The 57671-nt window shown below is 33.8% G+C and carries 55 protein-coding genes and 1 riboswitch (1 of these 56 running past the window's edge); of the genes, 31 read left to right on the top strand and 24 right to left on the bottom strand.

Features of this window, described 5'->3' with window-relative positions; all coding sequences use genetic code 11:
• From IC221_RS16490 to IC221_RS16475, 4 genes are all read right to left on the bottom strand, one after another.
• Positions 1–799 carry the 5' portion of an ATP-binding protein gene (locus IC221_RS16490; protein WP_188170026.1) on the bottom strand. 353 nt of this gene lie to the left of the window's left edge, so only the first 799 of its 1152 coding nucleotides appear in the window; the start codon lies at positions 797–799; its stop codon lies beyond the left edge, outside the window.
• Between the two features lie 839 nt (positions 800–1638).
• Positions 1639–3504 (bottom strand): U32 family peptidase, encoded by a 1866-nt coding sequence (locus tag IC221_RS16485; protein ID WP_188170025.1) that lies wholly within the window; start codon positions 3502–3504, stop codon positions 1639–1641.
• 132 nt (positions 3505–3636) lie between these two features.
• The gene (locus IC221_RS16480; RefSeq protein ID WP_188170024.1) at positions 3637–4941 is read right to left on the bottom strand and encodes a dicarboxylate/amino acid:cation symporter; all 1305 of its coding nucleotides are present in this window, start codon (positions 4939–4941) and stop codon (positions 3637–3639) included.
• A 342-nt stretch (positions 4942–5283) separates the two neighbouring features.
• Positions 5284–7434, bottom strand: coding sequence for a DPP IV N-terminal domain-containing protein (locus tag IC221_RS16475; protein ID WP_188170023.1), 2151 nt, complete (start codon positions 7432–7434; stop codon positions 5284–5286).
• Positions 7435–7453: 19 nt separating this feature from the next.
• On the opposite strand from IC221_RS16475, the gene IC221_RS16470 reads away from it, so the two are divergent.
• Positions 7454–7999: a DUF255 domain-containing protein gene (locus IC221_RS16470; protein WP_188170022.1), complete on the top strand. Its 546-nt coding sequence runs from the start codon at positions 7454–7456 to the stop codon at positions 7997–7999.
• A 72-nt stretch (positions 8000–8071) separates the two neighbouring features.
• Here IC221_RS16470 and IC221_RS16465 read toward each other — a convergent pair whose 3' ends face one another.
• The 4 genes from IC221_RS16465 to IC221_RS16450 form a co-directional block, all read right to left on the bottom strand.
• The gene (locus IC221_RS16465) at positions 8072–9526 is read right to left on the bottom strand and encodes an aminoacyl-histidine dipeptidase (RefSeq protein ID WP_188170021.1); all 1455 of its coding nucleotides are present in this window, start codon (positions 9524–9526) and stop codon (positions 8072–8074) included.
• Between the two features lie 79 nt (positions 9527–9605).
• Positions 9606–10319 carry a leucyl/phenylalanyl-tRNA--protein transferase gene (gene aat, locus IC221_RS16460; RefSeq protein WP_188170020.1) on the bottom strand — a complete coding sequence of 238 codons (714 nt, stop codon included), beginning with the start codon at positions 10317–10319 and terminating at the stop codon, positions 9606–9608.
• Between the two features lie 88 nt (positions 10320–10407).
• Complete coding sequence (locus tag IC221_RS16455) at positions 10408–11652, bottom strand: hypothetical protein (RefSeq protein WP_188170019.1); 1245 nt, start codon at positions 11650–11652, stop codon at positions 10408–10410.
• Complete coding sequence (locus tag IC221_RS16450; protein ID WP_188170018.1) at positions 11652–12731, bottom strand: FAD-binding oxidoreductase; 1080 nt, start codon at positions 12729–12731, stop codon at positions 11652–11654. The genes IC221_RS16455 and IC221_RS16450 overlap by 1 nt, the downstream gene beginning before the upstream one ends.
• Positions 12732–13052: 321 nt before the next feature.
• Here IC221_RS16450 and IC221_RS16445 point away from each other — a divergent pair, with 321 nt between their 5' ends.
• The 3 genes from IC221_RS16445 to pssA all read left to right on the top strand — a co-directional run bounded on the left by IC221_RS16445 (position 13053) and on the right by pssA (position 15214).
• On the top strand, positions 13053–13712 hold the full coding sequence (locus IC221_RS16445) for a tetratricopeptide repeat protein (RefSeq protein ID WP_188170017.1): 660 nt from the start codon (positions 13053–13055) through the stop codon (positions 13710–13712).
• 153 nt (positions 13713–13865) lie between these two features.
• Positions 13866–14507 (top strand): MBL fold metallo-hydrolase, encoded by a 642-nt coding sequence (locus tag IC221_RS16440; RefSeq protein WP_188170016.1) that lies wholly within the window; start codon positions 13866–13868, stop codon positions 14505–14507.
• 2 nt (positions 14508–14509) lie between these two features.
• Positions 14510–15214 carry a CDP-diacylglycerol--serine O-phosphatidyltransferase gene (gene pssA, locus IC221_RS16435; protein WP_188170015.1) on the top strand — a complete coding sequence of 235 codons (705 nt, stop codon included), beginning with the start codon at positions 14510–14512 and terminating at the stop codon, positions 15212–15214.
• Between the two features lie 85 nt (positions 15215–15299).
• Here pssA and IC221_RS16430 read toward each other — a convergent pair whose 3' ends face one another.
• The 5 genes from IC221_RS16430 to IC221_RS16410 all read right to left on the bottom strand — a co-directional run bounded on the left by IC221_RS16430 (position 15300) and on the right by IC221_RS16410 (position 19293).
• Positions 15300–16385, bottom strand: a complete 1086-nt coding sequence (locus IC221_RS16430) for a hypothetical protein (protein ID WP_188170014.1) — start codon at positions 16383–16385, stop codon at positions 15300–15302.
• A gap of 8 nt (positions 16386–16393) precedes the next feature.
• On the bottom strand, positions 16394–17347 hold the full coding sequence (locus IC221_RS16425) for a hypothetical protein (protein ID WP_188170013.1): 954 nt from the start codon (positions 17345–17347) through the stop codon (positions 16394–16396).
• Positions 17348–17422: 75 nt separating this feature from the next.
• On the bottom strand, positions 17423–17611 hold the full coding sequence (locus IC221_RS16420; protein ID WP_188170012.1) for a hypothetical protein: 189 nt from the start codon (positions 17609–17611) through the stop codon (positions 17423–17425).
• A gap of 57 nt (positions 17612–17668) precedes the next feature.
• On the bottom strand, positions 17669–18841 hold the full coding sequence (locus IC221_RS16415; protein WP_188170011.1) for an AI-2E family transporter: 1173 nt from the start codon (positions 18839–18841) through the stop codon (positions 17669–17671).
• Between the two features lie 128 nt (positions 18842–18969).
• Positions 18970–19293 (bottom strand): DUF3276 family protein, encoded by a 324-nt coding sequence (locus IC221_RS16410; RefSeq protein ID WP_188170010.1) that lies wholly within the window; start codon positions 19291–19293, stop codon positions 18970–18972.
• Between the two features lie 179 nt (positions 19294–19472).
• On the opposite strand from IC221_RS16410, the gene IC221_RS16405 reads away from it, so the two are divergent.
• The 3 genes from IC221_RS16405 to IC221_RS16395 all read left to right on the top strand — a co-directional run bounded on the left by IC221_RS16405 (position 19473) and on the right by IC221_RS16395 (position 22112).
• On the top strand, positions 19473–20228 hold the full coding sequence (locus IC221_RS16405) for an RlpA-like double-psi beta-barrel domain-containing protein (protein ID WP_188170009.1): 756 nt from the start codon (positions 19473–19475) through the stop codon (positions 20226–20228).
• Between the two features lie 4 nt (positions 20229–20232).
• Positions 20233–21021, top strand: a complete 789-nt coding sequence (locus IC221_RS16400) for a septal ring lytic transglycosylase RlpA family protein (RefSeq protein ID WP_188170008.1) — start codon at positions 20233–20235, stop codon at positions 21019–21021.
• Positions 21022–21200: 179 nt separating this feature from the next.
• Entirely contained in the window at positions 21201–22112 is a 912-nt protein-coding gene (locus IC221_RS16395) for a DUF58 domain-containing protein (RefSeq protein WP_044203801.1), read from the top strand.
• A gap of 140 nt (positions 22113–22252) precedes the next feature.
• Here the strand turns inward: IC221_RS16395 and IC221_RS16390 are convergent, their stop codons facing one another.
• Positions 22253–23737: an acetyl-CoA hydrolase/transferase family protein gene (locus IC221_RS16390; RefSeq protein WP_188170007.1), complete on the bottom strand. Its 1485-nt coding sequence runs from the start codon at positions 23735–23737 to the stop codon at positions 22253–22255.
• 466 nt (positions 23738–24203) lie between these two features.
• Here IC221_RS16390 and IC221_RS16385 point away from each other — a divergent pair, with 466 nt between their 5' ends.
• A complete protein-coding gene (locus tag IC221_RS16385; protein ID WP_188170006.1) occupies positions 24204–25664 on the top strand; it encodes an NAD-dependent succinate-semialdehyde dehydrogenase in 1461 nt (486 codons plus the stop codon).
• A 239-nt stretch (positions 25665–25903) separates the two neighbouring features.
• Positions 25904–27277, top strand: coding sequence for a histidine--tRNA ligase (gene hisS, locus IC221_RS16380; protein ID WP_188170005.1), 1374 nt, complete (start codon positions 25904–25906; stop codon positions 27275–27277).
• Between the two features lie 211 nt (positions 27278–27488).
• Here hisS and IC221_RS16375 read toward each other — a convergent pair whose 3' ends face one another.
• From IC221_RS16375 to IC221_RS16365, 3 genes are all read right to left on the bottom strand, one after another.
• On the bottom strand, positions 27489–28412 hold the full coding sequence (locus IC221_RS16375) for an aspartate carbamoyltransferase catalytic subunit (RefSeq protein ID WP_188170004.1): 924 nt from the start codon (positions 28410–28412) through the stop codon (positions 27489–27491).
• Positions 28413–28480: 68 nt separating this feature from the next.
• The gene (gene pyrR, locus IC221_RS16370) at positions 28481–29020 is read right to left on the bottom strand and encodes a bifunctional pyr operon transcriptional regulator/uracil phosphoribosyltransferase PyrR (RefSeq protein WP_062618401.1); all 540 of its coding nucleotides are present in this window, start codon (positions 29018–29020) and stop codon (positions 28481–28483) included.
• Positions 29021–29078: 58 nt separating this feature from the next.
• Positions 29079–29588, bottom strand: coding sequence for an NUDIX domain-containing protein (locus IC221_RS16365; RefSeq protein WP_188170003.1), 510 nt, complete (start codon positions 29586–29588; stop codon positions 29079–29081).
• 551 nt (positions 29589–30139) lie between these two features.
• Here IC221_RS16365 and hemA point away from each other — a divergent pair.
• The 11 genes from hemA (at position 30140) to IC221_RS16310 (ending at position 40088) form a co-directional block, all read left to right on the top strand.
• A complete protein-coding gene (gene hemA / locus IC221_RS16360) occupies positions 30140–31402 on the top strand; it encodes a glutamyl-tRNA reductase (RefSeq protein ID WP_188170002.1) in 1263 nt (420 codons plus the stop codon).
• A 6-nt stretch (positions 31403–31408) separates the two neighbouring features.
• Positions 31409–31885, top strand: coding sequence for a globin family protein (locus tag IC221_RS16355; protein WP_044203813.1), 477 nt, complete (start codon positions 31409–31411; stop codon positions 31883–31885).
• Between the two features lie 150 nt (positions 31886–32035).
• Positions 32036–32863 (top strand): DUF3365 domain-containing protein, encoded by an 828-nt coding sequence (locus tag IC221_RS16350; RefSeq protein ID WP_044203816.1) that lies wholly within the window; start codon positions 32036–32038, stop codon positions 32861–32863.
• A gap of 139 nt (positions 32864–33002) precedes the next feature.
• Positions 33003–33479, top strand: a complete 477-nt coding sequence (locus IC221_RS16345; RefSeq protein WP_044203818.1) for a hypothetical protein — start codon at positions 33003–33005, stop codon at positions 33477–33479.
• A gap of 18 nt (positions 33480–33497) precedes the next feature.
• Positions 33498–34556 (top strand): ferredoxin--NADP reductase, encoded by a 1059-nt coding sequence (locus IC221_RS16340; protein ID WP_188170001.1) that lies wholly within the window; start codon positions 33498–33500, stop codon positions 34554–34556.
• A gap of 147 nt (positions 34557–34703) precedes the next feature.
• The gene (locus IC221_RS16335) at positions 34704–35405 is read left to right on the top strand and encodes a cytochrome c3 family protein (RefSeq protein WP_188170000.1); all 702 of its coding nucleotides are present in this window, start codon (positions 34704–34706) and stop codon (positions 35403–35405) included.
• 140 nt (positions 35406–35545) lie between these two features.
• Positions 35546–36016, top strand: a complete 471-nt coding sequence (locus IC221_RS16330) for a DUF4231 domain-containing protein (RefSeq protein ID WP_188169999.1) — start codon at positions 35546–35548, stop codon at positions 36014–36016.
• A 214-nt stretch (positions 36017–36230) separates the two neighbouring features.
• Positions 36231–37406, top strand: coding sequence for a hypothetical protein (locus IC221_RS16325; protein WP_188169998.1), 1176 nt, complete (start codon positions 36231–36233; stop codon positions 37404–37406).
• Entirely contained in the window at positions 37378–37821 is a 444-nt protein-coding gene (locus tag IC221_RS16320) for a hypothetical protein (protein WP_188169997.1), read from the top strand. The genes IC221_RS16325 and IC221_RS16320 overlap by 29 nt, the downstream gene beginning before the upstream one ends.
• Positions 37822–38080: 259 nt before the next feature.
• Complete coding sequence (locus tag IC221_RS16315) at positions 38081–38974, top strand: alpha/beta fold hydrolase (RefSeq protein WP_188169996.1); 894 nt, start codon at positions 38081–38083, stop codon at positions 38972–38974.
• Positions 38975–39068: 94 nt separating this feature from the next.
• Positions 39069–40088, top strand: coding sequence for an SMP-30/gluconolactonase/LRE family protein (locus IC221_RS16310; protein WP_188169995.1), 1020 nt, complete (start codon positions 39069–39071; stop codon positions 40086–40088).
• A gap of 60 nt (positions 40089–40148) precedes the next feature.
• On the opposite strand, the gene IC221_RS16305 is transcribed toward IC221_RS16310, so the two are convergent.
• From IC221_RS16305 to IC221_RS16280, 6 genes are all read right to left on the bottom strand, one after another.
• On the bottom strand, positions 40149–41483 hold the full coding sequence (locus IC221_RS16305) for a DUF58 domain-containing protein (protein WP_188169994.1): 1335 nt from the start codon (positions 41481–41483) through the stop codon (positions 40149–40151).
• Between the two features lie 6 nt (positions 41484–41489).
• Positions 41490–42476, bottom strand: a complete 987-nt coding sequence (locus IC221_RS16300; protein ID WP_188169993.1) for a MoxR family ATPase — start codon at positions 42474–42476, stop codon at positions 41490–41492.
• Between the two features lie 2 nt (positions 42477–42478).
• Positions 42479–43684, bottom strand: a complete 1206-nt coding sequence (locus IC221_RS16295; RefSeq protein ID WP_188169992.1) for a DUF4350 domain-containing protein — start codon at positions 43682–43684, stop codon at positions 42479–42481.
• Positions 43668–44357 (bottom strand): hypothetical protein, encoded by a 690-nt coding sequence (locus tag IC221_RS16290; protein WP_188169991.1) that lies wholly within the window; start codon positions 44355–44357, stop codon positions 43668–43670. Before IC221_RS16290 ends, IC221_RS16295 begins: the two co-directional genes overlap by 17 nt.
• A gap of 79 nt (positions 44358–44436) precedes the next feature.
• Positions 44437–45276, bottom strand: a complete 840-nt coding sequence (locus tag IC221_RS16285; RefSeq protein ID WP_188169990.1) for a glycerophosphoryl diester phosphodiesterase membrane domain-containing protein — start codon at positions 45274–45276, stop codon at positions 44437–44439.
• 108 nt (positions 45277–45384) lie between these two features.
• Entirely contained in the window at positions 45385–46356 is a 972-nt protein-coding gene (locus IC221_RS16280; RefSeq protein ID WP_188169989.1) for a stage II sporulation protein M, read from the bottom strand.
• 50 nt (positions 46357–46406) lie between these two features.
• Between IC221_RS16280 and IC221_RS16275 the strand changes: the two genes are divergently transcribed.
• The 9 genes from IC221_RS16275 (at position 46407) to IC221_RS16235 (ending at position 53941) form a co-directional block, all read left to right on the top strand.
• Entirely contained in the window at positions 46407–47138 is a 732-nt protein-coding gene (locus tag IC221_RS16275; protein WP_188169988.1) for an RDD family protein, read from the top strand.
• Positions 47139–47150: 12 nt separating this feature from the next.
• Positions 47151–47936: a DUF2071 domain-containing protein gene (locus IC221_RS16270; protein ID WP_188169987.1), complete on the top strand. Its 786-nt coding sequence runs from the start codon at positions 47151–47153 to the stop codon at positions 47934–47936.
• A gap of 179 nt (positions 47937–48115) precedes the next feature.
• Complete coding sequence (locus IC221_RS16265) at positions 48116–48457, top strand: AraC family ligand binding domain-containing protein (RefSeq protein WP_188169986.1); 342 nt, start codon at positions 48116–48118, stop codon at positions 48455–48457.
• A 133-nt stretch (positions 48458–48590) separates the two neighbouring features.
• Positions 48591–49418: a class D beta-lactamase gene (gene blaOXA / locus IC221_RS16260; protein WP_188169985.1), complete on the top strand. Its 828-nt coding sequence runs from the start codon at positions 48591–48593 to the stop codon at positions 49416–49418.
• A gap of 112 nt (positions 49419–49530) precedes the next feature.
• Positions 49531–50610, top strand: coding sequence for a bestrophin family protein (locus IC221_RS16255; protein WP_188169984.1), 1080 nt, complete (start codon positions 49531–49533; stop codon positions 50608–50610).
• Between the two features lie 10 nt (positions 50611–50620).
• Positions 50621–51502, top strand: a complete 882-nt coding sequence (locus IC221_RS16250; RefSeq protein ID WP_188169983.1) for a hypothetical protein — start codon at positions 50621–50623, stop codon at positions 51500–51502.
• Between the two features lie 96 nt (positions 51503–51598).
• A complete protein-coding gene (locus tag IC221_RS16245) occupies positions 51599–52690 on the top strand; it encodes an adenylate/guanylate cyclase domain-containing protein (protein WP_188169982.1) in 1092 nt (363 codons plus the stop codon).
• Positions 52691–52723: 33 nt separating this feature from the next.
• Entirely contained in the window at positions 52724–53152 is a 429-nt protein-coding gene (locus IC221_RS16240; protein ID WP_188169981.1) for a hypothetical protein, read from the top strand.
• Between the two features lie 255 nt (positions 53153–53407).
• The gene (locus tag IC221_RS16235; protein WP_188169980.1) at positions 53408–53941 is read left to right on the top strand and encodes a hypothetical protein; all 534 of its coding nucleotides are present in this window, start codon (positions 53408–53410) and stop codon (positions 53939–53941) included.
• 54 nt (positions 53942–53995) lie between these two features.
• Here the strand turns inward: IC221_RS16235 and nrdD are convergent, their stop codons facing one another.
• A complete protein-coding gene (nrdD, locus tag IC221_RS16230) occupies positions 53996–55834 on the bottom strand; it encodes an anaerobic ribonucleoside-triphosphate reductase (protein ID WP_188169979.1) in 1839 nt (612 codons plus the stop codon).
• Positions 55835–55941: 107 nt separating this feature from the next.
• Positions 55942–56117, bottom strand: a riboswitch (cobalamin riboswitch).
• A 241-nt stretch (positions 56118–56358) separates the two neighbouring features.
• Between nrdD and IC221_RS16225 the strand changes: the two genes are divergently transcribed.
• Positions 56359–56991 carry a hypothetical protein gene (locus IC221_RS16225; RefSeq protein ID WP_188169978.1) on the top strand — a complete coding sequence of 211 codons (633 nt, stop codon included), beginning with the start codon at positions 56359–56361 and terminating at the stop codon, positions 56989–56991.
• A 21-nt stretch (positions 56992–57012) separates the two neighbouring features.
• Positions 57013–57633, top strand: coding sequence for a hypothetical protein (locus tag IC221_RS16220; RefSeq protein ID WP_188169977.1), 621 nt, complete (start codon positions 57013–57015; stop codon positions 57631–57633).
• The last annotated feature ends 38 nt before the right edge of the window (positions 57634–57671 follow it).

The following is a 57671-nucleotide window of genomic DNA, read 5'->3' as shown; positions in this document are numbered from 1 at the left end:
ATGGTAGAGTAGGAACATTAATTTCAGCATTTTCTTTCATAATAGTACCTGCTAAATCTTGCAAAACACTATCAACAAGTAGGTTAAGATCAACCTCCTTTAGTTCTAACTCTTTTCCAATGATGTTATAGTTTATCATTCCTCTTAAGAGGGTTTTCATTCTTTGTGTAGCTGAAGAAATGAAGTCAAGATATTTGAATGCTTTTGCTTCGTCACCTGTTTTATTATTCAATTCTTCTTTCAAGAGCATTGAGAAACTTTGTATGGTGTTCAATGGTTCACTTAAGTCATGCGAAGTGACGTAGCCCATTTGCTCAAGTTCGTAATTCTTCTGAGCAATTTTTTCCATTGATTCTTCGAGCTTTTTGGAGTAATTTCGACTCTCAGTAATATCATGAACACTACCAATAAGCATTTTACATTTTTCATTTTTGTCAAAGACGGGAGCAATTCTAACCTCTCCAATTTTTGTTCCGGTAGGATAAGGGGTGATTTCTTCCCAACTAACGCTAGATTTAGTTTTGATGGCTGTTCGATAATGACCTAACACAATGGTTAAAGAAGGTTCAGGAATAACTTCTTTGACATTTTTCCCTATGACTTGCTCACGCTTTAACCCTGTAGCGTTTAGAAAGGTTTGGTTGACCGAACTAAAAATGTATTCTCCTGCCTTATTGACGTTTAAAGCGAAAATTACATCTCCAACAGTATCGTAAATCAATGAAAGAATTTTATCTTTTTCTTCTAGCATTTGGGTATAGGATTCCTTTTTGAATCCTTCTGAATTAATAGTAGACATACGTTTATGAGTAAAATAGTAGTTTGTTCCATTAGGAACCCTTTGAGTTGATTGAAATAGCAGATAATTGAAATATATGTTGTAGACTTTTTGTACCATTTCTATTTAGTACATTTATAATTTAATAAAATGTGGTGTAAAATTGAAGAAAAGTAATAATTGATGTAATAGGATCATCAAATAATCCAAAAATTAAAATAGAGGTAGTATGAAATGGTTCAGAGATTTGGTGCATTGCAAATGAAATTATCGTTAATTAATATGATTACTTTTCTGAAGGGTAAATGGTAGTGTATTGTGGTTCGTGAGGACGTTTTACTAAAACGCCCCTACAGTACTGCACTTTAGAAGATTATTATAAAACCTTTGTCATTTGACATGTAATCAGATCATCATTTAGTAGTATCTCCCTCGGCCTTGAAGGGAAAAGTGTGAAGAATTTCATGGAATGAGCCGTTAAAAATGATTTTGCTGTTTGAGCGCAGCGAGTTTAAAATCATTTAGGCGAAAGGAATGAAATTTAGCTTTTGCGTTCAAAGCCTAGATTTTTTGCTTCGTTTTTCATCAATGGAAAAATGAAGAAGAAGGAAGCTTGAAAGTTGATCCTATAAATGCTTGCAGAAAGGTCGATTAAAAGTTAACGATAATTTAGTTTACAATGTATTTTGTGGGTTTCGGCGAAAAACCTCCAGAAACTGTAAGAGGTAATATTAAAGTGACTGGAGACTAACTTATCTAAAGCACAAATGTTTAACACTTTTGCATTGAGTTGATAAATAAAAAATCCCAAGCTTTAATTTTTACCATTGAAGCTTGGGATTTGATTCCTTTCAATTTTTTTACTTAGCGGCCTCTTCCTCAGGAGCGTCATCAATAAGCATCACACAATCCTTACAGTTGAATTTCAACTTATAGCGGACGTCTTTATATTTTAAGAATAGAGGGAACTGTACATTTTCAGGAGGAGTGACAAAAGTTTCATGTTCATCACACATACCGATTTGATAACGTAGACAGTGTTTTGTTGTCATCAAACGGAGTTTACTTTTATCTTCACGTCCTTCAAAACCTTCGCCGATTTCTTCAACACCGTGACGTGTATAGAATTCTCTCGCTTTTTGGTTTAGAACATTACCATGATGGTCAAATTTCTTCTGATAGAAAGGATAAGTGTCATCAATATCAGTGTTAATTCTAGAAGGTTGTTTGTAACTGCTGTTTCTTTTTTCTTCTAAAGCTTCAATAAGATCTCTTCTCCATTGATTTACCTTACCACCTGGAATAAATGGCACATCACCTTCCGGAAGTTTTACATCGACAACATCAAAAATAGTATTACCTGATTTCTTTAATGATTTCGTCAAGTTTTGAACAGCTTTCTCTTTATTAGAGGCGAGTTCAAAAGGTTCTTTATAGTGATGTGTGATTTTATTGTCGTAAATATCTTCAATAGATAAATCTACTTGATGATTATTCCAATCTAAGCTTACATTTGCATCAATTTTACGGACTGTTTTCTCACCTTTTAATTCCTTGTTGTATTGTTGATCGTAGTTTCTGAATATTTCAGCACCAACACGAACCCCCATTACAAGAGAAGTCTTGATCCAACCTTGATCGTTGACATGTTCAACTTTCATTCCTTGTAGTTTCTCGTGTTTATCCAAGAAACATAATCCATCACCAGGAATTAATTTTTTATCAGTGTCAATAAGGTATTGATTGCCTTTTACCTCTTTTACAAGACCAATTCGATCACCGATTGCCTTTGGTGTATCGAAGTTAGCAATAGTATCTTTTCTTTTTTCGTAGAAATAAGTTGTGAACTCTCTGTTATATGTTTTTTCAGGAGCAGGTTCGAAGCCTAAAGTTACTTTTCCTTGAGAATCTCTTACAAACTCATCACCATATTTATCTAAAACATAATCAATACGCTTACGGAAGTTACCCACCATATTTTTAACGTACGCTTCATCTTTCAGACGTCCTTCAATCTTAAATGAGTTCACCCCAGCTCTAGCGAGTGGTAAAATGTAGTCTTCAAGGTTTAGATCCTTCAAAGAAAGGAGGTGTTTTTCACTGGCAAGTTTTTGACCTGCATTGTCAATTAAATCATAAGGCAAACGGCAGGGCTGTCCACAAGCACCTCTGTTGGCAGAACGATCTCCAACATTATTACTCATGTAGCACTGACCACTCAAACTTACACACAATGCTCCGGCTACAAATGCCTCTAATTCCACATTGGTTTTCTCACCAATATCTTGAATTTGTTTTATTGATAATTCTCTCGCTAAAACAACACGATCAAAACCTACTTTTTCAAGGAATTGAACTTTCTCTAAATCGTAATTATGAGTTTGTGTTGAAGCGTGTAATGGAATAGGAGGAAGGTCCATCTCTAAAAGACCCATATCCTGAATAATTAAAGAATCCACACCTGCATGATATAAATCCCACGCTTGTTGATGTGCTTGATCCAATTCGTGATCAAACAATAATGTGTTCATCGTTGCAAAAATCTTTGCATTAAAACGGTGGGCATGTTTCGTTAATTTTTCAATGTCTTGAATAGAGTTGCCTACACCGTCCCTTGCACCAAATGCTTTTGGTCCAATATATACTGCATCAGCCCCGTGGTTGATCGCTGAGAATCCAATTTCAATATCTTTTGCGGGTGCTAATAATTCTAGAGATTTTTTCATGCTGCAAAGGTAGGAGTGTTTTTTAAATGAATTGTGAATTGGAATGTTTTATTTGTAAAAAAAGCTGATCCAAGTCAATGAATCAGCTTTTTCTGAATATTATTGATCCCTTTTTAACAGAGAATTCTTTTATTAATCAATTTCGGTACCCTCAATTCCAGGTTTATTACCGACGGCTTTATCAACGAGTATAGCTACTGTTGAATCACCCGTAACGTTAACTACCGTTCTAAACATGTCTAGAATTCTATCTGGAGCAAGGATTAATGCAATACCTTCAGTTGGTAAACCTACTTGCTCAAGTACGATAATCAACATGATGATACCTGCACCAGGAACAGCGGCAGAACCGATGGATGCTAATGTAGCGGTAATCACAATTGAAATTTGATCTGCTAACGTCAAATCTTCACCAAATACTTGAGCGATAAATACCGCTGCAACACCTTGATACAAACTAGTGCCGTCCATATTTACAGTTGCTCCTAAAGGCAACACAAAACTTGTTGTTTCTTCAGATACACCCAATTCTTCTTCCACTTGTTTCATAGTTACGGGCAATGCCGCAGCACTACTACTCGTTGAAAAAGCCATCATTTGTGCTGGGAAAATACCTCTGATAAATCTAGAGAAATTAACTCTAGCAAATATTTTCAAGATAGAAGGGTAGATTACTGCAACCATGATAAATAATCCCATGATTACAACTAAAGAATAAAATCCAAGTGTCAATAAAAGTTCTGTTGCTTTTGAAGGGTCATCACCTGTAAAGTCAGTAATTAGAGAAGTGATCAAAGCAAACACACCATAAGGTGCGAATTTCATGATCAAATCAACCATTTTCAAGATGATTTTATCCAAACTTTTGAATAATTCCTTTACTGCTTTTCCATGTTCAGCTGGTATTGCCACTAATGACACACCAAATAGAATAGCAAAAAAGATCACTTGTAGCATATTACTATTACTGCTCATGGCATTGAAAATATTGCCAGGTACCATATCCAATAAAGGTTGTAATGGGCTTCTTTGTTGCACCTCAGAAGCTTGTGCAACTCTTGAAGATGCACTATCAGCAAATCGTTCTATGAAACTAGCTCTCATTTCTTCCGAAAAACCTGCACCAGGTTGGAAGACATTTACTAAGAGAAGACCAATAGTAACAGCTATAATAGTGGTAACTAAATAAATTCCGACAGCACGACCTCCCATTTTTGAAAGCTTTGAAAGATCAGTCATTGATGCAACACCATTGACCAAAGATATAAGTACAAGAGGTACAGCAATTAATTTAAGTAATCGAATAAAGATAGTACCAAAGGGTTTGATCCAATCATTAGAGAATTGAGCGTTTCCTGTATAGCTTATCAATAATCCTAGGAGGAGTCCTAATACCATCCCGATGATTATTTTCCAATGCAATGCAATTTTTTTCATTATTGTTGTTTCGTAAAGATAGGATCTGTGAGTAAGTTTAAACCTACTCTTGTTAATGTTATAAGTAAAATTCTCTATTCCGTGTGCTTAGGGAATAGAAGGTAGTTGACCTAAGTTGAATTGCCAAGTTGCTTTTACACATTTTTCGACAAAAAAATTAACTGTTGCTTCTGAAAATAGTGTTCTTTATTTACTGGTCAATGAAAATAAAGGGTTGTCGTTAAATTACAATTTCAAAAACGACACAAGATAGTGTAGTGAAGCCAAAAAAACTTTCTTTTTTGAAAATATTAAGTTTTCAAAAAAGAAAACTCCCTCAATTTGAAATGAGGGAGTTAAATATTATTTTCCTAATGCATCATCAATGTACAATAGTACTTTTTGCATTAAGTGTACTCTGTCTTTTCCTCTAACATTGTGAGGGTGTCCTGGGTAAGTAAAGAAATCTACTTGAACTCCATTTTTCACACAATTTTCTAAGAATAAGAAAGAGTGCTGAGGAACAACAACATCATCAATTAATCCATGAATAATCAATAGTTTATCTTTTAATAAAGTGGTTTTGTTTAATAATTTTGCCTCTTCGTAGCCTTCTGCATTTAGTTGTGGTGTAGACATATATCTTTCAGTATACATCACTTCATATAATTCCCAATCCATTACCGGTCCACCTGCTACACCAACTTTAAAAGTGTCAGCTGCTTTCGTCATCAATGAAGTAGTCATAAATCCACCAAAACTCCATCCGTGAATAGCCATTCTTTCTACATCAACGTAAGGCAATGATTTTAGGTATTCTACACCTAATAGTTGATCCTTTACTTCTTCAGTACCTAATTTCAAGTGAGTAGCTTGCTCAAAGTCTTTACCTCTGTTTTCAGTACCTCTACTGTCTACAGTATAGATAATATAACCATCTTGTGCCGCCTTCTGCATCCAAAGTGCTGCACCGGCTTGCCATCTGTTTGTGATCAATTGAACTCCTGGGCCACCATATACATATACAATGACAGGGTATTTTTTATTTGGATCAAAATCAGCGGGCTTGATCATTCTTGTATTCAAAACTGATGTGCCATCTGCAGCTTTGATTGTAGAAAGCTCGATAGGTGAAACAGTAAAATCTTTTAATGGATCTTCAGCTTCAAGAATGGTACTGATCATTTTACCATTTCCATCAAAAATAACTTCTTTGTTAGGTGTTGTTAAGTTCGTAAAAGCAGACAAGAAAAGATTACTTGATGCATCATACTGAACTTGGCTATATACTCCTGATTCTGATGTGATTTTGCTGACTTTCTTCGATTTTAAGTTGGCTTTATAAACTTGTCTATCTAAACCATTATTATCAGTTCCTAAAACGAAAAGGTTTTGTTTCTTTTTATCAAAACCAATCACATCCATTACTACCCATTCTCCAGAAGTTAATTGTGCTAACTCCTTTCCTTCAGTATTGTATAAATACACATGCTCATACCCATCTTTTTCTGTTCTCCAGATAAATTGATTATTGCTATTTGGAAGGAATTCCATTGGGTGTGTGATAGATAAGTATTTATCATCTTTCTCTTCGAAAAGTGTTTTGATAAACTCACCGTTTGTCGCATTGTATTGATTAAGTACTAAATGATTTTGAGCTCTATTCAAAATACCGATGTAGATAAATTGCTCATCTGGGCTCCAAACTATATTTGTTAAGTATTGCTCTTTTGGACCTTCTGTTTTAACCTGAACACTCTTTTGCGTTTTGATATTGTAAATGTGCAAAGTTACTTCTTCACTTTTCATCCCTGCCATTGGATATTTAGTAGGGTTGGAAGAGGCTGGTGTTGTTGTAGGGTTGACGAGTGGGTAGTCAGTGACCATCGTTTGATCATTTCTGTAATAAGCGATAGCATTACCATTTGGTGACCAGTACGTCCCCTTGTGCACGCCAAACTCATTTCTATGAACGACTTGACCAAATACAATTTCTTTATTGTCTTCTTTAGAAATTTGAGTTTCGTTTCCATCAACTGTGATGAAAAGATTGTTTTCGATAGTATAGGCTGCCTTAGAGTAATCAGAAGTGAAATCAGCATTTGCACCTTCCTTGCTCCAAGCACCTAATTGGATAGATTGCTTTGATGCAATATTAGTTTTGAAAAACTGATTTTGGTGATTGAAAATAAATTCATTTTGAGATACCCATTTGTAGCGAGGGAACCTTTTTAAATCCTCTAAGTTTTCATTAGACTTTTTGACTTCTTCTAATGAAATCAACGTTTTCTTACTACCTTTTTTAGCGTAAGTTGCAATTAATGCATTATCTTCAATAATGGTATAGTAACCTTTAGCATTGGGTTGCCATTGAACACTTATTCTTTCAGGGTAAAAAGTTGACCATCTTTCAACGATGGATTGCTCTAATGTTAAGGTTTTATTTTGTGCTTGGCTACTCAAAGCACTAAGAATTAAAAGACAAAGGGTTGCTAAACTATAAAGTCGTTTCATTTTGAATATTATGATTTATATGCGATTTCTATTATCAGCATTTTTTGTATTGCTACTTTCTCAAAGCATACAAGCACAAGAGAAAATTCATTGGATGAGTTTTGAGGAAGCAATAACAAAAAGTAAAAAAGAACCTCGAAAAATATTTATTGATGTTTATACTGATTGGTGTGGTTGGTGTAAGAAAATGGATCGGTCCACTTTTTCAGATCCTTCCATTGTAAAATATGTCAATGAAAATTATTATGCAGTGAAACTTAATGCGGAGTCACGTAAGGGAATTCAATTTCAAGGAACTACCTATGATTTTATCAGTCAAGGAGGAAAAGGGTATCATGAATTAGCGGCAACTTTATTGAATGGGAAAATGAGTTTTCCTACCACTGTTTTTATAATGGTCAATAAAAAAGAGCAACTTTTGGCTGAGCCTGTTCCTGTACCAGGTTTTCAAGATAAAAAGAGTATGCATTTGATTCTCTCCTTTATAGAAGAAGGAGCCTTTGAAAATGTATCATTCAACGACTACAAAGAAAAGTACACTTCACCTTATCCTAAATCAAAATAAACATTTATACAAAATGGTGAATTAGAAATCAATTACATGTTTCTAATTCACCATTTTTAGGTAAGCATAAGGTTATTTCTTTGCTACTCTTTCTAAAGTGATTTTGATAAAGTCCCAGAATCTATGAACTGTATTGACCTCACACATCTCATCTGGTGAGTGAGGGTTTTTGATTGTAGGACCAAATGAAATCATATCTAAATGAGGGTAGTGGCTACCAATAATACCGCATTCCAATCCAGCGTGAACAGCATTGACAATTGCAGGTTTATTGAATAATTCTTGATGAATCTCCTTCATCTCTTCCAAGATTTCAGAATTAGCATTTGGAGTCCAGCCTGGGTAAGCTCCTCCGTGTTCTACATTACCTTCAGTGATTGCAAATGCACCTTCAATTTGATAAGTCACATCATATTTAGCTGAATCTACTGAACTTCTTGTAAGGAATTGAACCGTTACTTTTCCGTCTTTTACCAGTACTCTTGAAAGTGAAGTAGAAGTCTCTACCAATCCTTCCAAATCATCTGACATTCTGATCACACCACAAGGTGAGGCATATACTGCACTGAATAAAGCTTCTTGAGCTTTTACCTCCATCACTTTTGATGGCAATTCAACAGCATCAAGAAGAACCACCAAATTAGGCTCAGTAGCATGTAATTCTTGCTTGATTGTAGCTTCGAATTCGGCAACATAAGCCTTAAATTCCTCTACTTTATCCTCAGCAATTACTACCGTTGCAAATGATTCACGTGGGATAGCATTTCTTAAACTTCCGCCATCAATTTCAGCAACTTCTAAACCGAATTTTTTGTTTGTTCTCCAAAGTAGACGGTTCATTAATTTATTAGCGTTGCCTCGTCCTAAGTGAATTTCACATCCTGAGTGACCACCTTTCAAACCTTTTAAGTCAATTTTGAAAGCAGCACCTTCAGCTGTTACTTCCTCGTAGTTGTAATTGACGTTAGTGTCAATACCACCTGCACATCCAATACACAATTCGTGCTCGTCTTCAGTGTCAAGGTTTAATAAAATATCTCCATCAAGCATGCCGCCTTCCAAACCGAAAGCACCAGTCATACCTGTTTCTTCATCAATTGTAAATAATGCTTCAATTGGGCCATGGACTAATTCTTTAGAAGCCAAAATGCCCATCATCGTAGCAGCTCCAATACCGTTGTCAGCACCAAGTGTTGTCCCTTTGGCTTTTACCCAATCGCCATCAATATAAGACTGAATTCCATCTTGATCGAAATCGAAATCAGTATCCGCATTTTTCTGGTGTACCATATCAATATGTGATTGAATGATAATTCCTTTGCGGTCTTCCATACCCGGTGTTGCAGGTTTTTTGATGATCACATTGCCTGTTTTGTCAACAATAGTGGGTAATCCTAAATCTTCTCCGAATTTTTTAGTGAATGCAATAATTCTTTCTTCTTTCTTAGATCCTCTTGGAACCTCGTTCATTTTCTCAAAGTTTTCCCAAATATCAACGGGATTCAATTGAGCTACTTCTTTGTTCATGTTTTGTATATGTTAGTATGTTGAAAATTAACATCTTTGTTAACCTTCTATTCAAATTCAATTCAAAAATAATATAAACTTACAGATTTGTATAAAAATCAGTTCTAAAGATTTCATTCCAATTTTGTCTGTCGAACTCTCTTTGCTGATTTCTATCGGTATATAAAAGGAATGCATCTCGTGGAATTTCTTCAGCTCCTAAGCTTTCGAGGTGTGGAGTATGCATCTGACAGTCAATAATTTCATACCCTTGTTCAATCAGGTTTTTGCAGAGCATAATAAATCCATATTTAGAGGCATTACTACGTTTTGAAAACATTGATTCCCCAAAAAAAGCTTTTTGCATCGCGCCGCCATATAAGCCACCGACAAGTTCATCATTTTCCCAAACTTCCACAGAATGCATAAAACCAATTTTATGAAGCTGATTATAGGCTTCCTCCATCTCTTCTGTAATCCAGGTGCCACCTTGATCAGGTCTGTAGATCTCTTTGCACGAAGCAATTACACCTTCAAAATCTTGATCAAATGTCACCTTAAAAGTATCACGTCTTAAGAGTTGACGCATACTTTTGGAAACATAAATATTTTCAGGAAATAAAACACAACGGGGATCAGGAGACCACCAAAGCAAAGGGTCTTCTGGATTAAACCATGGGAAAACACCATTTGCATAAGCTTCAATAATTCTTTTAGGAGTTAAATCTCCTCCGACTGCAAGAATACCACTCTCATCCGTCAAGCGGGCAGGAGGGAACATCACGTTGTCTTCTTCTAGCTGAAATATTGGCATGTTTTCTTTTAAGTGAACTATTGGAGTAAACGAGATTTAGTTTTACTCCATCGATAACTAAAAATTATTTTGATAAAAATAAGAAAAATTACTTTTCTTCAGCTATTAATATTAGGTAATATTCATTCATTGATGTGTAGGCCGTTATAGGGGTGGCATACATCTGAATTTTCTTTCTCTCTTTGGTATTGGGGTTGTAACTGTCGATGTGTTTGACTATCTGAGGTTTATTTTCAAGTTTGACCTTAATAATTGGATGCTGATCATTCGGCATTTCAATATTGGTGTCTGAAATAAATATTTTTCGAATATCGATTAAATCTTCTTCATTTTCTGGCATTGTACCTTTCCCTAATAATTCTTTTCCTTTATTGTTTAAGAAAATAGGAATGCTATCTGCATCAGTGACCATGACACCAATTGTTGCTTTTTGGAAAGTATCGAAGAAACTTTGAATTTTGTTACCTTGGCCAGATGTCTGTTTCTCTGAAGATTTTTTTTGATATTCCGCGAGTTGTTCTTTGGCCCATCTGAGTTCTTGTAATTGAGCATGATGCCTTTGTGTGGCTTCCTTTTCAGACTCTTTGGGTAGACCTTTACTATTTAATTGACTATCAGAAGAAAGGTCATATTCTAAGAATAACTCTTGCCATTCGTTTGGTACATCACGTTCTAATTCACTGCTGATTCCTTGGCTTTCATATTCAAGATGTTTAAAGAATTTTGACAGTGGGCGTTTCAACCAGGTATTTGTACTCGAAATTTGAGCTATGAAAATAATGCTCAGTAACAAAATGCATAAAGCAATTAAGGGTAGTGATCGAGTGCTGACTCTAAGCCATAAATCAAACTCATTAATCACAATTGCGATGGACTGATTTGTAGCTTGATCCACTTTCTTTTTAACCACAAACCATTCTCCGACGGATTGACTTGTAAGGTTGTTGTCAGCTCTAAAAAATGCTTTTAATGAAGCAGGGATTTCACTTGCATGACTACGATTCAAGATACTTCTCTCTTTACCTTGATTTAGCCAATACAGTGCTGCTCCATTATCGTTAAGATAGTAGACATCTGTTAAAGTAATCTTGTACAAATCAAAGGCATCAATTTTAATATCTTGAATTGTTTTTTCAATTTCTGTCGATGCTTGTTTGTAATTGACTAATGCTTTAGAATTAGATAAAACTTTTTGTAAGTAAAGTTTTTCAAGGTTTACATCATAATAAACCTTTACACCTGTTGCAGCTAAAATTAATACCAGTGATAAAATATAAAGGATCACAGACCTTATCTGTAATTTTGAAAAAATGGTATTGAGCTGATTATTCATTATTTCGAGTTTTGTTCAATTCTTTGTTGTTTGGAAAGTCTATTGAGTCTTACCTCATAAGGTAATTCCTTTCCATTTTCTATACTTTCTAGCAGTAATTCTGAAAAATAAGGTCCAAGCGAAACGCCCTTAGCACCTAATCCATTAAATATATGAATATTTCGATGTGCTTCATGTGTTCCTATAAATGGACGACGATCAAATGTAGCCGGACGAATACCTGACCAATGCTCTAAAATTTCAAATTCATCATTGACAAGTGGTTCCACTTTTTCAAGGAGTTGTCTCTTGCCTTTAGGAGTTGGAGAATCCATTTCTTCCACTCTTTCATAGGTCGCTCCTAATTTGCAAGTCCCTTGATCATCAATCGGTAGGATGAAACCATTTCGATTAATGATATGGTTAAACCTTGCATTTTTAAACTTTATAAGCAGTAATTCACCTTTGACCGGTCTAAAGTCTAACGCTGTAAAGAAAGGATTATTTTCTACTTTATTCCCTTCTGCAAAAATGATATGCTTTGCCTTAATATTTTTATATTTAATAAAACCTTCCTTTTGTTGGATTTTATTGTACTCAAACTCTTCCTCTAAAATGTGTTCTTTGTTTTTTTCTTTGAATGCATCCAAGAAAACAGGAATATCCAAGTAGCCACTTCTTTGAACTTCCATTCCTCCAAAAGAACCGTCAACGTATTCATTGTAAAGTCCCTCTTTCACAAATCCTTTTACATATGAGGAATACTTTTCATCAGCACTTGCTGCAATCCAGTCCGTCTGTTTTTCTTGAGAATCAAACGGGAAATAAAGTGGGATAGGGATAAAACTTTTGATATTATATTTTTGATCAAAAGTAGGATAGAAGTCTTCAATCTTATCAAAAATAGTGTCACAAAGCCATGTCTTTACCATCTTTCTACCAGTGATGGGGTTGTACAATCCACCAGCTACTCTTGATGAATTTTTTAAACTTCCATTATCAATAAGTTTAAAGGTTTTATTTCGATTGATAACTGTTTCTGTTAATATACTACCCGCAATTCCTTGCCCTACAATTAGATAATCTATAATCTCTGTCATACCAAATGCTCAAAAAATAAATAATGGCTACAAATATCATATTCTATGTAGTAGGACAAAAGAAAACAATCGTTTTTATATCAAAATGGTTAATAACGTGATGATGAATAGTGATGTTGGGAATTTCTTATTGTAGCTGAATGGTAGTGAGTTATCATTTGAAGGTTTGAGATTCGCAATATATTTACAGGTTATTTGTAACTGATTGATAGAATCATCCGTTTCTTTTAAAATATTGCAATCGAAGTACTTTATTTTTTCGTGTTGGCACTTTAATTGAATTGTAATTTATATTACACTTTTTTATTTCAATCTATAATAATGTTTAGAAAAACTTTAATACTAGGTCTATTTTTATTGTTGTCTCAGTTTCTTTATGCCCAAGATACGATTATTGATAGCGAAAAAATAAACAAAGCCATCGATTATTATCAACAAGCTAAAGCTGATTATAGCATTAAGGCTTATGATAAGGCCTTAAATAATTTCATATTGGCTTATGAACTGAATCCTAATTTCTCTGATTACTCCTATGGTGTAGCAAGCTCATATTATGAGTTAAAAGACTATGAGAATGCAAAGAAGTACATAGAATTGACGATTAAATTACAAACAGGTCAAGCGGATTATCATTTGAAGGCAGGAAATATTTACTTCAAGTTAAAAGACTTCCGTAAGGCGGTTCGTAATTATGAAATTACATTAGCCAATCTTAATCCAGAGATTCCAATCAATACTCAAAGCTGTTATTATAACAAGGCGGTGAGTCATTATTATTTAAAAGACTATACCAATGCAATTCACGACCTTTCAGTTTTAATTGAGGAGGATCAAGAAAATTATAATGCCATTCATTTGAGAGCAGTTTCTTATTTACGCTTAGGAAAAATGGAAGATGCCTGTGTTGGTTTTCATACTGCGAAAGAATTAGGGAATTTAAAATCGCAGGAATATATTGATAAGCATTGTCAATCGAATTAGTTTTTGGTAGCTCTAAAATCATTTAAAAGGTAGCATATCTAGGTTAAAATTTGTACGTTCGAAGAAATTTTAATTCAAAAGTATACTATTCATAAAGGTTGAACTACAAATAATTGACCCTTAGTAGAGTAGTGATAAAGCATAAAAAATAAGATGATTAACGTACATACATTAACTTTTAGCCCTTTTCAAGAAAATACATACGTAGTTTGGGACGAGACAAAAGAAGCAATTGTTGTCGATCCAGGCTGTTATGATGCTTCAGAAGAACAAGCATTGAAAGGATTTATTGAAAGCAACGAGTTGAAAGTGGTGAAAATTGTCAATACACATTGTCACCTAGATCATGTTTTCGGTAACAAATTCTGTCAAGATACTTTTGGTGTGAAATTATATATTCCCAAAGGTGAGATTGAGACTTTAGCGAGTGGTGCTAACTCAGCGGCTAAATATGGTATTCCGGGTTTTGTGACTTCTACACACGATGAACTACTAGAAAATGAAGGTGAAGTCACTTTTGGAAATACATCACTTCAAATCTTATACGCTCCAGGGCATTCACCAGGGCATCTGGTTTTCTTTGATCAAGAGCAAAAAATTGCTTTAGGTGGAGATGTTTTATTTAAAGGTTCAATTGGTAGAACAGACTTGCCAGGTGGTGATCACCAAACTTTATTAGATAACATCAAAAATGTAATGTATGCCTTGCCTGATGAGACAATTGTTTATCCAGGGCATGGGCCGTTCACAACAATCGGTGATGAGAAAAGAAGTAATCCATTTGTAAGAGGTTAATTATGGGAATTAAAAAACACATTCCAAACGCCATTACTTGTGGTAACTTGATCAGTGGTTGTATTGGTATATCATTCTGTTTCGAAGGTGATTTGTTTTTGGGAGCAGCTATGATTTTAGTAGGAGCTACTTTTGACTTTTTCGATGGTTTTGCAGCCAGAATGTTGAAAGTCTCGTCCCCAATGGGAAAAGAATTAGACTCCTTAGCTGATATGGTCACTTTTGGTGTTTTACCTGCAGTGATTCTTTATCAGTTGTTATTACAGGTAGAACTATTAGCAGATACGCATACTACTTATTTACCGTATATCGCTTATCTGATTGCAGCGTTTTCAGCGATTCGTTTAGCGAATTTCAATATTGATGAAAGACAGTCAGATGGTTTTATTGGAGTACCAACACCCGCTAATGCTCTTTTGATAGGATCTTTGCCCTTGATATTAAGATATTATCCAGAGTTCTCGCCTTACATTCTTAACAAGTACCTTCTTATTGGTATCGCAGTCGTAATGTCTTATTTACTAAATGCAGAAATACCATTGGTATCTTTAAAGTTTAAAAACTTTGGGTGGAAAGGGAATGAACCAAGATATACATTAATTGGAGTTAGTGCTTTGCTTTTGATCTTTTTACAGGTGGCAGCATTGCCTTTGATTGTTGTTACTCAGGTTTTGGTATCAGTTGTATTTAGAAAAAGCAACGATTGATAATTTCTATATTGAACAGAATGAAAAAGCCTTCATTGAAATATCATACAATTCAATGAAGGCTTTACTTTTTTATTGGAAAACACTAAAAAACGGTATCCTTATTAATTTCAGCACCACCCCATTCTATTACTGTAAAACCTTTTCTTTCTTTTGAATAGATTTTCAATAGAGGTTCAGTTACTACTTTATTTTTACTACACCCTTCAAAGAACATGTAAAGGCGAATTTCTTGATCTGGTTGAGGATGTACTTTTAATTTAGCTATGTCATCACAGTTTTCATTAGCTACAAATTGAATAAAATTGTACTCATTTTTATTCAAATCTGGAATCCAATAACTAATGAAATCGTTGATCTCAAATGTATTTAATCCAAAAGAAGGTAAAGCTTTTTCAAGGAACGATATCGTGGAATCTTTTGCGATCACATATCCTTTATTATGATCTTCAAGTGACATCTTAGGAGTTAAATCACCTTCCCAATAAATGTATTTGTGTTTCCTTTGATCATTCTTGTCGATCACTTCACCGGTAGGAAGGACTTTTATATTCCAACCTTCAGAATTGTATTTTGGATAAGAAGCCGTAATTTCTCCATTTAGTTCTACTTTTACATTGGCATCAATTTCCTTTTCTGAATTAAAATAGATGACAGGCTTTTTGATTAGTATTTTAGGCTTTAAGTTCTCATCTGTTCTCGGAACAATATTGACAATTGTAAGTTTAGTTTCCTCATTGATGTACGAAAAACTTTTACCATCGAGTACTTCTAGTCTGAGTAAATAATTTTTATCAATTAAGAAATCATCTATATTTCCTTCAATGAAAAAATCATCATATTTGAAAACAGTAAAACGAGGATCGACATCAAGGTATTTTTCAATCATATCTTGAATAGATATTGGTTTGATTTTTTTCTTTGTCTTTAAGCTTATAGTAGAGTTAGTACTATCTACCTTATCTTGAACCATTACAATGCTCTCAATATTCTTAACCTCAATCTTAGGTTGTACATTATATAACTTTCCATTGATCTCATATTTGATTTGATCACCTTTCAAATCAAAAGGAATCGTTATATGCTCTATTTTGATCTTCTTTTGCCCATAAGAATTATGAACGATTAGTGATAGACTGATCAGTAAAATGTTAAAAAATAATTTAGTCATATTTTGCTTTATTTGAATGATTTAAAGTATTTACGAAAGTGATATCCCCAAACAATGAGGAGAATTATAAGAGAATAGAAGTGGAATTTCCAATTCCATAAGTAATTTGTTTCCCAGTTTTGATTGGCATTTAATGCACTTGCACGTCCCCAAGCTATAAAAGCATCTGCCATAGGCAATCTACCACCTAGGTACATTTTTTTATTATCACCTTTTGAAACAAAGCCAAAAGTATTAATTGTCTGATATTGTTGTATTGAAAGTTCAATATCGCCATACACTGCATAAGTGCCAATACCAACAATAGTACCTGCAAAACCAACTCCCAAAATAACGGGGCCAGAATCGATGTCCCCTAAGCCAAATTCGCCTTTAGGATATTCACTAATAGAGGGAAATGTAATAGTAGTTTCAACAAAGTATTTTTTAAATAATTGGTACTGTTTCTTTCCAAATTCAGGATCAATTTCAGCAAGCATTCTCAACATAAGAGACATTGAAGAACCTCTTGATTTCTCTATAACTTCAGCATTTTCATAATTAGTCTGATGAGCAATCATCCCCAATTCATCATCTGTATTTTCTTTGATTTTATCTATCCAATTTTTAATAGTTCTTTGATACTTTGGTTGATAAATTTTATCATAATTAGATAGAGCAGCAATTGCGATAAAATTATCAGCAGGCCAAGCTTTCATGGGGTGTGATTCTAGAAATGCTAAAGAAGATTGATCAAATGTGTTGGCAATAATATCACATTTTTCCTCCAGTTCATTTTTATAAAGTTCAGAATTTTTGAATGAGACATCAACTGCTAAGATTTTTGATAGAAGATAGGTTGACCATCCAGAATAAAAAACGCCATACTCTGGTTTTAAGAACTTTGCAAAATTGAAACGAGCTTCTGGTTTATTGATGGAATGATACACAAATAGAGCTTCTTTAATTGCTCTTCTTTTCAATTCAATATTGTCGGGTAGAGATAACGATAATTCACACCAAGCTAAACCATATAGAGCATTAATAAAAACAAATCCCTAAGGGAAAAGTTCTTGCATATCTTCTCCTAAGTGTTTGTACTTTAATTCATTTTCAAGAAAGTTTAATTGCAAAAGAATATCTTCTTTTGTTTCCTCTTTTGAAAAGTGCTGAGTATGTAATTTAATATTGAACCAAATTATAGAAATACTTATCCCTATCAGGACAATCAGGTTTAGTTTCTGCATTAGTTTTAATCAAAAAAATGAAAAGCAGTCTATTATCATCAAAGATTTTTTATTGCCTTATTCCTTTTTCAACTTCGGAACTTTATCTCTAAAGATTTGATATCTTTTGTAGCCATACCAAAACTCCTCTGATCCAACTTTAAGTATGGTAAGTGTGGGAATTGCGAAAATCATCCCTACAACACCGCCTAATGCTGAACCTACGAATACAGCCAAGAAGATGGCCAAGGGATGCATTTTTACACTTCGTGAGAAAATGATAGGTTGTACGACTACATTGTCTACTAATTGGACTACACCAAAAACAGAAAGTACCTTAACTACTAGGAATATGTAGTCAGACATTTCAGTTAAAGAAGGATCAGTAAGGATACCTACCAAAACGCCAAATGACCCACCAATAAATGGTCCTAGATAAGGAATGAGGTTAGCCACTGCAGCAAATACGGCAATAGTAATAGCGTATTCTACATTAGCGATCTTTAATCCGATAGTAGCAATAGAAAAAATACTTAGCATCTGTAAGAAAAGTCCTAAAAGATAACTAGAGAGTAGTTTTTCAGTCTTGATTAAAGCAGAAATAGATACCTCAAAATATCGATTAGGAATTAGTATAATTAATTGACGTCTTAATAAACTTGGATCGTAGAGAAAGAAAAATGTAATAAATAATACAGCCATTGTTCCTACGAAAAAGTTACCTGTCAATGCAATTAAACCATTGACAAATGTTCTGATACTATCACTTTGAATTAAAGATGTAATCCTTTCGGTCAATTGTTCTAGTAGAAACCCTTTTTCAGCGTCTTGTAGGATATATTCTCTAATAAGGTTTTCAAGACTGTAAATTGGCCCTTCAACCACCATAATCAACTCTTGTGTGTTTTTGTCTGTCAAGACTTCAATTTGACTCTTGATGAGAGGATAAAATAGGAAAACAAATAGTCCTATGATTCCAAAGAGGATTATGAAAGAACAAAAAACGGCTAAGGTTCGGGGGAATTTATATCCGAACGCATGGAAATTAGCAATGTAATTGGTTGGCGTTTGTAAGATGGAGGAGATAATCAGTGAAATAACAATATAAGCGAGGATATCTTTCAACTGAACAGAAAGCCAACCTAACACAAATATGATAGCGATAAACAAAAATAAGTTCGTAAATGAACGAAAGTATTTTGCTACAGACGCGATTGATTTAATTGAATTATAGAGTTTATCAGGTACCATATCAACTATTTAGTACATCAAAAAAATATGATTTATGGAATGGGTCTTTTGAATAATTAAAGATAAAAAAGACTCCTACTTAAAGAAAATAAGTAAGAGTCTTTTTTCATTTTGGAATGATCAAAGGCCTAGTAAGATAAATCATTATCTAGTGGCTCGCTTTTGAAATCATTATTGTAGCTTTCTTTGTAATCGTAGTCCTCATCAGGTAAAAGATCATTCTTGACCTTGTCTACGCATTCACCCAAAGCATCAACAAATTTTTCAAAATCTTCCTTGTATAAGAAAATTTTGTGCTTTTCAAATACAGGCTGATCATCTTTGAAACGCTTTTTACTTTCCGTTATGGTCAAGTAATAGTCGTTCGAACGAGTTGCTTTAACATCAAAGAAGTAAGTACGTTTTCCTGCACGAACTTTCCTTGAAAAGATTTCTTCTCTTCTCTCTTCCACAGTCCTAATCTTTTAGTTTATTTACGATCCTAATTTTTATATAACATTTCTATTATCCAAATCAAATCGAAAAAAAATGCATATTATTTCTACTTTCGACCAAAAATTAAAGAAAAGGGGAAAAAAATTGTAAGTTTGCCTTCGTTTTTAATGAAGATTCTATGAAACACTAACCTTTAATGAAGAGAAAACTTTTATTGTCCTTTGTATTTTTTTTAGTAATTCAACATTTTTCATTCTCTCAGACTATTAATAAGATCGGTTACAAGGAGATGGGCAAAGCCTCTTATTACCCTGACGACAGGGATGGAATTATTACTAGAGGGGGTGTAAAGTTTAGTAAAGACTCAATGTATGTAGCGCATAAATACTTTCCATTCGGAAGTATAATTAAAGTGAGAAATATTGATAATGGAAAAACGGTATACTTAAAAGTAGTTGATCGTCCTTACACTTCGTCCAGAATTATTGATATGACTTATGAGGCAGCACAACGTTTAGACATCATAGGACAATCTGAGAGCATGGTTGAAGTAATCTTGAAAGATACACCTGCAACTTTAAAAGAAAAGAAAAAACTTCAGCAAACACTCCAAGCAAATGCTGTAAAGGAGAATAATAGCATAGATATTGATAAGAATTTATTTAAGGAAGTAGGAACATATAGTTTATACGGAGAAAAAAGTTTGGAAGGTGTTGGAATTCAATTTGCAACTTCACCCGATCTTGAACATATCATTTCGGAAGGAAAAAAAATTGAATCAGATTATCTTATTTCTTCTGTTTTTGTACAAACAGGATGGTCTAACGGACAAAAAGTTTATCGTTTGCTGATTGGTAGTTTTTCTTCTACTGAAGCAGCACAACCATTATTACAGTTATTAAAAAAAGGGGGCTATTCTGACTGTTTTATCAAGAAGCACCATAACAATTAAAATTATGAACCTAAAGAAGGTAATTCTATTACTATCCTGCTTAGTGACTATAACTACACTTTACGGACAAACTAAGGTAGGTGATAAAAAAAGAGGACAATCGTCTTATTATGCGAATAAATTTCACGGAAGGAAAACAGCAAATGGTGAGCGTTTTAATATGTACGCTTACACATGTGCACATCGAGAACTTCCTTTTGATACGTATCTTAAAGTAACCAACCTAAAGAACGGTCGATGGGTTGTGGTGAGAGTAAATGATAGAGGTCCTTTCAAGTCCAATCGTATTTTGGATTTATCAAAAGCTGCGGCTTCAAAAATCAATATGATTGAAGACGGTATCGCTAAAGTTGAAATTGAAATCTTGGCCACAAAAGGGCAGGGAACCAAAGTCAAAGAAGGTACTTCGGGTGGATCCGGTCAGGCCATTTCTTCTAAGGATGTTAAAAAAGATAAAAAGAAAAAGGATGCCACTGTAAGTAACAAACCTAAGTCTTCTTCCAAATCTTATGGAGCACCTGGTACTTATAGTATTTGGGGTACTTCAAAGTCGATTAAGAAAGGGTATGGAGTACAATTAGCTTCTTATTCGAATTTAGCAAAAGCCAAAGAAGCAGGTAAGATTGCAAACAAGAAAGGACTTACTGAGGTATATATTCAATCTGGCTATTATAAGAGTAAAGTGATTTATCGTTTGTTGTATGGTGATTTTTCTCAAAAAGAAGCAAAAAATAACATCAAAAAAGTAAAATCTAAAGGATATAAAGGTGCCTTTGTCAAAAAGCATTTGTAACTTAATAGAATGGAAGTTGAAATTTCTGATTTAATAAAAAGTGTCCGATTCTTTTTTAAAGAGGAAATGGAGTTGGTTTAAATCAGCACCAATTTTAAAGATGATATTCTCTTTTTTGGCACCTACACAAGTTGTTTCAGCTAACATTACACACTTCATTAAGTAAAGTAAGATTATAGATGTTACAAGAAATCTCTTTTGATACCATACGACAATACGGTAATATAGAACTCTTAGCCAAACAAATGGTAGAAGGGTTTATTACTGGATTACATAAATCTCCTTATCACGGTTTTTCGGTAGAATTTGCTGAGCATAATCTTTATAATCCTGGAGAAAGTACAAGGCATATTGATTGGAAAGTATATGCACGTACTGATAAGCTTTTCACCAAACGATATGAGGAAGAAACAAATCTGAGGGCAATGATTGTCTTGGATCGTTCTCCTTCAATGTACTATCCTGACAAGACCTTTGATAAAATGGCATTTAGTACGATGGCGGCAGCGTCATTGGGCTATATGCTCCAAAAGCAAAGGGATGCAGTGGGGTTGTGTACCTTCTCTGATGATTTGGAGGAAATGACGCAAGTGAAATCCACCAGAACTCATTTGCATCAGATCTTTGTGAAATTACAGCAAATGTTGGAAAAACCGCCTCCCCAAAAAGGGACTCATATTGCTAAGGTTTTACATCAAGTTGCTGAAACAATTCATAAACGTTCTTTGGTCATTATCTTTTCTGATATGATGGGACAGATGGGAAATAGGGATGAAATGTTTGCTGCCTTACAACATTTAAAGCACAACAACCACGAAGTTTTATTGTTTCATGTTGCGGATCATAGTACAGAGTTGCAATTGGAATTTCCAGAGCGTCCAATGGTTTTTGTGGATGTGGAGTCTGGACAAAAAGAAAAACTTCGTCCATCGCAGGTAAGAGAACAATATCAACAAACTATTCAACAACTTTATCATGATTTAAACGTAAAATGCGGTCAATATAAAATTGATTATGTTGAAGTGGATAGTAAAAAAGATATTGATCAAATCATTATTCCTTATATGTTGAAGAGACAAAGGATGAGATAGTTTGAGGTAAGAGGTGAGAATGAAGAAGTCATCACATTCGATTATTTCAATATCTTGAAAAAACAAATTGGCAAAATCAAAAAAGCCGTTCCAACCTAAGTTGAAACGGCTTTTTAAGTTTAAAAAATATAGGAAGTGAATTACCACTTCGTGTTTCTCATGTCACCAGAAGTCATGAACTCCGAGTGCATGTTGAATACTCTATCCAATGCTTGAGGCGTTTGTGGATGACCTGAAGTTACCTCTAAGTACTCTTTTAAAGTCTCTTTGTAATCAGGGTGAACACAATTCTCAATAATAGCTTCAGCACGTTGACGTGGAGATTTACCTCTTAAGTCAGCCACACCTTGCTCTGTGATAATCACCTTTACAGAGTGCTCAGAATGATCTTCGTGAGATACCATTGGTACAATAGCACTGATGCTACCACCTTTAGCCACTGAAGGACAAGTGAAGATCGACAAGAAGGAGTTACGAGTAAAGTCACCAGAACCACCGATACCGTTCATCATTTTCGTACCCAATACGTGAGTTGAGTTGATGTTACCGAAGATATCCGCTTCAATGGCAGTGTTGATTGTAATTAAACCTAATTGACGAACGATCTCTGGGTTGTTTGAGATTTCTTGAGGACGTAAAACTAATTTGTCTTTGAAGAAATCGAAATCACCATAGATATCTTTTAATACATCAGGAGATACAGTCAATGAACAACCTGAAGCGAAAGTGATATCACCATTTCTCATTAATTCGATCACTGCATCTTGGATCACCTCAGTATACATTCTGAAAGGAGGGATACCAGGGTTCTTACCCAATGAGCCTAAAACAGCGTTGGCAATATTACCCACACCAGATTGGATTGGTAAGAATTCTTTAGGGATAGTACCTTTTGCCAATTCACCTGCTAAGAAGTTAGCAACGTTATCACCAATTTTTTGAGTTACTTCATCTACTGGAGCAAAACCACCTACTTCATCAGGAGCGTTTGTTTCTACAATACCCATGATTTTTGAAGGATCAATTCTTAATACAGGTTCACCGATTCTAGCATCTGGAGAATAAACTGGAATTGATTTTCTGTAAGGAGGATCTAATGGTTGGTAAATATCATGAAGACCTTTGATAAATTTAGGGTGATTACTGTTTAATTCAATAATAACCTTTTTCGCTAATTTTGTAGCTGTTGGGGAGATACCCACACCTGATGTAAGTACAACCTCACCATTTGGAGTAATATCAGCTGCTTCAATAATTGCCACATCAATTTCTCCGAAGAAACCGTAACGCATCTCTTGAGCTAATGCAGATAAGTGCATGTCAAAATATTCCACGTGACCGTTGTTGATCGCACCTCTCATATCCTTATTAGATTGGTAAGGAGTACGGAATTTAACAGCATTTGCTCTTGCTAATTCTCCATCTAAAGAATCACCAGTAGATGCACCTGTAATCATTCCAATTTTAAATTCTCTACCTGCCTCATGCTCTTTTTTTGCTTTCTCAGCGATAGCCTTAGAAATTACTTTTGGAGATCCTGCAGGAGTGAAACCACTAAATGCGACAGTTGTGTTATGGTGTACATACTCGGCCGCTTCTTCTGGAGTTAAAATTTTAAATGGCATATTATTTTGTCTTTGCTTTTAAACTGATATTGTTTATTTCTATTAAGTGTAATAATTCAATTCTAATAGGCTTTAAAAAGTCACACAATATTGGTGTGTTATTTAATATTAACCTTGAAATTACACTGTAAAGATAGAAGGCCGTCAAATGAAAAATGATGACCGTTTAACAACCCCAAAAGGTGATTAAAGTAATGTATTCTGTAATATTTTTTAATGAAAAGGTTAGGGTCGTCATTGTTGTTCTTTAATTAGTTCATTTTTTAGAGATAAGGTCATGATTGTGCCTTTTCTTCTGTTAGTTGGGGTAGTGTAATGTAAAAAGGTTCAAGCCTAATGTATTTTAAGTTAGATTCCGCCATTAGTGGTAACAGAGGAACAGATTAATAGGTCTTTACAATTTTTTGAAGAAGTACTAGAAGAAGTTTTAAGTGAGATATTAGTCAATTAATTATTAAATTCGAAAATGATTAATTTAGAAAATACAGCCTTATTCAAGGACAAAGCGTATATAGATGGAATTTGGAAAAGTGCCCAAAATGGAAAAACTTTTGTGGTTACCAATCCTTATAATCAACAGGAATTAGCTCAGGTGTCGGATTTTGGACCTGAAGATATTCCCCCTGTTATTAAAGCTGCTGAAAGTGCTTTTCATATTTGGAAGAAAAAAACGGCGGCAGAAAGGGCCATAATTTTAAGAAAGTGGTATGAACTTCAAATCGAACATGCCGAGGATTTAGCCCGAATCTTAACAACTGAGCAAGGGAAACCCTTTCCAGAAGCTTTAGGTGAGATAAAATACGGAGCATCTTTCGTAGAATGGTTTGCAGAAGAAGCAAAGAGAGTTTATGGGGATGTGATACCAGGGCACGGGGAAGATAAACGAATTGTGGTGATCAAACAACCCATTGGTGTTGTAGTTGCCATCACTCCTTGGAATTTCCCCAATGCAATGATTACAAGAAAAGTTGCTCCTGCATTGGCGGCTGGTTGTTCAGTGGTTATTAAGCCTTCAGAAGAGACGCCATTATCAGCATTGGCATTGGCTGTTTTAGCTGAAAAAGCAGGTATACCAAAAGGCGTTTTCAATATCGTAACTACAACAGATTCTGCAAATGTTGGAAAGGTGTTGACGGATAGTCCCGTTGTGAAAAAGTTATCTTTTACAGGGTCTACTCCGGTAGGTAAACAATTGATGCGTCAATCCGCTGACACAGTAAAAAAGATCTCTTTAGAACTAGGTGGAAACGCCCCATTTATTGTTTTTGATGATGCAGTGCTTGAAGAAGCAGTACAAGGAGCTATTGCATCAAAGTATAGAAATGCAGGTCAGACTTGTGTTTGTGCCAATCGTATTTATGTTCAAGAAGGAATATATGATGCTTTTGTCGCCCTCTTTACTGAAGAGGTACGCAAGCTTAAAGTAGGAAATGGTTTTGAAGAAGGTGTAGAAATTGGTCCTCTTATCAATAGCAAAGCAGTTCAAAAGGTAAACTCTCTAATTGATGATGCTTTAGAAAAAGGTGGAAAGATTAAGCTTGGTGCAAAAAGTGAATCAAATGAAAATACATTGTTCCAACCCACTATTATGAGTGATGTAACTTCAGAGATGAAATTTGCAAAAGAAGAAATTTTCGGCCCTGTAGCTCCAATATTCAAATTCAAAACCGATGAAGAAGTCATTGAAGCAGCGAATAATACAGAATATGGATTAGCTTCTTATTTCTATGGTAACAATATGAATAGAGTATGGAAAGTTGCCGAAGGTTTAGAATACGGAATGGTAGGAATTAATACCGGAATGATTTCCACTGCAGTTGCACCTTTTGGAGGGATAAAAGAAAGTGGAAATGGTCGTGAAGGCTCTAAATACGGTATGGATGATTTCCTTGAAATTAAGTATTTATGTTTTGGAGGGGTACAATAAATTAAGACTCTAACTATACTATAAGTAGGCAGCACTGAGATATATTCGGTGCTGTTTTTTTGGTGGTGAGATAGTAATAAGTAAAAGATAGTTTGGGGTTATTATCGAATGATAATAGATAACTTCAATCTATCTTCCCTCTAAATAAATGTCATCATTGTAATTCTATTTTCATTTTCCTTCAAAAATGATGTAATTGCGCATTCTTAATAGAAAAAGAATACTATATAATTATATAAATGGCAAAGCAGAAACCTAGCGTACCTAAGGGTACTAGAGATTTTGGGCCCGAGCAAATGGCCAAGAGAACTTATATTTTGGAAACAATTAAAGACGTTTACAAGAAATATGGTTTTCAAAACCTGGAGACACCAACTATGGAAAACCTTTCAGTATTGACAGGTAAGTATGGTGACGAAGGGGATCAGCTTTTATTTAAAGTTGTGAATACTGGTGACTACTTGGAAGATGTAAATGCAGAAGACCTTGAAAAAGGAGCGAAGCATATGCTTCCAAAAATCTCTAACAAAGGTTTAAGATATGACCTTACTGTACCTTTTGCAAGATACGTTGTGATGAACCGAGGTACATTAAGCTTTCCATTTAAAAGATATCAAGTACAACCTGTTTGGAGAGCAGACAGACCTCAAAGAGGACGTTATAGAGAATTCTATCAGTGTGATGCCGATGTGGTAGGAACAGATTCATTATTATGTGAAGCTGAAATCCTAGCAATGATGGGTGAGGCATTGACGAATCTTCAAATCACAGATCACACGATCAAATTGAACAACAGAAAGGTCTTGACAGGTATCGCTGAAGCTATCGGTGAAAACGGTAAAGAGTCGGAACTTTGTGTTGCGATTGATAAATTGGACAAGATCGGTGTGGAGAAAGTGAACCTTGAGTTAGTAGAGCAAAGAGGTTTTACACAAGAAGCAGTAGATCAATTGACGCCAATCTATGAAATGAGTGGTTCAACAGCGGAACGTATCGAAAAGATGAAAACGTTCTTAGCTTCTTCAGAAGTAGGATTGAAAGGTTTAGCGGAGTTGGAAGAGGTATTCAACTACACAACTAAAATGGGAGTTCCTACAGAAAAAGTTGAATTTGACGTAACACTTGCTCGTGGTCTTTCATATTATACAGGTGCTATTTTCGAAGTGAAGGTAAACAATGCCAATATGGGTTCTATCAGTGGTGGTGGTCGTTATGACAACCTTACTGGCGTATTCGGTTTAGACGGAATGTCTGGCGTTGGTTTCTCATTTGGTGTAGATAGAATCTATGATGTATTAGAAGAGTTGGATTTATATCCTTCATCAGCTGTTGAGACAACAAAAGTGATGTTGACCAACTTTGATGATCAAGGAAGAGACTATTCATTGCCATTATTACAGAAATTGCGTAATGCTGGAATCTCTGCTGAATTATATCCTGATAATGCCAAAATGAAAAAGCAAATGAACTTTGCCAATAAAAAAGGTATTCAGTATGTCGTTTTAGCGTGGGAAGATGAAATGGCTCAAGGGAAATTCTCATTGAAAAACATGAGTACTGGTGAGCAAAATATGCTTTCAGCAGATGAGATTGTAGACCTTTTGAAGGGATAATCAATCTTTGATTAAAATATAAGAGTCGCTTTTGGAGTAAAATTCAGAAGCGACTTTTTTTGTTGTAACAATAAATAAAGCGAAGACATCACTTCAGTGTTGTTGTAAGCAAATATGACTTGCCCATGACTTCAGTCATGGTGACCGGAACACAAAAAAAGCAGTCACCATATTTATGATAACTGCCATCTATATTTTTACTTAGATAAGACTAAACATCTTTCTTCCCTGCCAATAAGTACAACGCAGCCATACGAGTAGCCACGCCATTCTCTACTTGATCAAGGATGATCGCATTTTCAGCATCCGCAACATCAGAAGTGATTTCTACACCTCTGTTGATTGGACCTGGGTGCATCACTACGATTTCTTTATCCAGTGATTCTAAAATCTCTTTTGTCAAACCAAAGTTCTGAGAATATTCTCTTACCGATGGGAAGTTCTTTACCAATTGTCTCTCCATTTGGATACGAAGCATATTGGCCACATCACACCAATTTAAGGCTTTCATCAAATCATGCTCTACGATTACGCCAAGGTCTTTGATGTATTTAGGAATCAATGTATGTGGTCCGCAAACCATTACTTCAGCACCAAGCTTCTGTAATGCGAAGATATTGGATAATGCCACTCGAGAGTGAAGAATATCGCCAACGATCACTACTTTCTTACCTTCAACAGTTCCCAATTTCTCACGAATAGAGTAAGTATCTAATATTGCTTGAGTAGGGTGTTCGTGCGTTCCATCACCTGCATTTAAGATCGTAGCATCAATGTGTTTCGCTAGGAAGTGAGGAGCACCAGGACTAGAGTGACGCATCACAATCATATCTACTTTCATAGATAAGATGTTGTTGACCGTATCAAGAAGCGTTTCTCCCTTTTTCACTGAACTACCACTCGAAGAGAAGTTAATCACATCTGCTGATAATCTTTTTTCAGCCAGCTCGAAAGATAATTTTGTACGGGTAGAGTTTTCAAAGAAAACATTGGCGATAGTAATATCTCTCAGAGAAGGAACTTTTTTGATAGGTCTGTTGATGACCTCTTTAAATTGATCGGCGGTTTGAAAGATCAGTTCTAAGTCTTCTCTAGTGAGATCTTTTATTCCAAGTAGATGTTTCTGACTTAACATTATATGAATATCTGCAAGAAATTGATGTATATAAAAAAACGGTCATTCTAACGAACGCCGTTGTAAAATTATTGATTAATAAGCCAAAGGTTATCTTCCTGATGACCTTCTTCTTTCCATTCTGCTTGAATGTATTGAGACTGAATGGAATTGACTACCTTACCCACATAAGTAGGTTCAATTGGTAAATCACGGCTATATTTTCTATCGACTAAACAAAGTAGCTCAACCTTTCTTGGACGACCAAATGCCATCATAGCATCTAAAGCCGAACGGATAGATCTTCCTGTAAAGACTACGTCATCAATAAGAATAACGTTCATGTCTTCTACTAAGAAAGGAATATCGGTTTTACTAGGAGTGAGGATACTTTGACCTCTTCTAAAGTCATCGCGGTGAAAAGTAATATCCAACTGACCTAAAGGAACTTCAACCTTTGCCAGTTCTAAAATACGTTTCTTTATTCTTTCAGAAAGAATAATACCGCCTTGCTGAAGACCAATAATCACTGTGTTAGAGAAGTCTCCATGATTCTCAATCAACTGTTGACTCAGTCTACTGATTGTAATGTCAAGTAATTGACTTTGTAATATGCTTACTTTTGCCATTTTCTATTTCTAGAATTCATTACAGGGAAAATTACCCCTTCGATTCTAACCTGTAAATCTATGAATTTTCTTTCAAATTTGTATAAAAACCTCGCATTTTGATGAGTTCGTCTAAAGAATTACAATGACGGAACAAATGATGCTTTTCATCGATATGTTTTTCCTTTAACTCTTCAAAAGAAGTAAAGACCATATTATCAATTGTTTGTTTGTCTTCTGCCATTTCAGGATCAATTCCTGTCACCAATTCACCTTTAACTCTTTTCACCCTAAAAAAAAGTTCGATACCATGGAGAGGGAGGTCAAAAAACTCATGCGTAAACATAAATTCATCAATTTCAACCTCAAGACCTGTTTCTTCTAGGAATTCTCTTTTCAAAGCTCCTTCTACAGATTCCCCGTATTCTAAACCACCGCCAGGAGGAGCCCAGAAAATCCCTCTTTTACCTATTCCATGGTGAACAGCCATTAATATTTTATCATTTTCTACCAATACACCGCAGACTCTAACTCTTAGTCGATGTCCGAATGTTTTTTCTATATCTTCTTTGGATGCTTTGTTACTCATTATGTTTTATATTAATGAAAGTGTTGGAGTCGATAAAAAATCAAATATAATAATTGATATACTTAATACATTGTAAACTCAGTTTTCAGCTAATTTTCATTGAACTGATTTGAACCTGATTGGGAGTGAATTCTATAATTCTGATTGAATGAGGAGGAAATAAAACCAAATTTATGATGATTTTTTTTAATTTAAAGGATGAGAATGCTCCTTCTTAGCTCCTGAAAAATAAATTTAATAGCATGTTTTGATTTACTTAGTTTGTTTTTAGGTAGTTGTTGTAGGGGAATACTCAGTAAACTTCTTTTTTATACGTAAAGTGCTAATTATTACATATTTAATTAAGTATCATACGTACTCTTGTTTTTGTATAATAAGTAATATTACTTAAATATGTTACGTAATATTTCCTGCTGAAAAACAGTTTTTTACCTCTCAAAAAACTAGACCAATAGTGAAATATGACATAGTTTCCGTTTCGAACACCCTCTACATTTGTATCATAAGCAAGCACAAACGCTATAGGAAACTCTCATAACTTACAAATTAACATGACAAATGATTTAAAGCTATTCTCTATATCTCATAGTAAAGCTACTGTTAAGGTAAGGGAAAAATTTTCTTTAAATGATTTAGAAGTAAAGCACTTTTTACAAAAGCTCAAGGAGGTGCTAGGAATAGATGAAGCGATTGTTTTGTCAACTTGTAATAGAGTTGAGGTCTATTATGTTTCTAAATCAATATTGACGCAACAGATACTTAAATTACTCTGCGTACTTAAATGTCAGGTTCCATCTGATCAGTACATCAAATATATTGAAGACAAGGAAGGTGATAATGCTGTAGAGCATTTATTTTCTACTGGGATAGGTGTAAATTCTCTATTACTCGGCGATTTGCAAATATACGGACAACTGAAAAACGCCTATCAAAATGCAACAGATGAAAATATGTGTCAGGCTTTTCTTCATCGCTTGATGCACACCTTCTTTCATTTTCATAAAAGAATTACAAATGAAACCTCTTTTAAGAAAGGGGTGAGCTCTAATGGTTATGCAGCCGTAAAAGTTACAGACGAATTTTGTAAGTATAATAATGATGCGAAAATATTGATCATCGGATTAGGAGAGATGGGTAAGGATGTTTGTCAATATTTACAAAAGAAAAATATTAATAATGTCTCGATAACAAATAGATCATTAGAAAAAGCGCTTCAGTTTAATAAAACCTTTGGTTATGAGGTGGTAGACTATGAGACTCATGAAGAAATGTTATTTGATTTTGATGTAGTGATCACTTCTGCACATCACGAAAAAATCGTTTACAAACCATCAATATCAAGTTCACAATCTCCTCAGTTAATTATTGATTTATGCTCTCCAAGGACAGTGTCTCCTACCTTTAATAGAGTAGGAACAAAAGTTTTAAACATTGATGATTTAGGGATGCAGTTAGATGAAACTATCAAACTGAGACAAGCAGAACTAACCAACGTAAGTCTAATTTTTAATGAAGAGTTATTGAAGTTTAATTCTTGGCTCAAAGAAACTTATTTCACACCTACTGTATTACTTTTAAAAAATGCATTAGAGGAGTTAAGAAGAGATTCGTTAGCTACTTTTAAAAAAGAGTTTAATTCATCTGAGTTGGAAGCCATAGAAAGGGTTTCGAATAGGATGATCCAAAAAATTGTACAACTCCCAACACTACAACTCAAAGAAGCTTGTAAGCAAGGTAATGTTGCTACTTTAAATGAGGCACTAAAAGCACTCTTTATGCTTGAAGAGCCTAGTATTCACACTTCAAAAATTTAATTGACTATGGGTTTTTTAAAATCACTTTTCGGTAAAAAGACAAAAAAAGAAGAAGGACCGGTATCCGCAAAACAAATTGAGTTAGTGCAAAGTACATTTGCAATGGTGGCACCGATCGCCGACAAAGCTGCAGAGATCTTCTATGCAAAATTGTTTGAACTAGACCCTTCTCTAAAATCAATGTTTACGTCTGATATGGCGGAACAAGGTAGAAAGCTGATGGCTATGTTAGCTGCGGCAGTGAATGGTTTGAATGACTTAGGTGCATTAGTTCCAGTCGTTCAAGACCTAGGTAAAAGACACGTAGGTTATAATGTAGAAGATTCTCATTATGATACAGTTGCAGCTGCATTGTTGTATACATTAGAGACAGGTTTAGGTGAAAACTGGAATGACGAGGTGAAGGATGCTTGGACTACTGTATACGTTGTATTAGCTACAACAATGAAAGAGGCTGCTGCTACTGTAGAACCTGTAGAATAATGACCTCTACGATTAAAATTGAAAATCTCTTTTCTTGAGTAATATAGTTCCATAGCAGAGGGGTTCATTCGCCATGGCTCCTTTGCTACTATTACTCCCTACAACAACTCCCAAAAAACATTAAACATTTTAACACCAAACAATAGATTCATGAAAACTTTCTGCAAATTTAATCAACTTCGAAGTTATATTCTGCTATCATTGACCACAATCGGTTTTTACAATTGTCAACCACTACCAGAAGATTCAACTGCACAAGTATCGAATAAAAAATATTCTATAGAAGAAGCTTTTACGATTGTTTCAAAAGAAAACGATGTAGCTAGAACACTTTACACTAAAGCCATTGTGGGTGCAGGTAAAAAGAAAGGTTTGAAATTTGACGAGGATTGGGAAAAAGATCACATTGAGGCGGGTCCACTACCTGCATTATTCTTAAGAGGAATTGCCGGTGATATTCGTAAAAAAGGAGAGGTGCCATTAGGGTTATTCCTAGGTTCTGATTTCCCAATCAGAAAATCCAATAAATTCAAAGGTAAGCAAGCTGAACTTTTTGCTGAAATGAGAAAAGATGAGCAACCTAAGTTCTTCTACGATGCTGAAAACAAGTTGTATACTGCAATGTTCCCTGATTTTGCATCTGCAGGTGCTTGTGTAAGCTGCCACAATAAACACCCTGAAACGACAAAAGCCGATTGGGTATTGGGTGATATTCAAGGAGCTACAACATGGACTTACCCTGAAGATTCTGTAAGTTTTGAAGAATTAGAAGGTATGATCATGGCCTACAGAAATGGTGCTGCAAATACTTTCCAAAAATACATTGACAAGACAAAAACATTCAAAGAAAGTGATATACCAGTAGTTGGTGAAGAATGGCCTTCAGGAGGTTACCAATTACCAAGTCCAAATATTTTCTTGGATAGTGTTGGTTTATTAACTTCTGAAGAAACTTTAAGTGGTATTCTGAAATTATAATATAAAGTCTTAGTACTAAAATTACCTGTTGTTGTGCGACTCCCCTCTAGGTTTCATATTTTTTTGACAAAATACGTATATCTATTTTAAAATCTACTTTTCATCTTTTGAGGGGAGTCTACATTTAATTAATTCAGTTATGCATAAATTAAAGTTTATATATATTGGCTCTTTTCTATTTGCTCTATTTGTAATTCAAGATGTTTTTGAATTAAGATGGGAAGCATTATATGAACTACAAGAAGAGCAAATGTATAGGAGATGGTCAGGATTGGGTGTGCTATTAGTGATCCTATTCCAATGGACCTTGAGTTTAGTAAGAAGTGTACCAAGGTGGGAAGATAAATCTATTGTATTTCATAAAATACATAATTGGTTAGGGGCATTTACTCCATTGATATTTTATGTTCATTCTATGGAATTAGGGTTTGCCTATTTATTAGTATTGAGTATCACATTCTTCAGTAATTTTATCATGGGAATGTTCAACTTTGATGTCATCAGAAGTAAGTCTCAATTGTTCTTTCAAGGTTGGATGATTGTTCATGTTTCGCTATCAGTATTTATCACATCTCTTACGTTCTATCACATTTGGGTCGTTTTCTTTTACGAATAAACCTTAAAATCAACTCCCATGGAAAAAATTAAAACGCTAAAAGTTACAGATGTCATCAAGGAAACGAATGATGCGATCAGTATACATTTCAAACAGCCTTTTTTCAAAAAAATAAAATATACTCCAGGACAATTTCTGACACTATTGGTCAATGTTGATGATAAAGTGCTTAGACGTTGTTATTCTCTAAACAGTGCCCCCAAAGTAGATCAAACCATTAGTGTTACTGTAAAGAGAATTAAAGATGGTAAAGTATCTAATTTCCTTTTCGATTCTGTAAAGAAAGGAGATAAAATAAAAGTACTTTACCCAATGGGTGAATTCACAATGCAGCCTGATCCTAATAAAAAGAGACATATTGTTCTTTTTGGAGCTGGTAGTGGTATTACACCTTTATTTTCTATTCTAAAATCAACTTTATATAAAGAACCTAAGAGTATCGTTTCTCTATTTTATGGAAACAGAGATATTGAATCAATTATTTTTAATGAACTCTTAGCGAATATAAAAAACGAATTTCCAGAGCGCTTAAACTTAATTCATATCCTTGAGAAACCTGGTGATTTTAGCGATTGCTACAAGGGAAGAGTAGAGAGAAGTCAAGTTCCAATTTATTTAGAAAAAGTCCCTAAGTGGCCCGTTGAAGAAACAGAATATTTTATTTGCGGTCCATCTGGAATGATGAATGAAGCGGAAGAAGGATTGAAATTAAGTCTAGTACCTGAAAAATATATTCATATTGAACGTTTTTCTGCTCCACCACCTTCTGCTCAGGAAATCCAACAGCAAGGTGCATTTCTGGAAAACAGAGAAATTAAAATCAAACACAAAGAGAAATCTTACCAATTTACTGTTCCTGCCAAGAATAATATCTTAGAGGCAGCATTGGATGAGAAAATTAAATTGCCTTACGTATGTATGGATGGGATTTGCGGAAGTTGTAAAGCAAAAGTCACATCTGGTGAAGTATTTATGCGAAAAGGCCATGTACTCACTCCAAAAGAAGTAGAGGAAGGGTACATACTACCTTGTATCTGTAATCCGGTCACTAACAATGTGGTGATTGAGTATGCATAATCTCTTCGATTATCACTTTACAGACAACAAAAGAAAGATCTTTGAATCAATGCTACATGAATGGTTTTCACAATGCGTTATGGGAGTTAGCAAAAGTTAACCTAGTAGCATTTGATTCTCTCCCAAAAAACTTTAAAGCATCAACAAATGTTTAAAATAAGTAGAAAAAGAAAGAGACAATTTATAGGGATGTGTACAGGTATATTTATCTCTGCTATTACCTATGTAACACTTTCTCTTCCACAAAATGATGATTTCCTTTCTAAAGGACCTCTTAATACAGGACATGAAAACCTTCAGTGCGAAACTTGTCATACACCTGCTAAAGGTAATGTATTCCAGCAAGCACAGGCAAATTTTATGCATACTGTAGGTCTTAGAAGAACTGAAGCAGATTTTGGGACTCAAAATGTTGATAATCAAAAATGTTTGGATTGTCATGATAGAGCAAACGATAGGCATCCATTGCATCGTTTTGAAGAGCCTCGTTTTGCTCAGGCTCGAAAAGACATTGGTGTAACTGAATGTGAATCGTGTCATCAAGAACACAATGGAGTTCGTATTACTCAAACCAATATTGGTTATTGTCAATCTTGCCATGAAGATACTGAGATGAAAAATGATCCTCTAGAAGTATCTCATAAAGAATTGATTGGTCAAAAAAGATGGAATACATGTCTACAATGTCATGATTTTCATGGAAACCATATTTTTCATGCTGCTGAATCCCTGAAGGATACCATTCCTGTACAAGAGATCAAGGCTTATTTTGCTGGAGGTAATTCACCTTATGCAGAAGAGAAAAAATATTATGCTACAACGGAAGAGGAATTGAATAAAAAGAATTAACCTTCAAATTTCACAATAGGAGTGTTATTTAAAGTTCGATTATGTAAATTGATCAATAATAGGTACCAGTACAAAAGAAATACTTTTTTGTACTGGTATTTAAGGTTTAAACTTCAATTTTTTCATATTTGAACTAAACAATGAGTACTACAAAAGCAAAATACGATGTTTTATTTGATGAAATTTCTGCAATTGCAGATAGAGCTTCTTACCGTAGTCAAGAAAATAAACTAAAATCATTTAGAATTTATCTTGGAATTGCCATCGCATCCGCATTAATAACCATTCTAGTGGCAGTGTCAAATGATGTTCCATTGAAATATCAACTACACACAAAAATACTTACCCTTCTATTGAGTGGAGTAACAACTGTTTTAGCAGCTTGGGATGGTTTTTATAATCATAAACAACTTTGGATCAACTATGGTGAATCAAGAAATCAATTACGTGCCATTCAGTTGAAAATGAAAATGATGGATGAGCAGGAACGGAATAATGACAAGGCTCTTGATACTATATTTAATGAATTTCAGGAAGTGATGCATAATGGTAATTCAAATTGGAAATCATTAAGAATGGAAAATGTAGATGCGACTGCATCGAAAGAATAAACTGTAACATTTATAGTAAGTACCATGATAAAAGTCTTATAACTTATGTCATGGTACGTAAGAAGTGGGTGTTAACTAATGCTTGATACTTACTCTTTTTAATTCTTCTAAAACTTCAACTTTATTATATTAATTATTCTTTTTACTACCTATTCATTTTGGCGTTTAGTTCTTTAGTTAGTAACTTAATACTAATACCTAAATAAGACCATTAATGAAATTTACATTGCTATTCCTAATTACATCAATAATACTTGGATGTAATTCTCAACAACACACCAATAAAAAAGAAGTAGACCAAAACTCATTTATCAAAAAAGAGAAAAACACAATTCATACAGGAGAAACAAAGATGTTTCCATTAAAGAAAATTGAATTTAACCCAAGGTATACTTGGGAAGAAAATATCAATGGGGTATGGTATGATGCTTTTGGCGGTTCACCTGACAAAATCTTAAAACTTATAGAATTTCCTACTGAGTTTTTAGATAAAAATGGCGTACTAGCCATTATTGAAGATCAAGGAGAAGTCAAATATTACTCTTTTCTTGGAGGGGAAGATGAAATCTTTATCTTAGATGAAATAAATACATCTAATCAATCTGTATTAACCACTTATGGAAAATCTGCTTATTCGTCAATCAAAGTTTATGATTTTAGTTATTTAGAAGAAAGTAATGAAATTAAAGCATCATATGAAATCTTTGGAATGACAGAACCGGAAGATGGTGATGGAGTAATACCTTTTCAAAAAATTCAGCATGACATTTTGATAATAAATCCGTCAGGTGTAATAGAGCAAGGTGCTGCTCGAACTCAAAAGTTTAATGCAGATAATGGTGTAGTGATGAATGAAGACTCAGCTCTTGATATTTACCAATTTTTATATCAGAAATATTATAGTGCTCTTTCAAATGAATTGAATGCTAATAAGATGGAGTTGCTACTAAGTGATATTAAGGTTTTAACAAGAGACAAAGGAGTGGTAGATAATATTTTTAGACCTGTAAATAAAATTAAGAAGGATCATTATGTAAATGATTTAGGCCTCCTTGAATATGATTGCTATTTTATCCCTTACAAAAATAATTTTAAGCTAAGAGATTTGATTTACTCTGATTACCCCGTTTTTTATGTTGAAGATCATGGGGAATATGTGTATAAAATTACCAACATGAATGTTGAAGAAGACCTTATTTCTATTAGTTTGAAGCAAAGCTATTATATCAATGAACATTCTGGAGAAATAGAAGAAGTGGATGATAACTTTCCTCTTATTAATTTACAATTTATCAATAAAAAATGGGTGCTAAGTTTTCAATCCAATCCATTAATGATGGAGAAAGATAGAAAAGGCCTTGATGTCATTAATTCAAATGAAGGGCAGTAAAGAATATACAGAAATAGAAAAGTTGAAGGAAACTTTTAAGCACCATTCTATCTCTATCATAAAGAATAAAGAGAAATTCAGAAAAGACTTATATTATGTAGATGTAAAGGTGGATGACTTTGACTTTAAACTATTGATAGATGATGAGTACGGTGATTTCTCTGACAATAATCAATTGATCAATTGGTTTCTTGTTTTATACGCTCTAGAATTATATTCTGATACAGAAGATATTCTGGAATGGAGTAAGGAATTAAATATCAATGTAAAGATTGTATTAGAACATTATAAAGACCTTGATGAAATTTATAGAAAACTAACTGAAATAATAGGAGAGATTGAACTTCCCATTTCATCTTATGATTATACCTTAAGAACTGGAGTTGTAAAAGCATTAGTGAAATATAGGAATTGATTCTATTAAATAGAATCAATTTTTCTTATATGTATGGTATTAAACAATGTATAATGTATGATTATAAGTTTATTTTAGCTGTTTATGTCTATTTTATTAATGTTTAAATTAAAACGTGTAAATTATTTACGATTTTGTGTAAATACTTTTTTCCTTCATCTATGATATTTGTAATGTAATCAATCGGGAATAACAATAAAGAATAATAAGTCCTTTGATTTACATAAATAAATATCAAAATTTAAAACAGATAAGTATTATGAAACCAAGCTCAAAAGAAATTAAAAACTTTTCTCCAATGACTCAAGAATGGTTAGAAAGTGGGAAATTTATGCAAATTGAAGGTAAAACTATTTTTACATTTGATGTAGGAGAGGGAACGCCAATTCTACTATTACATGGTCACCCATCTTCAAGTCATGATTGGAAAGGAGCAGCAGACCAATTAAAAGATAGAAGTAGACTTATTTCATTTGACTTAGTAGGATATGGATTAAGTGAAAAACCAGAGGCATTTAGTTACTCATTATTCCAACAAGCTGACATTGCTTTAGGCTTAATACAAAAGTTAGGACTGAAAGAAGTACATGTGGTAAGTCACGATATAAGTACTAGTATTCATACAGAGTTGCTTGCAAGAGCAATAGACGGAACATTACCTTTTAAGATTTTATCAAATACATTTTTAAACGGTAGTATTTTACAATGGGTATCCAATGAGCCACCTGAGCAGGATGTTTTCCAAAATAACACAAGATTATTTGAAGGAATTAAAGCTTTGGAAGGAATCGACAAGAAAATGCCTGAAATTATCAGAGGGATTATCAGAAAGCCTGTTCCACAAGAGAAATTGAATATGATTGGTGAGTTAATGGGTTACCGTGATGGACATTTACGCCTTGCAGCACAATCTGTTTATATGAGAGAAAGATACGTTCATGCCAAACGTTGGGTTGGTGCTATGGAAAACACTAAACCAATGCGTATCATTTGGGCGGAAGATGATCCAGTTGCCAACATCCAAATCGGTAGAGAATTAGCTCAACGCATAGAGCATGCTGACTTTGTACAATGGAAGGGTGCAGGTCACTTTCCAAATTTCGAAGATCCTGACTTCGTAGCAAAACAAATTGCCATTTCAACAGGAATCTAATCACAATACACTTTTAATAAAATATCAACGAAAAGGTTTGGGTATAAACCTTAATGGGATCACTATGTCCAAACCTTCCTAAAAAAATAAGAAAATGAATAATGCAAAATACATCATCGGAGTTTACAATGTAGAGGATATGATTTTAATTCCTGGAACAAAATGGATTGTAGGTGGAGGAATTACAGCCTATGGGCCAGGAGCCGAAGATCAAGTGATTACTAAAAATTATCTACACCTTTTTGATTCAGAAACGGAAACGGGTGATAAAGTAGATTCTTACAAGATTGCAATTCGTCCTGATTCTGATATTTATCCTGAAACAAATGCTCCTGATTGGGAAACATTCTCTCCTCACGGAATTAGTTTTGGTAAACAAGAAAACAATAAAATTACATTATATGCTTGTAATCACGGTGGACGTGAATCGGTTGAAGCATTTGAAATAGATTACTCAGGTGATACACCTACTTTTACATGGATTGGTGCCATTGTAGCACAAGAAGATTTTTGGCCAGATGCAGTAGCCTATATTCCTGATGGCGGTTTAGTAGTGACATCAACTCAAAGTCCTCTTCAAGATCCTGAAGAAGCGATTCAAATGCAGTTAAAAGGAGGTCCAGTAGGAAGCACTAGATTATGGTATTCTGGAAAAGGTTGGTCTAATCTTGAAGGTGCTGAAAAGATTTCTACACCTAACGGCGTATTAGTTTCACCTGATGGAAATAGAATTTATGTCGCCGCTTCTACTAATTTTGGTATCTACAGAATCGATAGAAGTAATGAAAAGCCTGTAGTTGATTTTGCTAAAGTAGATGGTATACCTGATAATATTAGATGGTCAGCTGACGGTAAATCAATGTTGGCAGGTGTTCATACAGCAGATCCAATGGTTTTTGCAACAAGCATGGGTGAAGCGATAAAAACAGGTGGTAATATTCCAACACCGTTTAACATTACAAGAATTGATGCTGAAACTATGGAAACTTCAATCGTAGTTCCAAGTGCAATTTATGCCACTATGGGTGGAGGTACAGGAGCCATTGAGGTTGGAAATAGACTTTGGGTGAGTACTACAAAAGCAGATAGAATAGCAATTTTTGATTTGGATTAAATCACCACCAGTTAATTAATTAGCATACATTTCTCTTTATTGAGATTTGTATGCTTTTCATTATATTAAACCTCTTGCTTTTAACTCAAGGTATTTGTTAATAGTATCTACATTCAATTTATCTGGTGTAGTTAATATTGTATGAATACCATTTTGCTGTAATTCTTTTGCTATAAACCTTCTTTCTAAAATATTTTCCTCTTGTAAGGCTTTCCTATAAATATCATCCATACTTTGAGCCTGTTTCTTTAAAGCTTCTTTTATCTCAGTGTCTTCAAAAAGTACAACTACAAGAAGATGTTTTTGTGTTAACCTTTTCAGATAAGGAAGCTTTCTTTTTAGACTTTCTTTGTGAGTAATGTTCGTAAAGAAAAGTAGAAGACTTCTTTGTTTTATTTGTCGGCGTAATAATGTAGTGACTTTCGCAAAGTCAGTTTCTTTGAAACTAGGATTAAGGTTATAAAGTTGTTCTAAAACATTTTTCATTTGACCTGAATTCCTACTTGCTTTCAAGAAATTGCTTGTATTATAATCAAAAGCTGAAACACCAATCAAGTCCTGTTTTACTTGAGCAATATGAAGTAAGATTAAACTTGCATTGATGGAATAATCTAATAAAGTCATACCGTCGAAAGGTAGTTTCATATTTCTACTCATATCTAAAACAGCATAAACCTGTTGTGCTTTTTCATCTTGATAATGATTCACCATCAATTGTTGAGAACGAGCAGTGGCCATCCAATTGATAGTTCTGAAATCATCTCCTGCTACATATTCTTTGATTTGGTCGAATTCTTTTTGTTGACCAACTCTTCGCACCTTTTTTATACCACCATCCATATGTCCAGTATTGAAAGCCATTAGTTCGTACTGCTTCAATTTATTGAAAGAGGGATAAACTTTTACAGATTGGACCGTGCAATTTTGTTTTAGTTTTCTTCTGACTAAACCAAGTTTAGATTTGACAAAAATTATCAAGTCACCAAAGTGGTATTCACCTCTTTCTTTGGGAGTGATTTTATACGTGATATTTTCCTCTTCTGAAGGTTTTAATTGAAATTTAAACTTCAAATCCCTTAATTGAAATGCTATTGGAGCCTCATCAATTAACTCAAGGTCTAAAGTTTGAATACCTTTATTGACAGTATACAGTGAAATTTCATTTTTTTCTCCATTAGACAGTCTCTCAGGTGTTTGTCTATCAGCATATAATTCCTTTTTGATGGAAAAAAGAAGCACAATATCCAATAGTAATAACAACCCAAATAACAGAGAGAGAATCCCTATGAATCCAAATAGAACTGGAAAAAAGTAGGAGATGATAAATAAGAAAATAACTCCACTACCAATTTGATAAAATCGGTCAGCAAAGAAAATTTGTTTATAAAAACGCATAAGCAATTATCTAGGAACTTCTACTGTATGGACAATTTTATCAATGATGCGATCCATACTCTCACCTTCCATTTCTTTTTCTGCTGTCATAATTAAACGGTGTCTTAAAACTGGTTTGATCACATAAGCAATATCGTCTGGAGTAACGAAATCTCTACCTTGTAAACAAGCCCATGCTTTTGAGGCATTCAATAAGGCAACACCTGCACGAGGAGAGGCTCCCAAATAGAGTTCTCCACTCATTCTTGTCTTACGAATCAGTTTCAAGATATAGGCTAATAAATCATCTTTTACGATTACCTTTTTAGCTAAGTCCCTAAATTCTTTTAGCTTCTCTGGGGAAAGTTTAAACTCTTTGTCAATAAGTTCAGAAGGGCTTTGATGCTGATGGTGCATTAGTAATACTTCCAATTCATCTTGTTCTTCTGGATAATCTAAGTCAATTTTGAAAAGAAAACGATCCAATTGAGCTTCAGGTAAAGGATAGGTACCTTCTTGTTCAACAGGGTTTTGTGTGCCAATCACTAAGAAGGGTTCTTCCATAGGGTATCGGCTTCCATCATATGTAATTTGACGTTCTTCCATTACTTCAAAAAGGGAAGCTTGTGTCTTGGCAGGGGCTCTGTTGATTTCATCTGTTAAGATGATATTTCCAAAAACAGGTCCTTTTCTAAATTCGAAGGTGTTGGTCGAAGCATTATAAATATTGGTTCCAATAACATCAGAAGGCATTAAATCCGGAGTGAATTGGATTCTAGAATATTGTCCATCGATCATCACTGCCAACGTTTTAGCCGTTAATGTTTTGGCCACACCTGGTACACCTTCTAATAATACATGTCCATCAGCTAAAATTGCAGTCAATAAAAGGTCAATCGTTTTCTGTTGTCCTTTAATAACCTTGTTGATTCCTTCTCTCAGTTTATTTAAATCTTCAATTAATGCAGATGTATCAATTCTATTTTCGAAGTTATCTATTATATTATCTTCCATATTTATATTTCTTTTGAATAAAAGTCATCTATTAATTCATTTACTTTGATGAAACCACCATCCGTTATTGAGTGTTTGATTTCCCGGTCAAGAGTGATGAATAGTTTCTTTATATTTTCTTCCTTAATTCCTGAACGGAAGGAAAGGAGTTCTAATTCTTCATTGATTTCTTCCTTATTGAGGTTGATATTGTATTTGTTTTTAATGTGATTCAATAAATATCTTTTCCTCTTGATCAAAATATTTTTGTTGTCTTTCTGTCCTAAATAAAGTTGTCCAAGTGTATTCACAAATTTCAAACTATCATTAGATGGGGGAGTAAGTTCGGGAATAGCTCTTTGTTCTCTTTTGATTTCAAAAATAAGATAGATGAAAATGAGAATGAGAAATAATTGAACAGCTTCTCGTAATCCATTTCTCGCTAAAATTACTCTAAGAGTTGATGCATGTCCTTTTCTTCCTAGCGCGTAATATTCAGTTCTTATATAGTTTCCTTTCGGAAGTTCCTTGATGATCTCATTGATTAATTTATTATTATCATCATTTAAAAGAGCGACATTGGTGAGGATTTTTGGTGTACTCAGTAAATATATAGCTCCTAAACCAATTTTCTGTTTCATAAAAATGGCATTCCCATCTTCATTGTAAGCTAAAACTTCAATACTTGTAGAATCATAAATATCAAAAGAATTATTTAGTTCGAATGCCGAAAATTGACCTTCTTTATCATTGATGAATACACTTAATGTATCGAATTCAAACTCATTTTCTTTAAGATTGGGTATATCTTCAATCTGTATACTTGCATAACCATAATTCATTTCAAAGTCCAAAGTATCTTTTAGGTTACGACTAAAGTTCTCAGCAGCCAAAAAAACAGTACCTCCCTTTAACGCTCCCGTGTAAATCGATTTGACGCTTTCTTTATCCAATTCCAAACGGTTATTGATGATCATTAGATGGTTTGAAATGATATCAATGTTAAGTGAGTCGTATATTTCATAGGCTGTCATCCTCGAAGGTTTGATGTTTACTTTCATTACGGAGTCTTTCAACAATTCTGTCAATGCCTTTGTACCGTAAGGATCTTTAGAGTCTGATCGATAATGAGGTCTCCAATTTGTTTTCTCATCTGAAGTAAACGCTAAAAAAAAGTAGAGAATAACAGCAAATACCAAGATGATATATTGTTTATTTTGTTTTTTCATGCTGATCTACTGCTTTTTCAAAATCGTAATACATTGTTTCTAATTGATGTGTTATCGTCTCATTTGCTTCAAATTCTCCATAACAACAGTATTGAAAATAGACTCCGATGGAGTGGAAAGGTTTTTTAATGAGATCTTCCTTTAATTGGAAAAGAATATCATTGTGGTGCTCAACACCTCTAAGATTGATAAATCCTTTTTGGTCTAGTTTATCAATAGCAAGTAGATAATATAACCTCACGGTTTCATGGTAATTGTTTGCCTTAATAGCTTCCTCTAATTGATTCGAAAGAGGAATAATACTGTCGTTGGGAGTGTAAATAGAACTAGATCTTTTATGTTTAATTCTTTGATCTTTTGAGAAGATAATGATGCGGTTTGTTTTTAGTATTAAATAAACGGCCCACATGACTGAGACAATAATAATAATCCATGCTAAATATCTTATAGATGCACCACCAATCTCAAAGTCTTTACCAAAGATTTTATGAAAAAAATCAGACAGCCAATTACTAATCATATCCCATATTGATATATCATATTGGGGGAGTATGTAGGTATATTCGGGATCTTCTTTTAAACGTTTTAGCGTTTCTTTGGAAAATTCTCGCTCTTGAGCAAAGGATAAAAATGATAAAAAAAGAAATGAAATGAGGACAATAAGTTTTCGCATTGCAAAAAATCTTCGTACAAAAAAATCGAAGTGAAAAATAAGCTCTCTTGTTATTTGAAGAACAAGAGAGCAATATCAATTAAGCCATTGATTCAGCTTCTTTTAATAAACTCGTTGCTTCTTTTTGCTCTTTTAAAGAGAAATATAAAACTACGGTACCAATTTGCATGAGAATAGTGAAAATTGGGCTAACTAAACTTGAGAATCCTGAAACAATGATCATTAATGTTGTATAAGAATCAGCTACTTCACTTCCTGAAGCAGTAATTGAAGCTGCTTCAACACCCGTTACAATACCGCCAACAAACCCGAATACATAGTTTACAAGACTAGAAATAAATCCAAAAATAAGTAAGAAACCTAAAGTGGACCACCAATTTCCTTTTACAAGTTTTCTACTTTTATCAAGTGCACCATCCATTGTAGTTTCCTCAAAAATTAATACTGGAACAACAACCGCATAAGCAATAGCAAGATAAATACCTGGAATAATAAACATTAAAGTGGCTAATGAAACAAAGAAGCCTACTATAAAGGTTGTACCAATTATTTTTGGAGTAATGCTTAGTGTTTTTGAACGGATATTTGATACTGTAAACTCTAGCTCTTTATCCAAGTATACTTTCACCATACTTGTAGCCATAGCACTAAGTAATACATAGCCAAACATTGAGAAAATGAATCCAATGTAAAAATAAGGATCAGAATATACTGCTAATGCAGCAGTAGGGCCAGCATTGCCTGCTTTCAAAATACTTGTAGTGGCATAGGCTGAAAAACCTCCTCCAATTAAGAAAAACGGAGTAGCTAGCGTTAAAACTGAAATCAGGATTGTTTTAAAGTTTTTGGCCCAAAAAGAAAAAGTAAACTCGATTTTTTCTCCAAGACTTCTTACTTGGTTAAATTGAAACGTTTGCATAAGCACGATAAGATTTAGTAATGATATGTAAAAAAATATATAAACAGTTTCTTATAGAATACATAATAAAAATGTCACCTTCCAATGTGATTAAATTGAAAGAGCAACTTATTTTTTAGCAGTCTTTAATAGTTTTGCTTTATAAACTCTGTTTGCGTAGTAAAAATAATAAAAAAGTATAAAGCTGAAAGAACTTAAGATAAAAAATAAACGAACAGCCAATGGCCAATCGACTTGTCGAGTCACAAAACCTTCTAGAAAACCCGCCAGGAAAAAAATCGGTACTAAACCAATAATAATTTTTAATCCACTCTTTGTTCCGTCTTTCAAACTATCAATCCTCTTTTTGTGTTTTGGAAAGAAAAAGGAATTACCCAAAATGAAACCAGCTCCACCTGCGAATACAATAGCTGTAATTTCCAATGTTCCGTGTGTCCAGATACTTAATAGAGATTCCCCTAAAACACCTTTTTCATAAAAGAAATATTGAAAAGAACCGAGCATTATTCCATTTCGAAACAAAAGGACACCTGTACCAAAACTAGAGAATATGCCTAAGGCAAAAGCAAAAAATGATACTTTTACATTATTTATAGTAATCAAGTAAAACATTTTTAAATGACTTCCCGAAGCATACACATCCATGGGTTTTCCTTTTGCAATATTCTCTAAAGTCATATTTACATAGCCATCGCCAAGAATAAGCCTTACGAATTCCCCATCATGATACGCTGAAAAAACGCCTATAAGGGTACTCACTGCAAATACTAGAAAAGCATAGAAAAGTTGCTTTCTATTATTGGCCATTTCAAAGGGGACTTCATACAACCAAAAATCTTTAATCCTTGATGTTTTCTCTTTCTTCGTAGAATAGATTTTTTTGTGATACTTTACTGAAAGTGAATTCAGGTAAAATGTCACATCGCTTTCAGGATAAAAAGTTTGGGCATAAGATAAATCATCACTTAATGATTTATAATACGAGGCGAGTTGGTCAGGAGAAACAGTTGTTTTGGTGATTTCTCTCTCAATAGTTTGCCATTTTTCCTGATTTTTCAGAATAAATATAGGTTCTTTCATAAAAAATTGCTTTGTTAACACAATATATCACAATTTTTTATCTGAGAAAAATGTCATCAATTTCTTTCCAAAACAGCCAAAACGTAAACCTTCAATTCCAAAAGGCACTTATAACTACAAGGATAGCGGCATTCTTAATTGATATACTGTTGTTATCCAGTATTTTACTATTTCCAATTTTAATCTTTAAAGAGTTGGATTTATTCATTGTCATTACAATCTGGGTTGCCATCATGTCCTTCGTCATATTAGTTTACAACTTACTTTGTGAAATATTTTTCGAGGGTCAATCTCTAGGTAAAAGAGCAATGAAAATCCGAGTTGTATCTATGGATGGAGAGTCCGTAAAACTATCACAATTTTTTATTCGTTGGATTTTCCGTTTTGTAGATATCCTTTTGATGCAAGGTGCTGTTGCTGTTTTTACAATACTCATAAGAGGTAAAGGACAACGTCTAGGAGATATATTGGCAGGGACAATGGTTATTTCTGAGAGAAGGAAAGTAGAAGCTTTTAATTTCTCAATACCTGAATTTGCTGAAGATTATGCTCCTATGTTCCTTCATGCTGATGCCATCAACGATCAACAACTAAATGTAATCAAAAAGACATTGAAATTTAAAGGATCTGAAGAACATGAAGAGGTAGTTCATACCATTGCTAATAAACTGAAAGAGCAATTGTCGGTAGAGAGTTCATTAGAAGATATTGATTTTATAGAACAACTTTTAAATGACTATTACTTTCTGACTTTGCAATCACAAAAAGATCTAAATTTTTAAATTGATACAAGTATGAACTTTGAGAACCTTTTGAATGATAGAATCAGAAATAAACCTTTAAAGGGTAAGCTCAATGTTCATACTTTTTTAGAGCACTTTTCAATTATTTCTTATAAGGTTGAATTATATAAAATTGCTCCTTTCATTCCAGAACCATTTGAATTGTGGACTTATGAAAACAAAGGGAAAACTTATGCATTAATAAGTGCAGTAACGTTTAAAGACAAAGATTTTCAATTTCATAATTTTATACCCCAACCTAAATTTTCATTTTATCAAACTAACTTTAGAACCTATATTATCAATAAGGAAACCAATGAGCATTGTGCATGGTTTTTTGGGACAAACTTAGGTTCTATCACTCATTTGATTCCCAAACACCTTTGGGGAATGCCGTGGGATCAAGCAAAATATACCTGTGATTTTAAATTTGAGAATGAGGTTTATAAAAACTATTCTGTTTCTTTTCATTCAGCAACTGGCAGAGGGCTTGTAGATATTGTTGGGAGTAAAGATAATATGCAACTCTTAGAGGGGTTTGAAACTTTAAAACAACAATTATTCATCCTTACTCATCCCGTAAAAGGCTATTATGATAAAGTAGGAAATCAAATTGGTACCTATGAAATTTGGCACCCTGAAATGCTTCTAAAACAAGGGAGTTCTCAAAATACATATTTTGAATTTTTCGAAAAACTTGGTTTTCTTTCCAAAGAAGAAATGCAACAACCGCATTCAGTCTTAATTACCCCTTCAATTGAATTTGAAGTACTATTACCTCCTAAAAATTATAAATGATGATATACATCTTGGTGATGCAGTGATAAGTGTCATGATAAGTGTTGTCTATATTTTGTTATTTTGAATCAATCTAAATAATATTCTAATTCTCTCTATGTGCTGCTTCATTCAATCAAGAAACATCAACCATAGTTGAATTTAGATGTGAAAACTTATCATTAATTTTATCAGAAACCATGAAAACATCTTCTCTATTTGACAATTTAGAGTTCAATGAATCTAAACCTTTAATTACTGTCCTTTTTGAAACTAATTTCACGAAAGAAATTAGAATCGCTATGGCTCAGGGAACAGTGATGAAAGAACACAAAACATCTTTTCCAATTGTTGTAGAAATGGTTGACGGAAATGTTGACTTTGGCGTAGAACAGAGAAACTTACAATTGAAGAAAGGAGATATACTTGCATTAGAAAGCAATGTTCCTCACGATTTAAAAGCTACAGAAGACAGTGTTATCAGACTGACATTAACAAAATATGACTCTTCTGAAAGGGTAGAAGGAGTAGCGAAAAAATAGTAGATTTAATTTCAATAAATTCGATATTTAAGCTTTTGCTGGGTTGATGATAGAGTCTTTTAGGTTCTTGATTCATCCCTTTTTTTGTTAAGTTTGTGATGTGTTTTTTAATCTTACTAAAGCTAAATTAATAATGAACAAACTCATTACTATGGTTTTCATTTTGATGGTTTCCATCTCCTGCAAAACCAAAACGAAACAAGATCAAGTGAAGGAAACTGTTTTCGAGAAAAGAAGTGATCTTCAGCTAATTCTCGACTCCGCCCAACTAGATGGTGCAATACTAATCTATGATCAAGAAAAAGACACCTACTATTCTAACAATTTTGAGTGGTCTAAAAAAGGGTTTCTGCCTGCTTCAACTTTCAAAATTCCCAACTCCATTATTGCATTAGAAACTGGAGTGGTTAAAAATGACAGTACTTTGATGAAATGGGATGGCATTGAACGAAATTTTAAAATTTGGAATCAGGATTTAATTTTCAAAAAAGCATTTCAATATTCATGTGTTCCTTGTTATCAGGAAGTAGCAAGAAAAATTGGTGTGGATCAAATGAAATCTTACTTGAAGAAATTGAAGTATGATGGGATGGTATTTGATTCTGCTTCCATTGATACTTTCTGGCTGGTGGGAGCGTCAAGTATAAGTCCTTTTTCTGAGATTGATTTCCTAAAGCGATTGTATGGATCAAAACTTCCGATCCAAAAGAGAACTGAAGCTATCATTAAGAAAATGATGTTGATAGAAACCAAAGATCAATATAAGCTAAGTGGTAAAACAGGCTGGGCCAGTAATGGAGATGATAACAATGGGTGGTTTGTAGGTTTTCTTGAACTTTCTGACAATACTATTTTCTTTGCAACCAACATTGAACCTACAGAAAGCTTTGATATGAAAAACTTTCCAAAAGCAAGAAAAGCAGTGACAATGAAAGTATTAAATACTTTAAATTACCTGTAAAGACTTCTCTCTCTTCAATCATTAAACTAAAAATTAGAACAAAACTATTTCCAAGAAAATTGTATATTAGATCAACTCAAATTTTTATTAATTACATTTCTCAAAAACTACTATGTACACTAAACGGATCTACTCAGTTTCCATTATGGTAAAATGGACCAGAAGGTATATCTATCAATTTATCATTTTAGCGATTTTACCGGTCTTTATGTATGAGGTTTTAGGCTTCAAGTGGCTGAAATTACCTTGGTTGCCTATTGGCTTGGTCGGTACAGCATTAGCCTTTGTGATTGGTTTTAAAAATAACGCTTCTTACGGACGCTTATGGGAAGCAAGAAAAATCTATGGTGGTATAGTAAATGCCTCTCGATTATTAGCAACCATGGTCAATGATTTTATTACAAATGAGCATGCAAAAAGAGAAAGAACGGAAGAGGAGTTTTTCGAAATTAAGAAAGAAATTATTCATCGACATGTAGCTTGGATGACTTGTCTTCGATATGCTTTACGAACAAAAAAATCATGGGAAACTTCCGCTATCAATAAATCAGATAAGGAGTATATGAATGCCATGCAAATTGTGGAATATGAAAATACTTTAGAAGACGAGTTAGAAGGATACGTTACGAAGGAAGAAAAAGAATACATTCTTGATTTTGGAAATAAACAAAATGCATGTCTGACTTTACAATCTAAACATTTCCGTGAATTACAACTTAGCGGATTGATAGAAGATTTTAGGCATATGGAATTTAAAAATATGATTGCGGAATTATTTGCATTGCAAGGTAAAGCGGAACGAATTAAGAACTTTCCCTATCCTCGTCAGTTTGCAACTCTGAATTTATATTTTGTATGGATTTTTGTGATTTTTCTTCCATTTGGTTTAATGAGTGAGTTTGATAAAATTGGTCACGTGTTATTAAGTCAGAATGTGCTAGATCCAAGGTTCCTATTTATTGCTGATAACTTTGTATGGTTATCAATTCCAACAAGTGTAGTGATCTCATGGATATTTTTCACCATGGAAAGAGTCGGAGATGTTTCAGAAAACCCTTTCGAAGGTATTGGTAATGATGTCCCAATTTCAACAATGTCAAGAGGGATAGAAATTGATATTAGACAAATGATTGGTGAAGATAAAGCATCACTTCCGGCACCACTTCCACAAATTAATGATACGCAGATGTAAGTCTTGAAATATGAAATTTATAACACCATCTATACTACTATTATTTCTTTTGCAAAGTTGTTCCCCCTCAGAGGAGACATGGACAAAAGAAGAGATTTTGAATAATGTTTCAGAACATAATTATTCGGGAACGGGCTACAGAGACTTTGAAGGCAAAGTCATCAATTATGATTATGTTGATTTTGGCAGTTTTCGGTTAGCCGTATACGATAATAAAATTAAGTGGAAAGGTTATGGTGGTTATTTCGATGGTATTGTTGCTCTAGTAGAACCTCAAATCTCTAAAGTTTCAGAAGGAGTTTATTTTATGTCTTGGGTTTTCGAATCTGGAGGAGGAGATAACGTATGTGTAAATTTTAATACTAAAAAAGTATATGCACACCTCCATCAACCCGAATCAGATATGCCAGAAGATTTTGAATTGATATATGGGGAAATAACATGTGGTCCATCTAAAGATTGTGCATTTCCTGATGGTGAACCAATGGGACAGCTTTCAACAATTTGGTCTATTTTTAAGAATATCATGAAATATGATCTTCCTTTTTTGGGAGAAACAGAACGTCCATTGATTCAGGAAAACAAATTGGCTCAAAAAGAATTAACGGGTAAAAAAATAAAATATACAATTGACAATACTTCGATCACTATTGAAATTAAAAACGAAGTTACTCAAGTGACATATCAAGGAGAAGAAACTCAAAACTTTTTGACGTATGTAACAAAAGTTGGTCCTGGGATCTACTTCATATCATGGATGGGGAACCGAAAAGCGAGTGATCACATCGTCTTTAATCAAAATGAAATGATCGTTTTTGATCACATTTCAAGAAATGGAGAACATCGAGAGTCTGTATATGATGTAGATTGCTTTGGTGAAAACTACAATTAGTTTAACAATTGTAAATAAAGCTTGGAATTAAATTCCATTGGGTACATTTGTCTTGAGTTTAACTACATTATCACGACTACGTTTGCATAACTTTATATGATCTCAATTAAAAAAAGACGACAATTGGTGCAGGTTATTCCGTTTACAGTAATTTCACTGTTATTTGGCTTAATTTACACATTCCTTGAACATGGTATTCTAGGAGATACAGCGACATATCCAACAACAGGCAATCCTTATAATTTTAACCCTGTTTCCTCTGCATTTTTAACTTTAACAGGAGGAACTTTAATGGGACTATTGGAAGTGTTTTGTCTTAACAAACTATTTCATTACAAGAGTTTTTCAAAGAAGTTAATCATAAAAACATTGATCTATATTTTGATCATTGCTGTACTTGTTTTTATAATGACAGATTTGGGACATGCTATTGAAATGGAAGAAAGTCCATTTAATCCAAAGGTGATAGGTTATGCGATGAATTTCTTGATGAGCTTTGCTTTTATTTCTATGGAAGTCTATATGGCTCTAGGGATCGTAATATGTTTGTTTTATACAGAAGTTAGTGATAACATTGGACAAGAAGTATTGATCAATTTCTTTCTAGGTAAGTACCATAGCCCAACTGAAGAACATCGTGTTTTTATGTTTTTGGATATGAAAGACTCTACAGCGATTGCGGAACGATTAGGACATACCAAATACTTTGATATGTTGAGAGAGTATTATGCTGATCTATCTAACTCCATCTTGAATTACAGTGGACATATTTATCAATATGTAGGTGATGAAGTAGTAGTGACTTGGACAATGGAAAATGGTTTAGAGAAAAACAATTGTCTGAACTGTTTTTATGACATGAAAAAGTCCTTGGAAGAACAAGCGGAAAAGTATCAAGAAAGATTTGGCGTAGCACCTACTTTTAAAGCAGGAATACATTTAGGAAAGGTAACCACTGGAGAAATAGGTGTGACTAAAAAGGATATTATTTTCTCAGGCGATGTATTAAATACAACCGCAAGAATACAAAGTTTATGTAATTCTTATAAGACTGATCTTCTCATTTCTGAGCGGTTGTTGGAATTCCTTAAAGTAGAAAACTATTTTACAACAACTGATATTGGTACTGTCGAATTGAGAGGTAGAAATGAAAAAGTAAATCTCTTCTCAGTAAAACAAATTGCATAAAACTAAACTCATTTTCTAACAAACTATCTCTTAATGAACATAGATCAGCTTCGACTAAAAGAAGATATTATTCCGCTTTATGACGATGAACAAAATCATAAAGTTACGCCTTACATTCATGACTTCATACTTCATAAATGTTCAAAAGAAGAGCTTTTACTACGTCAATCCATCATCCAAAATCTTCTTGATCATCAGGAGGTAATTCATAGCTATAAATACAATAAACTCTATTATGGAGAAGCTCTAATAGTAAGTGAAGAGATTAATAAATCTTCATTTGTGACCTCAAAGAATTATATTTTCTTTTCTAAAAAAGAAGTCGAACATAGTAAAATTTCAAGATTAACGGCAAGTGCAATTTTCTTTAAAGAGCTAGAGCTTTTAATTCAAGGTTTATTGGATATAGCGAAAGTAGCTGAATTGAGAGTTTTATTATCTCTGCTATTAGAAGCCCTTTAGTCACTAAATGTCTATTCTAATTCTGTACTTACTCAGCAGGAATTAATGAAGTACATTGAAACCCTTCAAATTATAAATTTTAAGCGTTTCTGGGATATTCTTTTTCAGGTAGAATGTTTTATCTCTATCACAAGGTGTTCTCTAAAAAAAGGGTTTTGTTTACCTGTAATTTACGAGGGTTGTATCCATTTAGAAAAAGCTTATTTTCCGTTAATCAATAATGTTGTCAAATATGACATTACATTTGATAATAGTTTGAATATACTTAATGGTCCTAATATGGGAGGTAAATCGACTTTCTTAAAAACCATTACATTATGTTGTTACTTAGGGAATATTGGTGTTCCAATTCCATCTTCAAAAGCGGAAATTCCTTTTTTTGAATCCTTCAATGTGAATTTTAATACCAAGGATAATTACAAAAATGGGACTAGTCATTTTATGAACGAAGTCATCTCGATAAAAGAATTTATCCTTTCAAGTAAGTCTTCAGGTTCAGTTTTTGGTTGCTTTGATGAATTGTTCAATACTACAAATCCAGAAGAAGCACTTCGATTGATCTCTTATTTGTTTTCTAACTTAAAATTGAATTCTCCTTCATTTTTCATTATTTCTACTCATTTAGATATTGAAATATTTAAAGACAGAGAAGAGATAGGATTTTTTCATCCATCCACGAAATTAAACGGAAATAAAATTCAATTTGATTATAGTATCACGAAGGGAATATCAAAATTGAAACTAGGAGAGAAGCTATTTCAAGATGCTGGAATAATGGATATCATTTAATATGAAAAGAAAAAATGTCACACCTACTTTTAAACTAGATGTGACATTTTAGTATTAATAGTGTTTGACTCTATTCCTTACTTCATCTTTCTTACCATTGTTAAATACTTTATGGTAAGCACCAGTGATATATCCTGTTACCCTACGAAGCGTAATAATATCTTTTGAGCCACATTTTTTACATTTCAAATCATCAAATAAACCCTCGTGATTACAACTCAAACACCTATCTTTTTGAATGTTCGTTGCGAAATAATAAACTCCTTCTTCCATAGCTCCCTCCACAAGGTTTTTATAAAGGTGAGGCGTTTTTGAAATCTCAGACCGCAATTCTACATAAGTAATAGAACCTCCTGTACAATGTTGATGATACGGAGCCTCAATGGCAATTTTATCGACATAATTGATTTCATGCCAAACCGGAACGTGATAAGAGTTTGTGATGAATTCTTTGTCGAAAATTCCTTTTACTCTGCCATATTGTTCCTGTAGTTTCTTAGCAAAAGTATGGCAAAGGCTTTCTGCAGGAGTGGCATAAAGAGAGATATTCAATCTTCTTCTTTCACTTTCCACATCACAAAATTGATGTAAATCACTGATTAATTTTAGAGCTTTTGCCTGAGATGTTTCACTTTCACCATGATGTTTTCCCTCTAGAATTAATAGTGCTTCAGCAAGACCAATAAACCCTAAAGCAAGGGTGCCCGAATACAGAACTTCACCAATCTTAGCCTTTTCATTGTATTCTTGTTCATGCTTCCATATCTTATTTTTATACATAAAAGGAGCCGAACCCATTAATTGTTTTCTTTGCCAACGTAGACGACATTCCATCATGTCAATCCCCATATAGGCCATTTCCATAACCATTTTAGAAAATTCTTCCCACGATGAAGTCTCCATAGCATACTTTGGTAAATTCATGGTAACTGGAGAAAGATTACCTCTCCCTGATTTTCCATTACTACCATGTAGGTTTTTACCTAAGCGTGTCCTACAACCCATGGTGGCAGGGATGAGATCAGGAACAATATTTCCCTTTTTATCCATGATATCGTATACCTCTTGATGTGTGTTGACATAGTTTGGGTAAACTCTTTGAATAGAACATTCATTGGCTCTACGGAAAAGGTCTTCATTGATAATCTTACCTCCCTCTTTACGGTATTGCCAAATTTGTATTGGGAAGATAGGCGTTGTTTTTTGTTCACCAATACCTTCCATCGTTGCTTCAAGAAGACACTCAATAAATAAACGACCTTCTTTTGATGTGTCACAACCGTAATTGATAGAAACGAATGGCAATTGATTACCAGCTCTACTTTCTAAATGATTTAGATTATGAAGAAATGCTTCACAAGCTTGTTTTGTTTCTTCAGTAGTTTGTTCCCAAGCATACTTTTCTTCGTTAGGAATGGAGTAGCGATTCGCAACTTTGATATGTTTCTCATAACTCTTTCTGATAAAAGTAGCCATATGAAAATCAAAAGCATTGATGGCAATACCGCCAAATTGTGCATTACTTTGACACTGTAAAACAACTGCTGTCACTTGTAAAGCCGAACGAATACTTTGTGGAGGACGCATGGTACCATTGGTCGTGAAGATAGGTCTACTTAAAATATCACCAATATCAATAAACATACAGTTTTGCATTCCCACTGCATACGAACTGAAGTCATGAATATAAATCCAACCTTCTTCGTGCATCTTTAAATGTTTTTCTGGAAGGAGATATGATTTAGCATATTCTTTAGAAATCTCTCCTGACATCCTTGTCAGCTTAGCGGTAAAAACACCCTCTGGCATGTTGGCGTTCTCATTTTCTACATTGGTGAGGTTGATGGCCTCATTGGCGAATTTTAATAGTTTACTATCTTGAAAGTTTACCATGTCTTTTGAGTATAAAATGAACAAAACACAAGGCGCGTTGATTGGAAGTGCAAAACAATAGGCACATAACGATCCTATCGTTGATGTAGACACTTTAACTCGAAGTCTCTTCATAACTACTGCTTGGTAGGTCTTCTGACTTATCTCTGAAAAATCTACCTTCTCGCTTTGTAGCAATGGCTATCAGATTTTCATTAGAAAGATTTACAGCTGCGAGTACAGTTTCAGCTTTTAACTGAATTCCCTATTATTCCACTTAGGCACCATGCACAACAAATTTGTGCGTTCTTTCCTTTAAAAGTATTGATGACAATCACTGAAAAAATATTGCAAATTATAAGCGCTTGAAAATGAACTTTTGAGCGTGACAAGATTTTGTAAAACCCACATTAAAAATTGTGAAGTAGATTTGAAGTAGTCAAATGACTATAAGGTGACGAATGCCGTATAAATTGCTTTTCCGTTGTATCCACGACTAAATATATTTGAGTTTTAATTTAAAAGCGGACAGAATTTCAATTAGTATGAAGCAACTATTATTTATCATCATTTTTTTATGCATCAATAATTTTCTACTTGCTCAAGATGAAAAATTCACTTTTGGTATCGGTACGGGTTTAGAAGTATATACTGGAAATATTGATGATATCAGTATTGGCGGAGTAGGAGTCAGTTTGAATATCAATTTTTACTATAATCACACTTCACATTGGTCATTCGGTTTTGAACGAAATGGAAGTATAAGCATGCAATTTTTAACTCGAAAACAAGAAGAAGATTATTTGGTTTTTTTACCTTTTGATGCGATCGTACTATCAAATGTTGTTGATTACACTCTTAAAGCAAAATATTATATAGGAAAGAGTAAAATTCGTCCTCATGTAGGCTTGGGCATAGGATATTATAGGACAAAGAGTGCTTTGCGTTCTGATGATGACATGGGGCCAAGTATAGAAGTTCCACTAAAAAGGTATGAAGCCATAGGTTTATCTCCAGAATTAGGGATCAATTTTGGCTTATTTCAGTTGGCATTTATTTCAGATATTATTCCGGGTACAGTAATTGATTACAATGATGAATCCTATCTTTTTAATTTATCAGTGAGAGCAATCTTTAATATAGATGTTCAGAATAAGGATGGGTCGAAAAAGAGATAAGAGAAATTTATAAGGGAAGAAATGAAATTAGTGCTACTTAGTATTTTTTTATTGATACAATTATTTTTTGTAAACCAACAAGAGATATCAAGAAATGAAAAACAGAAGCTATTTTTAATTATAAATGCTCAATATTTTAAAGGAAATAATGATACTTTAAAAATATATCATCAGCGTAATCTATCATCTCCTGCTGTAAAGATGACAAATGAAAAGATTATTTTTTATAAAGATACATGTAGTTACAATAGGAATTATTGTAGGTATTTTAATGAGAAAGATGTAGTTCAATTTCTTGAGTATAATATTTTCTATTTTAAGCGAGCTAAAGAAATAAAGGATGGTTATTTGGTGAGTGTAGGTGATGATATTTATATGATCCCTCATCAAAATGGAGTTTATACAGAAAGTATACAAAAGCACATTCAAGGTTGTATCATTACACCAAAACCAAATGTATCACTAAAGCAATCGCCAAATACCACTTCTGCAGATGTTAGAGTAAGTAAAGAAAATATCTATTTTGTAGTTAAGGTTTTAAACGATTGGGTTTTATTGGAGACCCCTGAAGAGTTTGAAATAAAAGAAAGAGGATGGGTAAAGTATAGTTACCCCATCAAAATGGACTGCAATCAAAATTAATAATTAAGTAAATTGCAGTATTATGAAAAGTAAAAGAA

This window comes from Flammeovirga sp. EKP202, from assembly GCF_014534745.1.
Classification (GTDB): domain Bacteria; phylum Bacteroidota; class Bacteroidia; order Cytophagales; family Flammeovirgaceae; genus Flammeovirga.
Note: the sequence above shows the minus strand (reverse complement) of the source record. Positions and strands in the feature narration are given on the sequence as shown.

Coding starts and splice junctions, on each gene's coding strand:
- IC221_RS16320 (WP_188169997.1), top strand. CDS start 37,378: ATGTCATTAATTCAAATGAAGGGCAGTAAAGAATATACAGAAATAGAA.
- IC221_RS16275 (WP_188169988.1), top strand. CDS start 46,407: ATGTCATCAATTTCTTTCCAAAACAGCCAAAACGTAAACCTTCAATTC.
- IC221_RS16250 (WP_188169983.1), top strand. CDS start 50,621: ATGAAATTTATAACACCATCTATACTACTATTATTTCTTTTGCAAAGT.
- IC221_RS16240 (WP_188169981.1), top strand. CDS start 52,724: ATGAACATAGATCAGCTTCGACTAAAAGAAGATATTATTCCGCTTTAT.
- IC221_RS16280 (WP_188169989.1), bottom strand. CDS start 46,356: ATGAAAGAACCTATATTTATTCTGAAAAATCAGGAAAAATGGCAAACT.
- IC221_RS16350 (WP_044203816.1), top strand. CDS start 32,036: ATGAAAACTTTCTGCAAATTTAATCAACTTCGAAGTTATATTCTGCTA.
- IC221_RS16265 (WP_188169986.1), top strand. CDS start 48,116: ATGAAAACATCTTCTCTATTTGACAATTTAGAGTTCAATGAATCTAAA.
- IC221_RS16385 (WP_188170006.1), top strand. CDS start 24,204: ATGATTAATTTAGAAAATACAGCCTTATTCAAGGACAAAGCGTATATA.
- IC221_RS16245 (WP_188169982.1), top strand. CDS start 51,599: ATGATCTCAATTAAAAAAAGACGACAATTGGTGCAGGTTATTCCGTTT.
- IC221_RS16310 (WP_188169995.1), top strand. CDS start 39,069: ATGAATAATGCAAAATACATCATCGGAGTTTACAATGTAGAGGATATG.
- IC221_RS16300 (WP_188169993.1), bottom strand. CDS start 42,476: ATGGAAGATAATATAATAGATAACTTCGAAAATAGAATTGATACATCT.
- IC221_RS16440 (WP_188170016.1), top strand. CDS start 13,866: ATGATTAACGTACATACATTAACTTTTAGCCCTTTTCAAGAAAATACA.
- IC221_RS16340 (WP_188170001.1), top strand. CDS start 33,498: ATGGAAAAAATTAAAACGCTAAAAGTTACAGATGTCATCAAGGAAACG.
- IC221_RS16305 (WP_188169994.1), bottom strand. CDS start 41,483: ATGCGTTTTTATAAACAAATTTTCTTTGCTGACCGATTTTATCAAATT.
- hisS (WP_188170005.1), top strand. CDS start 25,904: ATGGCAAAGCAGAAACCTAGCGTACCTAAGGGTACTAGAGATTTTGGG.
- IC221_RS16290 (WP_188169991.1), bottom strand. CDS start 44,357: ATGCGAAAACTTATTGTCCTCATTTCATTTCTTTTTTTATCATTTTTA.
- IC221_RS16220 (WP_188169977.1), top strand. CDS start 57,013: ATGAAATTAGTGCTACTTAGTATTTTTTTATTGATACAATTATTTTTT.
- IC221_RS16465 (WP_188170021.1), bottom strand. CDS start 9,526: ATGAACAAAGAAGTAGCTCAATTGAATCCCGTTGATATTTGGGAAAAC.
- IC221_RS16405 (WP_188170009.1), top strand. CDS start 19,473: ATGAAGAGAAAACTTTTATTGTCCTTTGTATTTTTTTTAGTAATTCAA.
- IC221_RS16355 (WP_044203813.1), top strand. CDS start 31,409: ATGGGTTTTTTAAAATCACTTTTCGGTAAAAAGACAAAAAAAGAAGAA.
- IC221_RS16455 (WP_188170019.1), bottom strand. CDS start 11,652: ATGAATAATCAGCTCAATACCATTTTTTCAAAATTACAGATAAGGTCT.
- IC221_RS16485 (WP_188170025.1), bottom strand. CDS start 3,504: ATGAAAAAATCTCTAGAATTATTAGCACCCGCAAAAGATATTGAAATT.
- IC221_RS16270 (WP_188169987.1), top strand. CDS start 47,151: ATGAACTTTGAGAACCTTTTGAATGATAGAATCAGAAATAAACCTTTA.
- pssA (WP_188170015.1), top strand. CDS start 14,510: ATGGGAATTAAAAAACACATTCCAAACGCCATTACTTGTGGTAACTTG.
- aat (WP_188170020.1), bottom strand. CDS start 10,319: ATGCCAATATTTCAGCTAGAAGAAGACAACGTGATGTTCCCTCCTGCC.
- IC221_RS16450 (WP_188170018.1), bottom strand. CDS start 12,731: ATGACAGAGATTATAGATTATCTAATTGTAGGGCAAGGAATTGCGGGT.
- IC221_RS16375 (WP_188170004.1), bottom strand. CDS start 28,412: ATGTTAAGTCAGAAACATCTACTTGGAATAAAAGATCTCACTAGAGAA.
- IC221_RS16325 (WP_188169998.1), top strand. CDS start 36,231: ATGAAATTTACATTGCTATTCCTAATTACATCAATAATACTTGGATGT.
- pyrR (WP_062618401.1), bottom strand. CDS start 29,020: ATGGCAAAAGTAAGCATATTACAAAGTCAATTACTTGACATTACAATC.
- IC221_RS16415 (WP_188170011.1), bottom strand. CDS start 18,841: ATGGTACCTGATAAACTCTATAATTCAATTAAATCAATCGCGTCTGTA.
- IC221_RS16430 (WP_188170014.1), bottom strand. CDS start 16,385: ATGACTAAATTATTTTTTAACATTTTACTGATCAGTCTATCACTAATC.
- IC221_RS16330 (WP_188169999.1), top strand. CDS start 35,546: ATGAGTACTACAAAAGCAAAATACGATGTTTTATTTGATGAAATTTCT.
- IC221_RS16420 (WP_188170012.1), bottom strand. CDS start 17,611: ATGCAGAAACTAAACCTGATTGTCCTGATAGGGATAAGTATTTCTATA.
- IC221_RS16255 (WP_188169984.1), top strand. CDS start 49,531: ATGTACACTAAACGGATCTACTCAGTTTCCATTATGGTAAAATGGACC.
- IC221_RS16390 (WP_188170007.1), bottom strand. CDS start 23,737: ATGCCATTTAAAATTTTAACTCCAGAAGAAGCGGCCGAGTATGTACAC.
- IC221_RS16365 (WP_188170003.1), bottom strand. CDS start 29,588: ATGAGTAACAAAGCATCCAAAGAAGATATAGAAAAAACATTCGGACAT.
- blaOXA (WP_188169985.1), top strand. CDS start 48,591: ATGAACAAACTCATTACTATGGTTTTCATTTTGATGGTTTCCATCTCC.
- IC221_RS16445 (WP_188170017.1), top strand. CDS start 13,053: ATGTTTAGAAAAACTTTAATACTAGGTCTATTTTTATTGTTGTCTCAG.
- IC221_RS16475 (WP_188170023.1), bottom strand. CDS start 7,434: ATGAAACGACTTTATAGTTTAGCAACCCTTTGTCTTTTAATTCTTAGT.
- IC221_RS16315 (WP_188169996.1), top strand. CDS start 38,081: ATGAAACCAAGCTCAAAAGAAATTAAAAACTTTTCTCCAATGACTCAA.
- hemA (WP_188170002.1), top strand. CDS start 30,140: ATGACAAATGATTTAAAGCTATTCTCTATATCTCATAGTAAAGCTACT.
- IC221_RS16400 (WP_188170008.1), top strand. CDS start 20,233: ATGAACCTAAAGAAGGTAATTCTATTACTATCCTGCTTAGTGACTATA.
- IC221_RS16285 (WP_188169990.1), bottom strand. CDS start 45,276: ATGCAAACGTTTCAATTTAACCAAGTAAGAAGTCTTGGAGAAAAAATC.
- IC221_RS16225 (WP_188169978.1), top strand. CDS start 56,359: ATGAAGCAACTATTATTTATCATCATTTTTTTATGCATCAATAATTTT.
- IC221_RS16335 (WP_188170000.1), top strand. CDS start 34,704: ATGTTTAAAATAAGTAGAAAAAGAAAGAGACAATTTATAGGGATGTGT.
- IC221_RS16345 (WP_044203818.1), top strand. CDS start 33,003: ATGCATAAATTAAAGTTTATATATATTGGCTCTTTTCTATTTGCTCTA.
- IC221_RS16395 (WP_044203801.1), top strand. CDS start 21,201: ATGTTACAAGAAATCTCTTTTGATACCATACGACAATACGGTAATATA.
- IC221_RS16295 (WP_188169992.1), bottom strand. CDS start 43,684: ATGAAAAAACAAAATAAACAATATATCATCTTGGTATTTGCTGTTATT.
- nrdD (WP_188169979.1), bottom strand. CDS start 55,834: ATGGTAAACTTTCAAGATAGTAAACTATTAAAATTCGCCAATGAGGCC.
- IC221_RS16470 (WP_188170022.1), top strand. CDS start 7,454: ATGCGATTTCTATTATCAGCATTTTTTGTATTGCTACTTTCTCAAAGC.
- IC221_RS16480 (WP_188170024.1), bottom strand. CDS start 4,941: ATGAAAAAAATTGCATTGCATTGGAAAATAATCATCGGGATGGTATTA.